Annotated in this window: 50 protein-coding genes and 1 tRNA gene (1 of these 51 only partly in view); 16 read left to right on the top strand and 35 right to left on the bottom strand. The window is 56.9% G+C overall.

All coding sequences use genetic code 11. The annotated features are described in order from the left end of the window. Positions 1 to 9: 9 nt before the first annotated feature. The 3 genes from ACE3SE_RS13700 (at position 10) to ACE3SE_RS13690 (ending at position 2,266) form a co-directional block, all read left to right on the top strand. Positions 10 to 100 (top strand) — tRNA-Ser (locus ACE3SE_RS13700). A gap of 95 nt (positions 101 to 195) precedes the next feature. After that, the gene (locus ACE3SE_RS13695; RefSeq protein WP_374556057.1) at positions 196 to 1,944 is read left to right on the top strand and encodes a DUF6538 domain-containing protein; all 1,749 of its coding nucleotides are present in this window, start codon (positions 196 to 198) and stop codon (positions 1,942 to 1,944) included. A gap of 139 nt (positions 1,945 to 2,083) precedes the next feature. Beyond that, complete coding sequence (locus ACE3SE_RS13690) at positions 2,084 to 2,266, top strand: hypothetical protein (protein ID WP_374556055.1); 183 nt, start codon at positions 2,084 to 2,086, stop codon at positions 2,264 to 2,266. Between the two features lie 408 nt (positions 2,267 to 2,674). Here ACE3SE_RS13690 and ACE3SE_RS13685 read toward each other — a convergent pair whose 3' ends face one another. Then, positions 2,675 to 2,944: a hypothetical protein gene (locus ACE3SE_RS13685; protein WP_374556053.1), complete on the bottom strand. Its 270-nt coding sequence runs from the start codon at positions 2,942 to 2,944 to the stop codon at positions 2,675 to 2,677. A 111-nt stretch (positions 2,945 to 3,055) separates the two neighbouring features. On the opposite strand from ACE3SE_RS13685, the gene ACE3SE_RS13680 reads away from it, so the two are divergent. The 3 genes from ACE3SE_RS13680 (at position 3,056) to ACE3SE_RS13670 (ending at position 4,900) form a co-directional block, all read left to right on the top strand. After that, the gene (locus ACE3SE_RS13680; protein WP_374556051.1) at positions 3,056 to 3,280 is read left to right on the top strand and encodes a hypothetical protein; all 225 of its coding nucleotides are present in this window, start codon (positions 3,056 to 3,058) and stop codon (positions 3,278 to 3,280) included. A gap of 104 nt (positions 3,281 to 3,384) precedes the next feature. Beyond that, entirely contained in the window at positions 3,385 to 4,350 is a 966-nt protein-coding gene (locus ACE3SE_RS13675) for a hypothetical protein (protein WP_374556049.1), read from the top strand. Continuing rightward, on the top strand, positions 4,304 to 4,900 hold the full coding sequence (locus ACE3SE_RS13670; RefSeq protein WP_374556047.1) for a hypothetical protein: 597 nt from the start codon (positions 4,304 to 4,306) through the stop codon (positions 4,898 to 4,900). The genes ACE3SE_RS13675 and ACE3SE_RS13670 overlap by 47 nt, the downstream gene beginning before the upstream one ends. A gap of 331 nt (positions 4,901 to 5,231) precedes the next feature. Here ACE3SE_RS13670 and ACE3SE_RS13665 read toward each other — a convergent pair whose 3' ends face one another. Continuing rightward, complete coding sequence (locus ACE3SE_RS13665; RefSeq protein ID WP_374556046.1) at positions 5,232 to 6,035, bottom strand: hypothetical protein; 804 nt, start codon at positions 6,033 to 6,035, stop codon at positions 5,232 to 5,234. Positions 6,036 to 7,084: 1,049 nt separating this feature from the next. Between ACE3SE_RS13665 and ACE3SE_RS13660 the strand changes: the two genes are divergently transcribed. Next, positions 7,085 to 7,468 carry a DUF6573 family protein gene (locus ACE3SE_RS13660; protein ID WP_374556044.1) on the top strand — a complete coding sequence of 128 codons (384 nt, stop codon included), beginning with the start codon at positions 7,085 to 7,087 and terminating at the stop codon, positions 7,466 to 7,468. Positions 7,469 to 7,796: 328 nt separating this feature from the next. Here the strand turns inward: ACE3SE_RS13660 and ACE3SE_RS13655 are convergent, their stop codons facing one another. From ACE3SE_RS13655 to ACE3SE_RS13595, 13 genes are all read right to left on the bottom strand, one after another. After that, entirely contained in the window at positions 7,797 to 8,315 is a 519-nt protein-coding gene (locus tag ACE3SE_RS13655) for a hypothetical protein (protein ID WP_374556042.1), read from the bottom strand. A gap of 294 nt (positions 8,316 to 8,609) precedes the next feature. Continuing rightward, positions 8,610 to 8,756 carry a hypothetical protein gene (locus tag ACE3SE_RS13650; protein ID WP_374556040.1) on the bottom strand — a complete coding sequence of 49 codons (147 nt, stop codon included), beginning with the start codon at positions 8,754 to 8,756 and terminating at the stop codon, positions 8,610 to 8,612. A gap of 23 nt (positions 8,757 to 8,779) precedes the next feature. Next, the gene (locus tag ACE3SE_RS13645; protein ID WP_374556038.1) at positions 8,780 to 8,980 is read right to left on the bottom strand and encodes a hypothetical protein; all 201 of its coding nucleotides are present in this window, start codon (positions 8,978 to 8,980) and stop codon (positions 8,780 to 8,782) included. Positions 8,981 to 9,454: 474 nt separating this feature from the next. Further along, positions 9,455 to 12,316, bottom strand: coding sequence for a type I restriction endonuclease subunit R (locus tag ACE3SE_RS13640; RefSeq protein WP_374556036.1), 2,862 nt, complete (start codon positions 12,314 to 12,316; stop codon positions 9,455 to 9,457). Continuing rightward, positions 12,313 to 13,635, bottom strand: coding sequence for a restriction endonuclease subunit S (locus ACE3SE_RS13635; protein WP_374556034.1), 1,323 nt, complete (start codon positions 13,633 to 13,635; stop codon positions 12,313 to 12,315). Before ACE3SE_RS13635 ends, ACE3SE_RS13640 begins: the two co-directional genes overlap by 4 nt. Then, positions 13,632 to 15,470 (bottom strand): type I restriction-modification system subunit M, encoded by a 1,839-nt coding sequence (locus tag ACE3SE_RS13630; protein ID WP_374556032.1) that lies wholly within the window; start codon positions 15,468 to 15,470, stop codon positions 13,632 to 13,634. The genes ACE3SE_RS13635 and ACE3SE_RS13630 overlap by 4 nt, the downstream gene beginning before the upstream one ends. A 203-nt stretch (positions 15,471 to 15,673) precedes the next feature. Further along, positions 15,674 to 16,600 (bottom strand): hypothetical protein, encoded by a 927-nt coding sequence (locus tag ACE3SE_RS13625; RefSeq protein WP_374556030.1) that lies wholly within the window; start codon positions 16,598 to 16,600, stop codon positions 15,674 to 15,676. Between the two features lie 78 nt (positions 16,601 to 16,678). Next, positions 16,679 to 17,353: a hypothetical protein gene (locus ACE3SE_RS13620; protein ID WP_374556028.1), complete on the bottom strand. Its 675-nt coding sequence runs from the start codon at positions 17,351 to 17,353 to the stop codon at positions 16,679 to 16,681. 153 nt (positions 17,354 to 17,506) lie between these two features. Beyond that, positions 17,507 to 19,219 (bottom strand): hypothetical protein, encoded by a 1,713-nt coding sequence (locus tag ACE3SE_RS13615; protein ID WP_374556026.1) that lies wholly within the window; start codon positions 19,217 to 19,219, stop codon positions 17,507 to 17,509. A 706-nt stretch (positions 19,220 to 19,925) separates the two neighbouring features. Then, the gene (locus ACE3SE_RS13610) at positions 19,926 to 20,111 is read right to left on the bottom strand and encodes a hypothetical protein (protein WP_374556025.1); all 186 of its coding nucleotides are present in this window, start codon (positions 20,109 to 20,111) and stop codon (positions 19,926 to 19,928) included. Positions 20,112 to 20,409: 298 nt separating this feature from the next. Further along, positions 20,410 to 20,718 (bottom strand): YciI family protein, encoded by a 309-nt coding sequence (locus ACE3SE_RS13605; protein WP_374556023.1) that lies wholly within the window; start codon positions 20,716 to 20,718, stop codon positions 20,410 to 20,412. Between the two features lie 26 nt (positions 20,719 to 20,744). Then, the gene (locus ACE3SE_RS13600) at positions 20,745 to 21,350 is read right to left on the bottom strand and encodes an FMN-dependent NADH-azoreductase (protein WP_374556021.1); all 606 of its coding nucleotides are present in this window, start codon (positions 21,348 to 21,350) and stop codon (positions 20,745 to 20,747) included. 25 nt (positions 21,351 to 21,375) lie between these two features. Beyond that, positions 21,376 to 22,197 (bottom strand): alpha/beta fold hydrolase, encoded by an 822-nt coding sequence (locus tag ACE3SE_RS13595; RefSeq protein ID WP_374556019.1) that lies wholly within the window; start codon positions 22,195 to 22,197, stop codon positions 21,376 to 21,378. Positions 22,198 to 22,311: 114 nt separating this feature from the next. Between ACE3SE_RS13595 and ACE3SE_RS13590 the strand changes: the two genes are divergently transcribed. Next, the gene (locus ACE3SE_RS13590; RefSeq protein WP_374556017.1) at positions 22,312 to 23,316 is read left to right on the top strand and encodes a GlxA family transcriptional regulator; all 1,005 of its coding nucleotides are present in this window, start codon (positions 22,312 to 22,314) and stop codon (positions 23,314 to 23,316) included. Between the two features lie 168 nt (positions 23,317 to 23,484). On the opposite strand, the gene ACE3SE_RS13585 is transcribed toward ACE3SE_RS13590, so the two are convergent. The 13 genes from ACE3SE_RS13585 to ACE3SE_RS13525 form a co-directional block, all read right to left on the bottom strand. Beyond that, a complete protein-coding gene (locus ACE3SE_RS13585; RefSeq protein ID WP_374556015.1) occupies positions 23,485 to 24,315 on the bottom strand; it encodes a DNA cytosine methyltransferase in 831 nt (276 codons plus the stop codon). After that, entirely contained in the window at positions 24,287 to 24,478 is a 192-nt protein-coding gene (locus tag ACE3SE_RS13580; protein ID WP_131361102.1) for a Com family DNA-binding transcriptional regulator, read from the bottom strand. The genes ACE3SE_RS13585 and ACE3SE_RS13580 overlap by 29 nt, the downstream gene beginning before the upstream one ends. Positions 24,479 to 24,640: 162 nt before the next feature. Continuing rightward, the gene (locus tag ACE3SE_RS13575; protein ID WP_374556013.1) at positions 24,641 to 24,940 is read right to left on the bottom strand and encodes a hypothetical protein; all 300 of its coding nucleotides are present in this window, start codon (positions 24,938 to 24,940) and stop codon (positions 24,641 to 24,643) included. A gap of 3 nt (positions 24,941 to 24,943) precedes the next feature. Beyond that, on the bottom strand, positions 24,944 to 25,948 hold the full coding sequence (locus ACE3SE_RS13570; RefSeq protein ID WP_374556011.1) for a pyocin knob domain-containing protein: 1,005 nt from the start codon (positions 25,946 to 25,948) through the stop codon (positions 24,944 to 24,946). Then, a complete protein-coding gene (locus tag ACE3SE_RS13565; protein ID WP_374556009.1) occupies positions 25,949 to 26,518 on the bottom strand; it encodes a YmfQ family protein in 570 nt (189 codons plus the stop codon). Beyond that, complete coding sequence (locus ACE3SE_RS13560; RefSeq protein WP_374556007.1) at positions 26,515 to 27,579, bottom strand: baseplate J/gp47 family protein; 1,065 nt, start codon at positions 27,577 to 27,579, stop codon at positions 26,515 to 26,517. Before ACE3SE_RS13560 ends, ACE3SE_RS13565 begins: the two co-directional genes overlap by 4 nt. Then, on the bottom strand, positions 27,579 to 27,932 hold the full coding sequence (locus ACE3SE_RS13555) for a phage GP46 family protein (protein ID WP_374556005.1): 354 nt from the start codon (positions 27,930 to 27,932) through the stop codon (positions 27,579 to 27,581). The genes ACE3SE_RS13560 and ACE3SE_RS13555 overlap by 1 nt, the downstream gene beginning before the upstream one ends. Positions 27,933 to 28,008: 76 nt before the next feature. Further along, positions 28,009 to 28,557 (bottom strand): DUF3592 domain-containing protein, encoded by a 549-nt coding sequence (locus ACE3SE_RS13550; protein WP_374556003.1) that lies wholly within the window; start codon positions 28,555 to 28,557, stop codon positions 28,009 to 28,011. A gap of 33 nt (positions 28,558 to 28,590) precedes the next feature. Continuing rightward, positions 28,591 to 29,109 (bottom strand): DUF3592 domain-containing protein, encoded by a 519-nt coding sequence (locus tag ACE3SE_RS13545; protein ID WP_374556001.1) that lies wholly within the window; start codon positions 29,107 to 29,109, stop codon positions 28,591 to 28,593. Positions 29,110 to 29,139: 30 nt separating this feature from the next. Continuing rightward, positions 29,140 to 29,751, bottom strand: a complete 612-nt coding sequence (locus tag ACE3SE_RS13540; RefSeq protein WP_374555999.1) for a phage baseplate assembly protein V — start codon at positions 29,749 to 29,751, stop codon at positions 29,140 to 29,142. Next, complete coding sequence (locus ACE3SE_RS13535; protein ID WP_374555997.1) at positions 29,748 to 30,899, bottom strand: phage baseplate assembly protein; 1,152 nt, start codon at positions 30,897 to 30,899, stop codon at positions 29,748 to 29,750. The genes ACE3SE_RS13540 and ACE3SE_RS13535 overlap by 4 nt, the downstream gene beginning before the upstream one ends. After that, on the bottom strand, positions 30,883 to 32,154 hold the full coding sequence (locus ACE3SE_RS13530) for a DNA circularization protein (RefSeq protein ID WP_374555995.1): 1,272 nt from the start codon (positions 32,152 to 32,154) through the stop codon (positions 30,883 to 30,885). Before ACE3SE_RS13530 ends, ACE3SE_RS13535 begins: the two co-directional genes overlap by 17 nt. After that, a complete protein-coding gene (locus ACE3SE_RS13525; RefSeq protein ID WP_374555993.1) occupies positions 32,154 to 34,166 on the bottom strand; it encodes a hypothetical protein in 2,013 nt (670 codons plus the stop codon). Before ACE3SE_RS13525 ends, ACE3SE_RS13530 begins: the two co-directional genes overlap by 1 nt. 9 nt (positions 34,167 to 34,175) lie before the next feature. Here ACE3SE_RS13525 and ACE3SE_RS13520 point away from each other — a divergent pair, with 9 nt between their 5' ends. After that, the gene (locus ACE3SE_RS13520; protein WP_374555991.1) at positions 34,176 to 34,361 is read left to right on the top strand and encodes a hypothetical protein; all 186 of its coding nucleotides are present in this window, start codon (positions 34,176 to 34,178) and stop codon (positions 34,359 to 34,361) included. Positions 34,362 to 34,403: 42 nt separating this feature from the next. On the opposite strand, the gene ACE3SE_RS13515 is transcribed toward ACE3SE_RS13520, so the two are convergent. From ACE3SE_RS13515 to ACE3SE_RS13505, 3 genes are all read right to left on the bottom strand, one after another. After that, a complete protein-coding gene (locus ACE3SE_RS13515; protein ID WP_374555989.1) occupies positions 34,404 to 34,877 on the bottom strand; it encodes a hypothetical protein in 474 nt (157 codons plus the stop codon). Between the two features lie 3 nt (positions 34,878 to 34,880). Further along, positions 34,881 to 35,252 carry a hypothetical protein gene (locus tag ACE3SE_RS13510; RefSeq protein ID WP_062789375.1) on the bottom strand — a complete coding sequence of 124 codons (372 nt, stop codon included), beginning with the start codon at positions 35,250 to 35,252 and terminating at the stop codon, positions 34,881 to 34,883. Between the two features lie 73 nt (positions 35,253 to 35,325). Further along, positions 35,326 to 35,634: a phage tail sheath C-terminal domain-containing protein gene (locus tag ACE3SE_RS13505; RefSeq protein WP_374555987.1), complete on the bottom strand. Its 309-nt coding sequence runs from the start codon at positions 35,632 to 35,634 to the stop codon at positions 35,326 to 35,328. Between the two features lies 1 nt (position 35,635). Between ACE3SE_RS13505 and ACE3SE_RS13500 the strand changes: the two genes are divergently transcribed. Beyond that, positions 35,636 to 35,764 (top strand): hypothetical protein, encoded by a 129-nt coding sequence (locus ACE3SE_RS13500; RefSeq protein WP_374555985.1) that lies wholly within the window; start codon positions 35,636 to 35,638, stop codon positions 35,762 to 35,764. 179 nt (positions 35,765 to 35,943) lie between these two features. Further along, positions 35,944 to 36,150: a hypothetical protein gene (locus ACE3SE_RS13495; protein ID WP_374555983.1), complete on the top strand. Its 207-nt coding sequence runs from the start codon at positions 35,944 to 35,946 to the stop codon at positions 36,148 to 36,150. A gap of 409 nt (positions 36,151 to 36,559) precedes the next feature. On the opposite strand, the gene ACE3SE_RS13490 is transcribed toward ACE3SE_RS13495, so the two are convergent. The 3 genes from ACE3SE_RS13490 to ACE3SE_RS13480 form a co-directional block, all read right to left on the bottom strand. Next, on the bottom strand, positions 36,560 to 38,185 hold the full coding sequence (locus ACE3SE_RS13490; protein WP_374555981.1) for a methyl-accepting chemotaxis protein: 1,626 nt from the start codon (positions 38,183 to 38,185) through the stop codon (positions 36,560 to 36,562). A gap of 392 nt (positions 38,186 to 38,577) precedes the next feature. Then, a complete protein-coding gene (gene zigA, locus ACE3SE_RS13485) occupies positions 38,578 to 39,789 on the bottom strand; it encodes a zinc metallochaperone GTPase ZigA (protein WP_374555979.1) in 1,212 nt (403 codons plus the stop codon). Between the two features lie 34 nt (positions 39,790 to 39,823). After that, entirely contained in the window at positions 39,824 to 40,495 is a 672-nt protein-coding gene (locus ACE3SE_RS13480) for a DUF1826 domain-containing protein (protein WP_374555977.1), read from the bottom strand. A 154-nt stretch (positions 40,496 to 40,649) separates the two neighbouring features. Here ACE3SE_RS13480 and ACE3SE_RS13475 point away from each other — a divergent pair, with 154 nt between their 5' ends. The 3 genes from ACE3SE_RS13475 (at position 40,650) to ACE3SE_RS13465 (ending at position 43,136) form a co-directional block, all read left to right on the top strand. After that, a complete protein-coding gene (locus ACE3SE_RS13475) occupies positions 40,650 to 41,525 on the top strand; it encodes a metal ABC transporter solute-binding protein (RefSeq protein ID WP_374555975.1) in 876 nt (291 codons plus the stop codon). A gap of 62 nt (positions 41,526 to 41,587) precedes the next feature. Beyond that, on the top strand, positions 41,588 to 42,319 hold the full coding sequence (locus ACE3SE_RS13470) for a metal ABC transporter ATP-binding protein (protein WP_374556059.1): 732 nt from the start codon (positions 41,588 to 41,590) through the stop codon (positions 42,317 to 42,319). Further along, a complete protein-coding gene (locus ACE3SE_RS13465) occupies positions 42,312 to 43,136 on the top strand; it encodes a metal ABC transporter permease (protein ID WP_374555973.1) in 825 nt (274 codons plus the stop codon). The genes ACE3SE_RS13470 and ACE3SE_RS13465 overlap by 8 nt, the downstream gene beginning before the upstream one ends. A 310-nt stretch (positions 43,137 to 43,446) precedes the next feature. Here ACE3SE_RS13465 and ACE3SE_RS13460 read toward each other — a convergent pair whose 3' ends face one another. After that, positions 43,447 to 44,370 (bottom strand): LysR family transcriptional regulator, encoded by a 924-nt coding sequence (locus tag ACE3SE_RS13460; RefSeq protein WP_374555971.1) that lies wholly within the window; start codon positions 44,368 to 44,370, stop codon positions 43,447 to 43,449. Between the two features lie 283 nt (positions 44,371 to 44,653). On the opposite strand from ACE3SE_RS13460, the gene ACE3SE_RS13455 reads away from it, so the two are divergent. Both ACE3SE_RS13455 and ACE3SE_RS13450 read left to right on the top strand, forming a co-directional pair. Continuing rightward, positions 44,654 to 45,580, top strand: a complete 927-nt coding sequence (locus ACE3SE_RS13455) for a SphA family protein (RefSeq protein WP_374555969.1) — start codon at positions 44,654 to 44,656, stop codon at positions 45,578 to 45,580. Positions 45,581 to 45,633: 53 nt separating this feature from the next. After that, positions 45,634 to 46,400, top strand: partial view of an alpha/beta hydrolase family protein gene (locus ACE3SE_RS13450; RefSeq protein ID WP_374555967.1) — the 5' portion only. 394 nt of this gene lie beyond the right edge of the window; the window shows 767 of its 1,161 coding nt (coding positions 1-767); its start codon is at positions 45,634 to 45,636; its stop codon lies beyond the right edge, outside the window.

Below are 46,400 nucleotides of genomic sequence, written 5' to 3'. Positions count from 1 at the left end.
CAGCCATCTGGAGAGGTGGATGAGTGGTTTAAGTCGCACGCCTGGAAAGCGTGTTCAGGGTAATACCCTGACGGGGGTTCGAATCCCCCCCTCTCCGCCAGAATACAGTAAACTCTAGCTATGGCTAGAGAACTCAATAAATTCAAGGGTCCATCATCACAAGGTCGTACGACTAGGTCATACGACGAGGTGAAGATGGACCTTTTTATTCCTACCGGCGGCAAAACCAATAATTGGTATGCCCGTCTCTACATCCCACAAGACCTGATTGGCCACTACGGCAAAGCTGTCGAGTTCAAAAAATCACTTAGAACACGTGACAAGGTCCTGGCTCAGTTCCGAGCGGCAGACTACTTCAAAGAAATTTCTCAGGATTTCCTCAATAAGCGGGCTGAGCTGGCAGAGCAGGAGCGACGCTTTGAAACGCTTCCTACCCCTGAGAAAACAGTCCTGGATAAGAACCTCATCACAAAGATATCCATGCTTCGACTAGGTGATTTGGTCGGAATGGATGACGATATCCGCAATGGGGAGCAAGAGTGGGACGACTATGAGGACTTTGTTGCTGAGCGCTTGAAGTTGGTGAAAAGCGTAGTGTCGCGTCGGCGTCAATCTCCTGATTGGGACACCTTCAGCGAGGAGTGCTTGGATGCTACAGATAGCTACGGATACGCAGTATCCCTGACGGACCCATCTTTTGATGAGTTCATCTTGGCGATGGCCAAGGCTGAAAAGCGTGCCTACGACCTCATGGCAGCCCGTAATGATGGCGAAGCTGCTGAAATCTCCGATGAGGAGGTTGGCGTTGTTCTATCGCGTGTGGTCGTGGATTGGTGGAATGAGCCAAACTGGTTAGAAGATGAGAAAACCCGTAAAACCTACCGCTCTCGCATTAGTCATTTTGTCGAATTTGTAAAAGACAAACCCATCACAGCGGTTGAACGTAGCGATATCTATGCTTGGTATAAAAAGTTGCTCTTCGAGCAAGGGCTAAGCAATGTGACCGTCCGCGATGGCTACTCTCCTGCACTTAAATCACTATTCAATTTTGCTGCGAACACCGGCCAGTATGGGATACGTGAAAACCCTGCGATGGGTGTCGCATTTCCCAAATTGACAAAGCAGCAGCAGGCCGAACGCTCACGCCCTCGATACCCCTTTCCGACCAATTACATGAGTGCGGTTTTTGCTTCATGGTGGTATGCCGGTAAAAGTGTGAGGGGAGGGAAGTCTTCAGACGTCTTCATCGCAGGCAATGCACGCTACTGGGTACCACTGATGGCCATGGCGCAGGGATTGCGGCCCGAAGAAATCTGTCAAATGACACTGCTAGATGTGGGGTTACAGTCGGGCGTGTTGTCTATCAATATTACTGACGAGGGGGAAGAGCAGGGACTCAAGAATGAGCATACCAAGCGTTGGGTGCCTGTTCATCCGGTTTTGCTTCAGTTGGGTTTCGCGAATTATGTTGATTCCGAAAGAAAGCAGCAGGGTATTCCGGAACCTGATGATGTTTATCGGGAGCGCCAGCCTGGGCAGCTCCTGCAGAGCCACACCAAGGCTGGGGCGTTGTTCCCGGAGTTGCATACGCATTATCAGCGTAAAGCTAATGCCATTGGGAAGTTATTCAATGACTTTATCCATGACAAGCTGAAATTTGAAAACCACTATGTGCTGTATTCGTTCCGCCATACATGGGAAGACCGTTTGCGTGACGCTCAAGCCAAAGATGGTGCTTGGCCACCGGGGCTCGCATTCCAGCTAAGTGGGCGGTCTCGAATGGCGGATAGCGCAGGTAAACAAATCTCACGGGAGGACGTGGAAGGTTCTGCCATGCTCTATGGCAAAGGCTATACGCCTGCCGCAATGTTGCCTTATTTGAGCCAATTGGACTATTCAGATGTAACACTGCCTGTTGCCTGGGCTGAGTTTATCCAACGCTGATTTTTTTAGTTTAGTCCTGTATCGTTTAAAACACATTCCTACACGTGTTGCAAGTTCCCTACTTGCGGCACGTGTCGCACTCTTGAGTCCGATTGTGTCCGTGTCTTGCTGAATCCGGACTCTGGAGAGCACCATAAAATTGCTCGATATCCACGAACTGGCGGCCATCCTCAAGCGCTCGCCGGAAACTATCCGTAAAGACCTGTCCCGTAATTCTCAAGCGGTTCCCCCGTGCGTCATCATGCCGGGCACCCGGCTGCTACACTGGCGCGTCGAAGACGTGAATGCCCGGCTGGGCCAGCATGCCAGCGTGGAGGGCTAAGCATGAACTGGACACCTCTCGACATTACTGATGCGCTGAATGCTCCGCGTCCAGTGCTAGATTGCGTGCTGCCTGGTTTACCTGTTGGCAACCTAGTCGCGCCAGGCGTAACCAGCAAAACTCAATTTCTTAGCCAATTGGCGGTTTCCCGTTGTTAAGGATTGCCAGTTCTGGGCGGATTATTTCCCGCAGCCTCCTCCGAAAACGTTCTGTTCATTGTGGCCGAAGAAAACGTATTCATCATTCGCCAGTGCCTATCCCTGAGCCAGGCCTCAAGAGAAATACCACGCAGCTGCTCGACATCCACGGCGCACGACCATCCTGAAGTGCGCCGACGAAACCACTCACCGCGACCTATCTTGATACTCTCAAGCAGAGCCGACCCGTGTCACTTTGCCACGCACCCTGCTATTGGTTTGTACATACCCCCAGACGCATCCCATGCTGAAAACCTCTGGAGAGTGTGGAAGAAAGCTTCCATATAGTCAGGAAGAAAACCTCCAAAGGGTGCAGCAGGAAACTTCCACCTAATAAACAAGTAAAGATGTAGAGAAATAAAGGAGGCCGCCAGGAGGCGGCCTGCATCGCCAGGTTTGGATGGCGCGAGACCGTACACAATAGCGAGACTTCTTCTAGCTTTTCAATATAACTAAAAGCCATAATCACCTCGCCAGTCATGGGTAAATATTCTTTATGAAAATCTAAAAACCACCTGTTTGGTAGCTACACACCTTAACAGTATGGAAGTTTTCCAGGCTGTTTATACCAACCAAATAGGGGTTTATCGGAATGATTCACTACAAGATAGAAATTAAGTCATCGAATAAATATGCCGCAAACATGGGAAAATTCGGCCATCCAGGTCGAATTTGGGTGCGCGGCTACAATGAACAGGGTGAGAAGGTTGAGCAATATTCGGTAGGGTTTGTTGACCTTCGCTATACCGGCCCTCGGAGTAAGCACGCGCGTGTTTATGCAGAGGCTCAGGCTTTGGTGAATGAACTGACTCGCTGAAGAAAGAGCTAGTCCTGACTCGAAAACTGCATGAATCCCAACGCCGCCGTGCTTAACGGCCAACGTATTCACCCAGCACGGCGGCCCATCTTCTTGAGATGTAAATGAACAACAAAGCACAAGCAACAGATAAAGACGCTCGCCGCCCAAATTGGTTCGAAGCGACAAAACCCGGGCAAGGCCCAGCACGGTGGGCTGCGGTTCCTGTTCAATTGCTGTTGTCCCTGAGAAAAGACCCTGATGAAGGAGTGACAACAACTGGGTTGAAGGTTTTTTGTGCGCTGGCAGCCCATTGCCTGGACCCGAATAACCCGGGGTTGGTGGGGAGCTTAAATCATGGTCGCTTCCGTACGCCGGGAGAGAAGCGCATTGCCGCAATGTGTGGACTCTCTGTTCGTCAGGTTCTGACCGGAATCAAAAATCTAGTTCAACATGGTTGGATTAAAGAACGCAAACAGCGGTACAACAATACGTTGGTTCTGTGGCTGACTATTCCTGACCATCTCGACCTCGTTGATGCACATGGTCGATTCAACGGATTACCGGAGGCTTGGACGGAGTGTGATATCGATGAACGGGCTGATGAAGAAATGGCACGAGAGGCGGGAATCCCTTTTGAAGAGTATCGAAAAATAGTCCGAACTATTCGTGAGCCTGATGGTTCGGTTGCGATGGATGCTCTTATGGATGCTGTTGGCGCTTATAAAGCAGCCCTTATTTCTGTGCCATTCGATTCTCAATCAGAGCATACTTCGCGAGGGGAGGTTCTTGAGCCTTTGGAGTCGGCAACAATCCTTGTTGCGGATATAGTGGCGGATTCTGAGCATGCAGGAGACCCCAAAGAGGATTGCATTGCAGAAGTGTTTGGGGAGGGCATTTCATTGGAGGATGCCTTGTCGGACTATGTCCGTAACTACGACGATGGTGGCGGAGCTATATACAGAAACAGTGAGATTCAGCATTTTGGTTTTACTCATGTGACGCCATTTATAGATGTCTATCAAAAATTCAAGAGGAATATTGATGAAATCCGTACAGCAGAACAAGCCAAATCAGGATTTGCCAATTAGTATTTACATTGATAACAATGTCTGGGATTTTTTATACGAGAGAAAGTTGGATTTGGCAGCTGAGTTGCCGTGTGAGAAATTTTGCATCTGCATTACACGTGAGGCTGAGTTTGAAATTCCTCCTATTGTCAATAAAAACCCTGAGCTAAAGAGGTTCATTGATGATTCAATTGAAAAGTGCCTTGTAAAGGTGGATTCGTTTTTTGGGTTTTATAATGAAAGCCTTCCTCAAAATGAGCAGCGCGTAAGTGGATTTAATATAGGTAGATTTGCTTCTCAAGAAGAAATAAATTTTATGATACAGCAAAGAATCCCTCTTAAGAAAAAGCATATAATTAAAAATCAAAAGACAAAATTATATAAAGAAGAAGCTGATATATCTATCGCTGCACGTTCCTTTCACTCTGTGGTGCTATCGTTGGATGCTAAAAAGGGTCCTATTAATGATGCATATCGACAAGGTGGTAAAGTTGTTTTTTTAACGGACTTTGATTCAAGCGGTATGGCGCTAAGTGAATTTATAAGTTATATAATATCCGAATCTAATTAGATTTACTGGCAAAAGTTTAACAAAGACACGGTGTTGATTGGGGATTTGAATTGCTGTGCCCTAGAAATAAAATATAGACAATGTGATTTGGGTGGGAGCCAAAAGACCAATTGCCTGAGAGGGGTTGGAGAATGTTGGACAAGATAATGTGTCATGTGCCAGCAGGGGGGTAACTATTTAAACCGTTCACTCTTCATCAAAACAGGGGTAACAGCTGTAACGGCGTAACACCGCCAACGTGGCCGGGACGTTGGTGCCTGGCTAAAATTTAGCGCCAGACTGAATCAGTCATTGAGGCGGCGGTCCGGCCAGGCCGCCCCTTGGCCTCGATTTAGAAGAAACTGATAGCCTCAAAAGAGTATAGGTACTTTTCACAGCGCACCCGCGTGGCGAACTGTTCAGGACTCCAACCTCTGGTCAGTAAGTCCGTCGCCAGTTTCTTGGCAAAGGCAGCCGTGCAGATAAACACCACTTGGCGCACCTGAACCTGTTTCGTCAACGGTGCTGGCTCTCCCAGGCGTTGGCTGGGTTTCCAGATGGCCTCCAGCCATTTCAGGAGCTTGGCGTAGTCCTTTTGATTCTTGCGACTGCGCTCGACTTCAACCCACCAGACTAGATTGCCAGTGCGCACGAGCACATCCGGCTTCTTACCCAAGATACCTTCCATGCCACCCAGCCAAAGGCCTTGTGCTATCTCACGTTCTGTAGCCACGCGGTATCCGCTCAGAATGCCGCTAATGGCGACCTCGTTTGCAATGTTCCTGTGCAGGAAGTAAGCGGCGTGATAATCGCGCAACTGGTCTTTGCCGGTGATGGCCGGAATCCCCAGCGCTTGCAAGGCCCGCGCCCCTTTCTCGGATAGCGCATGTATCAGACTTCCATTTGGCGCTTTACTGGTCAGGATGAGCTTGTGCTCTCGCAACCTGGCCAAAGTCCGTTGTGCCATCCGGATGTCACTACGGTTGGCCTGTGGTGGCGTTAGACTCGGCTCGCCCTTGGCGGGTGACTTCGCCCAGGACTGCCACACCAGGCAGGCGAGGTCGCGCGTGCGCAACCAGCCGAACCGGTGCAGCGCCCGCAGCACATTGGTTTCGTTGGCTTGCGCGATAAGGCGGCCATCTTGTCGTTCTCCCATGTTATCTCCTGCATGTTGTCGATAACACGTATAGCGACCGCCTGGCCTATACCCCTCCCCAAGCGCCGGGGGGCGTACAGGGGAGACGAATGGAGTGCTACGCACGATAGGGCCACCACCACGGGCTTCATTCTGGACGAATGGCCCGTGGTTTGGTCATCTGGACGATGCCCATGCCCCTGTTTTAGGCGGGCACCCCGGCCCCTTCTTCCGTGCGAAGCACTTCACGCGGCGCGCGGGCAACGGCGGTTCTGTCTGCGCTGGACGCTGCACCACAACCGCCGTTGCCCGCGCGCTTCGCTTGGGGTGCCGGGACGTTGTCCCCCACTGCGGAACCGGTTGGCTTGGGCCAACCTGACCCACGGCGACGGCTATGCCTGCCGGGGCCTTCCTTGCGGCCCCCCCTGTCCTCATGGTGTCCGGCTGGGGCCGGACTCATTCGGAGGCTGCGGCTGAACGCCTTGCCCCAGGCAGCGCCTGGCTCCCCTTCGCCGTTACGCCAAGGCTTACGGCTGCGCGCCGGTGGCTTGCCTGGCACGGCTGGCTGTTGCCATCCGTGCCTCGGCCCTGTCGCAGTGGTCTGCGTTTCCCTCCGCCTCTGAATTCGTCCCCTTTATTGCAACCGTAGCCCTGGACGGCCATGCCACAAGCTGCGGAGCCCTGCGGGGCGAACGGCACCCGGTCCCGCTATCGCCGGGCTGCGGCTTTGTCTCGCCAGCTTGTGGCCTGTCCTGCTGTCCTGGGCTGGTCCTGTTGCAAGGCGACGAACTCAGAAAACACGGCGGTAAAACGAGTTGGCCGCTGCAACGCCAGGCCCGCAAGTCAACAGCAACAGCAGGCTCTGAATCTTGAAATCCGGTCAGTTGAAAAAAGGACAGCAACATGGAACAGCAAGCGAACCCGCCACGTTGGGAGTGCATGACTGCAGAGGAATGGCGCAAAACCCACCGCGATTTTAAAACCACCATCCGTGGCTAGCGCTATGTGCTGCGCTGGACCGACAAGGGCACCGGCCTGGTCCCTGTCACGATTATCAAGGAGCAAGGCAAATGAGCACCGATTCCATTTTTGGCGAAGTGATTTACAGCTATACCCGTACCCAGGCTATCGAAGATGGCGTGTTGGTTGATGTGTCTGAAACAGCAGCCGAACTGGGTTTCCGTGTGCCGGTTGCCGTCACGGTGGCGGTATGGGGGCGCTGTGTGGCTTGGGAGGGCGAAGAGGCAGGGCAGGACGAAAAAGGGCGCTTGTGGGATGTGTTGTGGATTGCCCGCCTGGCTACCAGGGGAGCGAAGGAACAAAGCCAGGTGGACTATATCTTGCGCGTAGTTCAAGCAGACCAGAAAGTCGAGCACGTCGAACTCAAGATGCACATCGGGCCAGGTGACGAAGGTGAGCCAGTTATCACCATCTTGATGGCTAATGAAGATTAATGGCGAGCCCCGCCGTGAGCTGGCGGGGCATTCCTTCCCGAGCAAAAAAGGATAAAAAGCATGACTTTTTGGCAGCGTTGGTTTGGTGGTGCATCGAGGAATGATGAGGCTTCCCCGACCGTTCCCTTGCCCCCGGTGGTGAACCCCTCAACGGGTTTGCCCATGATGGACGGCAATATCGGCGGGATTGATGTTGGTGGTAGCCCCTACGGGACCGACATTCACCACCCATCCCCGGAACCGTGGACGCCTCCTCCGAGTCATTCGGACGGGTTCTAGTAGCAAACCGCCCAGCCTACCATCCGGCAGGCTGGGCGGTTTGCTTCAATCAGCGGCCCCGGCGCTGGGTTTCGCGCTCGAAATCGGCCACGTAGCGTTCGTAAGCCGACTCCAGGCTGCGCGGATAGTAGAAAAACTCATCCGGATTGCCATAGGTAACCAGTTCATCGGCGTAGGCCCAGCTTGAGAAAACCGAAAATTTGCCAGGTAGATAGGTTTGGCCGTAATCGAAGGCGGATTGTTTGCTCAGGGTGACACAGGCTCCCGGCAGAATCGCCAAGGCATCCTCACCACTGTCCTGGTCGAGCGCGCGATAGATACGCAGCTTGCCCAGGCGAGACGGCTGTTTGCCAGAAGAGACCAGGAAATATTGTGCGGTCACCTGGCCTTGTGCGGTTTGCAGATAATCCGCCAGGGTATCCACCTCCAGCCCGGTTTCGCGCTCATCAAAGGCTTCCTTGGGACTGACCGAGTAACGATATTGGACAAACCTGCTATCAAAATCCAGGTTGCGCAGGGCTTCCAGCGTCAGTTGTTCAGTGGTTGCGTGGGCGTATACGTTTTGCATGATTCACTCCAGTATGGCGGGAGCGATGTCGATGGCAGTGTGGGTGGCGATGCACCTGAATAGATAAGCCATGACGAATCCTCCCAATGTTCATTGAGGATTCATCCGGTGGGTCAGTCTATCGGGCTCGTGTTCGAGTAGCCAGTTGGATGAATAGGGTAAGACGGGAACAACACTTGCCGGATTAACCATCCCGATATGCGGGGACGAGCGGTAGGCTTGCCGGTGGCCTGAAAAAGAACAATGTTTAGTTGCTTATTCTGGACTATTTAGACGATTAAAAATATTCCGTAGCTAATATACATGGCCATATGTCATGGCTTCGATGATGTCATTCTTGTCTTCTTCATTGGCGACGATGACATAGTGACGACCGATATAAAGCCGACCTGTGCGGGTGTACTTAATTTCTTTGCCCCCGAGTAGTGTGTTGCATTTCATTTTTTACTCCTTGCTTTTTTGGCTTAATGAATAGTGTTTTTTATTAGCTTGTTGACTATGACTCTTCTGAGATAGTCCCCCGTTTTTCCTGAGCCCTTGATGGCCTTTCCATCGGCAAGATGGAAGCGCCGTGCTTTTCCGTCAGGATTGGACGTGTAAGAAATTTCGATGCCAGCCAGTTCGGCTAGTTGCTGCAGGTCAGACTCGTTGATGCGTTGGTTCATGATTGCTCCTGGTGATTAATGATGTGTCGTTTTTCGTTTCGACCAGGAAATTTTGTGACAAGATTGATTGAGGTGCAATAAGCTTGTGTAGTGGTGTTTTATACATTTTTGATTTTTTCTTATTTTTTCAGGAAAAAATAGATGCTGTGGCGGTGTTGTAAAAACGCTAAAGTTTAATTATTTATACCTTTTCGATTTGTGTGGATAAAAAGGAACATTTTTATTTAGGCGAAAGAGTAAGTTTATAGGTAGATTTGCTGGGGCGGGTCGGTTTTACATTGTCGCTAACGCAGAGTGTGATGATAGAAAAGAGTGGTTTTATTTAAGCGGGAAAATAAATAGTTAAACTTCACCCGAGCCAGGTTGGATGAGGGTCAAGATGTTACGCCGTTACTCCTGTTACCTGGTTTTGTGCATGAAAAGACATAAAAAAAGCACTCATCGCTGAGTGCCTGGGTCGGGGTTGGTATGCCGTTAAATGCGGGGCTGGTTGCCAGCTTTGGCGCGAAGCGCTTCGTACAGCTGCGCCGGTCCTAGCAAGGTGTCTTTCAGCCCATCACGGATACGTTCCGAGCCGAGCGCCTGGGTGCTCATGCTGGTATGTGCCTCGAAGGCATCCATGATGGCGTTGAGTAGTGCCTGGGACAGGTCGGGCGAATTGGCAAACTGCTCTTTGCTGTTGTTGGCGGCCTGCTGGATGAGGGTATCGTTCTCCAGCAGCTTGCCTTTGATGACGCCATTCACATAGACCAGCTGGTCATCATCGGTCAGTTCGCCTTCAAACAGGCCGTTCACCTTCTGGATGATTTCTTCCAGTAAAGCTTTTTCCTTATCCTGCACCATGCCGCTATCCTGCTTGAACAGGATAAGCGCCGCCATCGCGTCCTTGGCAGCCTGGATGGCGGTTTTGTCGTGCTGGCTCTCTGCGTGTGCCTGGTCGGTCTGGGCCAGCTTGTAGCGTTTCAGCAGGCGGTCGGCCACCGGGGCAATGGCGGCGTTCAGTTGCGCCTGGGTGCCGTTCGGGTCCATTTCCACCTTGGCCAAGCGGTCTACTTCGAAATCGTCGTAATGGCCTGCTGCGTCGAGTTTGGCGCGCAAGTCATACACCGTGTTCGGGTCGGTGGTGGCTTCCAGCTCTGCCGTGGTGTGGTAGGTCTTGAATGCCTGGAGGATTTCCATGGCATCGTTGACGAAGTCGAGGATGTAGGTAGTGTCCTTGCCCGGATAGGCGCGGTTCAGGCGCGACAGGGTCTGCACCGCCTGAATGCCGCCCAGCATCTTGTCCACGTACATGCCACACAGCAAGGGCTGGTCGAAGCCAGTCTGGAACTTGTTGGCGACCAGCAGCAGGTGATAGTCCGGCTCGGCAAAGGCGTCGCGGATGTCACGGCCCTTAAGGCCGGGATTCAGTGCCTTGCTGGTTTCGCTCACCGGCTCCGGGAAGCTGTCCGGGTCATCCACTTCACCCGAAAACGCCACCAGCACCCCCAGCGGGTAATGTCGGGACTCGATATAGCTGCGGATGGCCTTCTGCCAACGCACCGCCTCTTTACGGCTGGCCACCACAATCATGGCCTTGGCTTTGCCACCCAGCAGGTGTTGCACATTCTCGCGGTAGTGTTCCACCACCACCTGCACCTTCTGCGCGATGTTGTAAGGGTGCAGGCGTACCCACTGCATGATGCCCTTCATCGCTTCGCTTTTTTCCACCTCTTTCTCGTCGTATTCCTTGCCGTTATTGGCCAGCTTGAAGGCGAGCTTGTAAGGGGTGTAATTCTTCAGCACATCGAGGATGAAGCCTTCTTCAATGGCCTGGCGCATCGAATACACATGGAAGGGCTCTGGCAGGCCATCGGCACCTGGTCGGCCAAACAACTCCATGGTCTTTTGCTTTGGCGTGGCGGTGAAGGCGATATAGGTCAGCCCATCACTACCAGCCCGCGCCGCCATTTGCACCGCGAGCAGGTCTTCGGTGCCCACTTCGCCACCGTCCTGCAGTTCTGCCAGTTCTTCGGCAGACAGCAACTGTTTGAGCTTGGCAGCGGCCTCACCGGTTTGCGAGCTGTGAGCCTCGTCGGCTATCACCGCGAAGCGCTTGCCTTCGGTGGCCGATAGTTCCTGTACCGCCTTCAGGGCAAACGGGAAGGTCTGGATGGTGCAGACGATAATCTTCTTGCCATCTTTCAGTGCCTGCGACAGCTGCGCGCTCTTGCTGCCGCTGTCATTGCTGATGCTTGCCACCACGCCGGTAGTGCGCTCGAAGTCGAAGATGGCTTCTTGTAGCTGGGCATCCAGTACCGTGCGGTCCGATACCACCAGCACGCTGTCGAAAAGCTTTTGATGGTCGGCACCGTGCAAGTCCGCAAGAAAGTGCGCAGTCCAAGCAATGGAGTTGGTCTTGCCGGAACCGGCAGAGTGCTGAATCAGATAACGCTGGCCGGGGCCGTTGGCCAGTACATCCGCCACCAGCTTGCGTGTGGCATCCAGCTGGTGATAGCGCGGGAAAATCACGCTGGACAGCTGCTTTTTCTCGTTCCGCTTACCTATCAGGTAGCGGCCCATAATATCCAGCCAGCTATCGCGCGCCCATACTTCCTCCCACAGATAGGACGTGGCATAGCCCTGTGGATTGACCGGGTTCCCCGCCGCGCCAGCGTCACCCTTGTTGAAGGGCAGAAAACGGGTGGCCGTACCATCCAGCCGCGTGGTCATCATCACCTCGGTCTGACTCACGGCAAAATGCACTAGGGCACCGCCACGGAAGCTGAGTAGCGGCTCGGCCAGCCCACCCTTGGGCTGTGGGTTGCGGTCGAAACGGTACTGGTCTACCGCGTCCTGCACGCTCTGGGTAAAGTCGGATTTTAGCTCGACCGTGGCAGTGGGGATGCCGTTGACGAACAGCACCAGGTCGATGGATTCGGTAGGGTCGTTCAGCGAATGATGCACCTGGCGGACCACTCGTAACCGATTGGCGGCATAGCGCTGTTGAATCGCCGGGTTGAGCGCCAGCGCTGGTTTGAACTGCACCAGCTCCAGCGGCTTGGTCAGCCCAAGCATCTCTACGCCACGGCGCAACACATCCAGTGCACCACGCTCGTTCAGGTTCTTGCGCACCCGCTCGGCCAACCTGGCACCCATCTGCGGCCCATGGGTCTTGGCCAGCCGCTGATAACTGTCAGGCTGGGTATGCTCAATCCAGGCTAGCAAGTCGGGCAGGAATAGGGCATTTTGCCGGTCGTACTGTGAGGCATCGCCTTCGGCATAGAGCCAACCTTGGGCAGCCAATGCCTCGCAGATGGCTGTCTCGAAGAAGTGTTCCTGGTGCAGATTACTCATGCGGCAACCTCTGCGGCAATAGCGTTACGTACGTCTATTTTGCCGGTGACGGCGGCGGAAATCAGCGCGCTGCGGCGTTCTTTTAGCAGTTCGATGGTGCGGGTAGCTTCGATTTTAAGAATGTCGAGCTTTGAGATTTCAGAGTCGACGTATTCGACGATTTCCCTTTGTTCATCCAAAGGTGGTAGACATAGGCGAACCTGGCCGACCTTACTTCCTTTGATGCCTAATGCAGTTGAACCAGTCGCAAGCTGTTCGAGGTTAAATTGGCAAGCGCAGCTCATTATCCATAGCTTGAGATAAGAGTTTATCAAGCGTTCTGGATTAGCCCTGAACTTTATAATTCGCTGTGCTAGCGCAATGTCTTCTCTATCAACCAGAGCAACCTGCCCTAACGGTGCCTCTGTGGTGAATAGGACATCACCCATTTTCGGGAGGCCCCTTCGCATCACCTCTTCGTATTCAGATGGCACTATGTATTCTTGAGACGCCTGATAATCTACTTCTCCATCACGTATGTTTTTGGCCGTTACCAAGAACACCCCCTCGTCAACTTTTGTTGGCGTCCGACCCCGGTAATCAACAACTGAATCTAAGTATTTTGTAAGCCCTACAACCTCCCAATGCGACGGTACTACCCCCAACCACTCCACTCCCGAATCCTTCATCGGCACGTCCGGATTCAAGCCCTTGGTCACGGAGTGCGAAATGGTGGCCTGGCGTTTTTCGGCCAACAGAGCGAGGAGTTTTTCCTGCTCGGCAATCAGGGTGTCAATCTTGCCGGTTTCGCGGTCGAGGAAGGTGGCAATGGCGGTTTGTTCTTCGATGGGGGGTACTGGCAGATAGACATTGCCTGCCTCTGCCCATCGAAACTCGGTAGAACGCTCTCGAATTCCTTTAGCTAGCGACTCAATAAATCCACTGAGAGCCATATGACGCAGAAGGCGAGCGTAATATCTGGAGTTAGAAAGCCCTTCCTTCGGCCTACATACCGAATAGACAGGTGTTGATTTTCCTTCAGAGTCAGATACCCCGATGGCACCTGCAAATGCATCCATCGCATGAATGACCAAGTCATTCCGGCGCACGCCTTGATACCCAATCTCTTGAAGTGAATTGGTAAATCCATCGGTTCTCCGATTACTACGCAGAGTGACCTGACCATCACGAAACGCTGTCACGACACCATCTTCATCACGTGGTGGTCGTTTCATTAGCTCGAAAAGCGTTTTAGTTCGAAGCGTTCCCCAATGGACCGGTATTTCACCAACCCATGAGATACCGCTGTTTTTGTTTTCCGGATAACGCGGCAAGCTCATTCGGCCAACTCCCCCAGCATGGCCATGATGCTGGCCGACACCGCTTTCAGGTCTGCGTCAATCTCGTGCAGGCTGCGTGGCGGCTCGAATACGTAGAAGTGGCGGTTGAAGGGGATTTCATAGCCCACCTTGGTCTTGTCGTGGTCTATCCAGGCATCCCGTGCGTGTGGCAGCACCTCGCGCTCGAAGTAGGCTTGCACGTCTTCGCTCAGTGGCACGTTTTCGGTATCGCGCAGGCTGCTGTCCGGCTGTGGTTTGCCTTTCTGCTTGCCTTTCTGGCCCAGCACGATGTTACCGGTCTCATCGCGCAGCGGGCGTTCCACCGTGATGGTGGTGTAGCCGAATTCTTCGTTACGGAACACGCGGGAAATGGGGACGACTTTGACCTTGCCGCCTTCCGGTGCCACAGGGGCGTGCTCGCCACTCAGTAGCAGCTTGCTGTCGATGACATTGCCTTGCTTGTCCAGCACGGTGGCTTGCTCGGCTTCGGCAAACTCGCCAAACAAGCGGGTGATGGTGGCGATGTGTTCTTCGCTCAGTTCCTTGCGCTTGCTGCCCAGGCTCTTGCGCATCTTCTGCCAGAAGCTGCTGGCGTCGATAAGCTGCACCCAGCCCTTGCGGTCTTCCTGCTTTTTATTGGACAGAATCCACACATAGGTGCTGATGCCGGTGTTGTAGAACATATCGGTCGGCAGGCCGATGATGGCTTCCACCAGGTCGTTCTCCAGTACGTAGCGGCGGATTTCGCTTTCTCCCGAACCTGCGCCGCCGGTAAACAGCGGCGAGCCGTTCAGCACGATGCCGAAGCGGCTGCCGCCATCTACTGCAGGGCGCATCTTGGCAATCAGGTGCAGCAGGAACAGCATGGAGCCATCCGATACGCGCGGCAGGCCGGGGCCGAAGCGGCCATCAAAGCCTTTTTCTTCCTGCTCCTTGCGCACTTCGCGTTCCACCTTTTTCCATTCCACACCAAACGGCGGGTTGGACAGCATGTAGTCAAACTTGCGGCTGCCGTGGCCATCGTCGCTCAGGGTATTGCCCACCACGATATTGCCCACGTCCTGGCCCTTGATAAGCATGTCGGCTTTACAGATGGCGTAGGACTCATCGTTCAGCTCCTGGCCGAACATGGTGAGGCGGGCATCCGGGTTGTGTTCCAGCAGGTATTCACCCGCCACCGACAACATGCCGCCAGTACCGGCGGTGGGGTCATAGATGGTACGTACCACCGCGTTGCCGGGCGTCAGCACGTCGTCGTCTTCGATAAACAGCAGGTTCACCATGAGGCGAATCACTTCACGCGGGGTGAAGTGTTCCCCGGCAGTTTCATTGGAGATTTCGGCAAACTTGCGAATCAGCTCCTCAAACACCAGTCCCATCTGGGCGTTGTCCACGGTGTTGGGGTGCAGGTCGATATTGGCGAACTTTTCCGATACCAGATAGAGCAAGCCAGCTTTGGCCAGGCGTTCCACCTGGGTGTAGAAGTCGAAGCGCTCGAAGATGTCACGCGCGGCAGGCGAGAAGCCCTGAATGTAGCTGTACAGGTTCTGGCGGATGTTGTCTTGGTCACCCAGTAGCTTGGTCAAATCCAACGGAGAGATGTTGTAGAAGCTTTGGCCAGCCTTGCGTAGCAGGAACGATTCGGGAGGCAGGCCCAGCTTGGTCTTGGCTTCGTTTTCTGCCAATACATCGGCCTTGGTCGCCTCCAGCACGCAGTCCAGGCGGCGCAGGACAGTAAACGGCAGAATGACCTTGCCGTACTCGGATTGTTTGTAATCGCCGCGCAGCAAGTCGGCAACGGACCAGATGAAGGAAGATAGGGCTTGGTGGTTCATTGTTTGATTCAGTGAAATGCAAGACAGGACTTCGACTCAGCATGCATGTGAGATGCAGCCCATGAAAAATGGATAAGTTGCTGACGATTCTACGCGGCGGGCTTCATGGTGCAAAGAGCCAATCTGCCACAATTTGGTGCAGGTTGACCCGGTAAATGTGTTACGGCGTTACCTCTGTTACTGTTACCGCGACGAGGAGAGCGCTAGGTTTCATTGTTCGCGGCATATCCTTGGCTATCAAGGTGCCAGCCGTCCACCAACGCTTCATGGTGGGCTTGCGTCTGCTTGCTGCGCTGACTTATCAGAATGTAGAGCCGTTCACGCAGAAGTTCAGGGCAACCGTTGTACCAAACGGCAAACCGTTCAAAGACTCCAGGCCGCAGCCAGATATCCGGTAAGAAGGAAACATGCACCTGCTCTTGCCGGAGTTGCTGAGTCAAGTCGTCAAATAGGGCAGGGCTGCCACGTTCTTCTTGGGTGGTTTCACGCAGCAGATTTTCCCGCCAAGCTGAAGTAGGCTGTTTGAATAGACTGAGCAGCAGCATCTGCACCACTTGTGAGGTTGGGGTGAAGATGTTGAACGGTGGGATGGTGGCAAACGGAAACAGATAGGGGTCGGACGCATCGGTGGCTTGGCACCAGGCTCCATACATCAGCCCGGCCAGTCGCACCCATTCTAGGCCGGAAAGGCCATGCGCAGGTTCTTCCCGTTTCGCCAATTCCAGGACTTTTTCAAATGAGTGGTCTGCCTTGGCTCGGTTCACGCGCTGGCTCAGTGCCATCAGGTTAGCAGGCGCGTAGCCGCCTTCATTGACGATACGGTCAATGGATACGTCAGAATCTGATTGTGTGCCCTGAGTCAGAGTGACCAAAGAGACGGGGCACTGTTCTTCTGTGATTTGTCGCAGGAAAGCTGGGTCAATGGCTGGGTTGAATACCCGCTGACGTTGAAGAGCATTCCAGCGCAGTCCGAGCCATTTTTTCACGTAAGTATTGGCGCTCTTCGTGCGGCCACGCCAGGCATCGTAGCCCGCCAGAAACGCAGGTGGGGCATTTTTGACCCGTCGTAGTCCAAAGCGGGCATAGTCTTGGCCGAGTTGCCAGGCTGGATTATCAATTTGATTGTTCATATTTCTGGCATTATCTAAACTGGCACGATATTTTTTGTTATTTTTCTAACTGGTTTAATTGAACTTAATGCATTTTTATTACATTTTTGGTGGGATAAATATTGCACCGTATGGTATTTTAGGAATGTCTTCTGTTTTGAATTTAATAATATTTCTACTGATGATTTCTAATATTTTTGTAGCATCACTATCGCAAATTGATATTGCTTTGTTAAGTGGTGAGGATAGGTCTCTATCTGAGCTTGCATAAATTAGTTGCGTGTTTGGTGGTAGTGTAAAGTCATCGCAAATGGGCTTTGACCTGCTATTGTAAAGTGGGATGCTGCCAAGCTCACTGTCTACTACAATAGCAATGTTTCCGGGTATTTTGGGGGAGAGATATTCAATCAGCCTTCTCCATGCGAATGGCTCCGGATTGCTTTCTGTTGCAATGGATATCGCGACGGGGAGTCTTGTAAATTCTCCAGTCTCCCAAATGCTGTTTCCGGAATATTTCAGTGAAATGTGTACTGCGCAACTTGCTACAATTTCTTGTCCATTTATTGTTTTCGAATTTGAATCAATAGCATAAATTACTTGAAACTGAGATAGTTGTTCATGGAGTTCGCTGGATGGGTTGTGGATGTTGGATGGGATGCTGAGGGTTTGCTTATATTTCCCATTTTCCTTTAGATATCCTCTTCCGATGTGAAGAGATAAGTTGCCATCTATTTTTCCTATTAAATAGTCAATATTTCTTTCTAGCTCTTTCATGTTCAATTCATTCCATGCCTGTTTGTAAGTGTTTTGTCAATATAATGTTGAAATTGTGTGCCGTTGGAATGCCATAACATAAAGATTAGGAGAAGTTTCCGCAGAATATCAAAAAAAAACGCGGACCCCGAAGGGCCCGCGCTTGCCACCCGCTCACGCGGACAGTTGTGTCTCGTCCTCATTCGCCGGCAAGAGGTCTGCCGGTACATCAAAAACCGTCACCTTGCAGGCTTTGAAACCTGCGCCCAAGCGCTGGGTGCTTTCTTCCCCTCCTGGCAGACGGCGCAAGGTCATCGACCAGCCACCATGCTGCCATTTGGAGCCACGGAACAGCTTGCGCAGTTCCTGATGCTCGACGCTATTCGCGATAAATACCTTCCAGTCACCTTTCATCAAGCTAACACGCAGCCCATATTGAGCCAGGCGTTGCTGCATTTCCGGGGTTCCGGTCGGGTCATCGCAAATTGCCTGAATTGCTTCGCTGATAGAAATCGGCTTACGAACCAGGCAGTTCCCCTCCATGAGAGGCAACGTCAGCACTTTCGAAAACAACGTATCCAGGCAACGCACTTCATCGGATTCTTCACGCTGTTCGATATGTTTGGACAAGCCGCCCATTTCGACCAACATATCCGCATCCGAGGCGCTGGCTGGCTTATCGGACACCAGGGACCAATAACCCGCCAGCAGCGGGCCAACCGTATCCGCGATGCGGTCGTCGCCACCATTCCGCTGAATGGCTTGGCTTAGTTGGTCCAGCGAGTCCTGGAACACGCTCCAACGGTGAATGGCCAACGCACGCAGGCGCTGACCCAGCAGAATCGCTTCTTGCTGGGCTTCTGACGACTTACCCAGCAGGGCATCGTCGTACTGCTTGCCAATGGCTTCGACAATGACCCAGCGACTGAGGTCGGCAGGTTCGAATTTGCCCGGCACGACACTGGCTGCCAAGAACGGGGTAAAGAACCGGTAATTCTTGGCTTCGCCCGAGCATGTGCCACGGCTGATACCGTTGTCGTTTTCCTGCAGGCTGTACGAGATACGCGCAATTTCCAAGGTTTCTTTGTTGCGACGGTTTGACGCATCAGCTTCAAATTCATCCAGTATAACGGCGCGGTTCGTACTGCCCAACTGTTGGTACAGTGCCGCAAAGGTTTGCGGACCTGTCAGGCGCAAGGCTTGCGAGTCGAGCAGATACGACATCAGGCTCAGAAGAGCCGTTTTGCCAGTTCCTGCTCGCGCAGAAACATACATATGCGGACGACGGGCAAGCGCAGGCGCGCAGGTTGCAACAACCAACCAGCCGAGCAGCATTTCCGGCACCATGTCAGATTGCCATTTCACCGCACCAAACGCTTTCAGAATGCGATTGACGTCCGTACCCGTTGCCAGCGGAGTATCTGGGCCGAAGCCGACATCTCCGGAAGTTGGGTAAAAACGCCCCTCGATTTGACCGCGTTTGATGACTTTCCCTTCGCTGTCCCACAGTTGCGAGCTGTTTACCAGCAAGCGCTTGTGGTCACTGGACGGCCAGACGCCGCAAGTGCGCTCCACCGACAGAGAGTAGGGACCAGCCTCCTGGCATTGGGCAATGATGTCCGTAGCCAGTCGCTTGTGGTTAAAAAAGACTTCTTCTTTTTTGGTGTGGAAGTCCATGTAGAGGTCTTCACACCACTTGGCACCGCATACCGATTTCAGCGTCATCTCGGTCATTTGAGTGCTGCGGATTTCGACGATGCGTTCCAGGATGAAGGAGTACACAAACAGAGAATTGCCCTTAAACCCTACCGGAATGTAGCCGCCTTTGGTGTTTTGGTCGGCAGTGTTGGCCAGCATATCTTTCACATTTACGTTATTGGCGTTCATGGTTTTGTCCTTTCAGAGCAGCATGTAGCTGCAAGTCATCGATTCAAATGTTGAACCTCCTTGCGGAGGGACCCACTCGAGGTCGGCCCGGTAGGGCACGAAGATGATGAAAGTGAGCATAGCGAGTCATCAGTGACGACCCGCCATACGTCATGACACGCTGGCGCGAGGGATGGGGGTGCGATTTTCGATGCTGTTAAAGAACGAAACGCAAGGTTCAGCAATCCACGAGAATAAGCTACGTTGAAGTGCTTAATTATTGAACCATCATTACCTTACGTGGTTCATTTTTGCATGTCAATTACTTCTTAGTAGGACTGTTTTATTAAACTTTATGTTACTAATTGCTATGTAAATATCTTAAAAATGGCCGAAGGATGCGTGAGGCATGATGCCGCTGCGGGAGTTGAAAAAAGAGCTCATCAAGCCTAAGATAGTCATACGAGAAGTCATACGACGACTTTTGGTGGTGAATCGTAAGTTATTGAAATTTATGAGATAAGTTTGCTGGCTGGCTGAATCCCCCCCTCTCCGCCAAACACCCCTAAAGTGTTGTTTTTGCAGTAAATTCAGGCTGCATAAGGCTTTTTTGCACCTGAGTTCTACACAACACTCCTACACATTGGCGATAAGAGTTCAGTTTTTTTCTTGGCTTCCTATACTCTGGATCGGAACTCAATGAACGATGCCAATGTTACCCACAGGCCTACAACGCCACCCCCAATCCGGCACCTACTGTAACTTTGCGGCAGTTTTGGCACTCGTTTGCACTTTTATTGTCACCGCCAATTTGCAGGGTTTTTGTCACTTTTTGCGCTTCTTTTGTCACCGGTGCACAAAAATCTAACGCTTTCTTACCGCTACTTTTCCTGTGATGGAGGAGGGTAGTCAAGTCCTGGTTCTCCGTTCTCTACCACTACCTGCAAATAAAAACACCCTGCTTCAAGGCAGGGTGTCGTGTCCGTAGTTTGGCCAAAGCTGCCTTTCAACCGATGACTGAGGAGCGGCTAATTTACACAGAATTCCAGACATCCTTCTGTTGAAACAGCACAAACCGATAAAGGCCATGCATGAATTTGCGCATGGCCTTTCTGTCATCTCGGTTGCCCCATTGTCAGGATAAATTGTTCTAAATCTCCCTTGCGAGACAAGGTCATTTTACATGGGGCCAGACCTTGGCTGTCTCTGTGCTAAATCACCTTGGCTTGCTGGGCCCACATGTGGGGGAAACTTTCGGCACGGATTGCTGCTGTCATTGCCTGAGTGTTGAAGCCGGCCAGTTGGTGAATGGCAAAGGGGTCGGCTGCAATCATCTGCTGTATTTCCGCCTCCTGCTCAGCATATGCCAGGATGTATCCGCCGGTGCCGCCCAGCAGCGGGCCGGCAAACAGGATGCGGCCTTGGCGGATATTGTCGACCAGCCATGTCTTGTGGCCTTCCAGTTGGGCCTGGACTTCCTGCTCCGGGCGCAGATAGTGGAGGGTAATGGCAAATAGCATGTTTGTTCTCCGGTATGGAAGGTGAGTTACAGGCTGGCAATGGCGCTTTTGGCTTTGGCAATGCCTGCCTGACGGATTTCAGCGGCTTTGGATGCACCTTCCGCGCGGATGAATTGCACATCGTCTATGCCCAGAAAGCCGAAGAATGCCCGCAGATAGCCTTCCTGGAAGTCCATGTGTGCCAGCGGGCCTTCGGCATAGAAGCCACCACGGGCCGAGGCGACAATCACGCGCTTGCCACCGGCCAGACCAACCGGGCCGCGCTCGGTGTACTGGAAGGTACGCCCAGCCTGGGCCAGGCGATCCAGCCATGCCTTGAGCTGGGTGGGAACGGAAAAGTTGTACATCGGGGTGCCCATGACAATGACATCGCTGGCCATGAATTCCTGCAGCAACAATTCCGATAGCTGATGTTCCTGCAGCGTGGCTGCGTCAAACGTGCTTACGCCGCTGGGTCGGAATCCGCCGGCAATGGCAGCGGTAAGGTGGCGGATTTCCTGCTGCACCACATCGCGGTAGACCACGCGGGCGTCCGGGTGTGTGGCTTGCAACTGCTGCACGATGGCGGCAGACAAGTCACGGGTGATGGACTGTGCGCCAAGAATGCTGGCATCAATATGCAGAATATTCATGGGTATCTCTTTGCTGGGTGAGGTGTTAACGACTGGCAGCCTGGGCTGCCCGGTCTAGCAGGCGGGCGATGGTCGCCGGGCGGGAAATCATCGAAAGATGGCTGGCAGGCACCGACCACACGGTGGCACCGATTTGCCCGGCCATGCGTAGCTGAACCGCAGGCGGCAAGGCCTGGTCTTGCGTGGTATGCACATACCAACTGGGCTTGTCGTGCCAGGCCGCATGTCCCACCTTGCCGCCAAAGCTGGCCATGGCAATGGGCTGCTGCACGGCGGCCAACAGCCGCGCCTGTTTGAGAGGCACATCGGCAGCCATCACCTGGCGGAACTGAGCCGGCTGGTCCAGCCACAGCATGCCGTGCGCGTCGGCAGCCAGCCCTGCCATCGGGGCCTGCAGGCGGGTCAGCAAATCACTGACCGATTCATCGTTATCCGGCACCAGGGCGGACAGGTAGACCAGGCCTTTCACATTGGCAGCATTGCCCGCCTGGGTGATGACGGCACCGGCCCAGGAGTGGCCAACCAGCAGCACATCTCCCGTCTGGCGCTGCAGTACCTTTTCGGTGGCGGCAACATCGTCCGCCAATGAAGTCAGCGGGTTTTGCACCGCCGTAACGTGATAGCCCAGCCGCTGCAGCCGGCTGATGACTGGTGCCCAACTGGAGCCATCAGCAAATGCGCCATGTACCAGCACGATATTGCGAATGGCAGGCGCGGCCTGGCCAGGCGTGCTGGCCAGTGTCAGCATCACACCGGCAAGGGCCAGCAGTTGCTGCTTCCAGTTGCGGGCTTGCCGTGCGTTGGCATTCTGGCTTGAAAAGCCTGTTGCATCATTTACTTGTGACATTTTTTCCATCCAGTGAGTCAATGTCATGCAGTGTAGCCGGGTGGATGAAGGCAAATAAGATGGCGAACTGGACATTGTTCATGCAAAATTCGCCAAACAGACAAGGGGAAGATCATGCAGATCGCCATCGTGGCACTGGAAGGCAGTTTGTTATCCGCCATCAGCGGCCTGGCGGACATGTTCTGGATCTGTAATCAGGCCAGCCGCAATCCACCACCTGGGGTGGTAACAGCCCTGGCAGGCAGTCCCGGCCCGCTGTTTCACACCCGGATTGTCAGTGCCGATGGCCAGCCGCTGCGCGACACACAAGGACGGTGGATTCCGGTGGATGGCGCGTTTGACGCAGAAACAGCCTACGATGCCATCCTGATTGCCGGCATGGCGCTGGGGCCTGACGGCCAGCCGCCGCATAGCGCGGCCCACGCGCAGGCGGCCCGCTGGCTGTCATCGCGCCATCAGACTGGCGTGCTGATTGGCGGCGCGTGTGCCGGGACCTTTGTGCTGGGACAGGCTGGTTTGCTCGACCGGCGCCGTTGCACCACCACCTGGTGGTTACACCATGTGTTCAAGCAGCGTTTTCCGGCTGCCTGCCATGTATGGGGCAGCGCCCTGGAGGAGCAAGACGGCATCATTACCACCGGAGGGCCACTGTCCTGGGTGGACCTGGCACTGCATGTCATCCGGCGACTGGCCGGCCCGGAGCTGGCCAGGCTGGCGGCGGACATTTCGGTGGCCGACAGCCTGCCCCTGCCGCAATTGCTGTATGCCCCGCGTGGCTTCGTCAACACGGCCAACCCGCTGCTGTTGCAGGCAGAGCAAATCATCCGCCATGCCAACCCCGGAATGACGGCGGAGGCGCTGGCCCAGGCCTTGCACCTGAGCGAGCGCACCTTGCACCGCCGCCTGAAGCAACTGACCGGTGAGTCACCCAAGGCCTTCATCACCCGTGTGCGTATCGAAACAGCCTGCGTGTTGCTGGCTACGCCGGGCATCAGCATCAAGCAGGTGGCCAGCCAGTGTGGTTATGGCGATGAAACCGCCTTCCGGCGCGCCTTCATTCAGGCCATGGGACTCACTCCTGTGGATTACCGCCGCAGGATGCAAAGCCACCAGAACTAACACGTGAATTTGCGTGTTCCCTGCACTGTTCACTACAGTCTGAATGCCTTGTGACAGCTTACTCTTCGAAACGGACATCGCTACTTACGCTGGGGATGGCAGCTTTGGCCGACATCCACCCAAACAGAAGTGGGACTTTGCCCCCTTCATCCTGATTACCCTCCAGCCCTACGCATAAGTCCCCCTTAGCTTCCGGGCGATCCATTCCACGACTTGCGGCACAACGGCGTTGCCGGCAGCTTGAGCCTCTGCAAAGTTGGTCGCATCCAGTCCCAGGCGAAGCCCATGATGCTCAGACGCTCTGGCCCGGTCAGCCATCGAATCCCGTCCGTCGGCTTGAGCGATGAGGCCTGCGCCACTGATAGGGATCTGGCTTGGTGCTTTACCGCTAAGTAAAGTAGGGAAAGGCTTGAGCCCGCATTGTTGCGCTGGCGGCGTGCCAGGAACAGCTGCCATTGGGCTGGCGTCAGCCAGCAGCTCGATGGGGGGATGCTCGTGAAGACCGGCAACAATGAATACGCGACGGCGTTTTGTGGGGACTCCGAAGCATGAAGCATCCAGCACCCGCCAGCATCCCAGATACCCGCATTCGGCAAGCGTGGAAATGACTGTCTGGAAGTCCTGGCCATCTCGGCAAGAGAGCAGCCCCGTGACGTTTTCAAGGACCAGCCAGCGAGGTTGTAACTCTCGGGCGAGGCGGCAGACTTCAAAGAACAGGCCAGAGCGCTGGCCGGCCAGGCCTTGCCGGGCTCCCATGGTGGACAGGTCCTGGCAGGGAAAGCCGCCGACCAGGACGTCAACGGCGCTAAGGTTGTGGGCACCGACGGTGCGCACGTCGTCGAACTGGCGGGCGTGGGGGAAACGGTCGGCGAGGACGGCGCGGCAGACGGGGTTGATTTCGACTTGCCAGGCGGTGGTGAAACCGGCGTTTTCAAAGCCGATGTCGAAGCCGCCGATGCCGGCGAACAGGCTACCGATGGTGGGGTGTGGGCCATGCATGTGCTTCCTTTGCAGTGGCGTGCGATGACGCGCTGGCAGGAGGCTCGGCGGCCTTCAGGTGATTGTGTGCCCGGCAGCGCGGGCATTTGATGCTGAGGACCAGCACGTGGCCCTCGGCGAGTTTGCGGCCGCAATGGCCGCAGCGGATTTCGGGTAGTGACATCGGCAAGGTGGTCCGGGACCGTTTAACCGTTAGACTGTCCAGGCTTTCTGCGCAGAAAGTGGCAGCCTTGGGGTGACTTGCAGGTATCGTCTGCGGGTCAGCTGGCCGGGTGGGTGTTCGTAGCACCCATCCGGTCGCTGTCTCTTAATAATCGTGACTGTTCTACGTGCCGGCCGGATAAGCCGGCCTGATGGGTAATGTCTGAGCGGGATCACCAATGGATGTGCTGATGATTTCTCTTAGAGCCCGACGGTAGTTTGCCCACTCTTCCGGAACGGCCACGGCGTTTTCATAACAACGCAAGATTGTTGTATCGCTGGCAAGAAGAGCTGTGTTCGCTTGGGATTGCAGATTAATCCATGTAGCGCCCGCTGCTGCTTCCTCAATTGCTGCAATTTCCTCGGCACTCAACTTTACCTCGGCAATTTCACCAGTAATTACGTTTAATTCAGTTCTCTTCATTTCCTAGCCCTCAATGATCAGGTTGGCGCTGCCCGCATTGAATACGTCCGTGCCACCGATCGTTGTTAGATTGATGCAATCAATTTGACTGGAAAGCGTTACATTGCCCGCACCTTCAGTAACTTGAGTAGATACCCCGCCATACACCTTATGGGTGGCGATCCAGCTAAATCCAGACGTTTTCTCAAACTCCATTTTTCCGACATGCGTGGTGTTCGCTGCGCAATAGATGCACATGCCAGAAGTCGAGTTTAGATAAGACGTTGTGCTGTTTTGACCTGTTGACACACCTGCAGACCCAGAGAAATAACCCGATGTCTGAACTGATCCACTCCCTGCTTGGACCAACAGTCCGGTACCTGATGCAGTCTTCACGCCGTTCAACAGTAACCTCACCCGTTTTGCCCAAGCTGGTATTCCGGAAAAGAGGAAGGAAGTGCCAGATGTCGTTGCTACAGCAGCACCGATAATGGCAGTGGGACAGCCTGCCCATGCAGACCATGTGTCGTTGTATTTGACCCGCCAGTAAATACGCTTGCCCTGATAGTCCAGATAGTGCTGGTACACCATGGAGCCTGCAGCATAGACAGACAACATGCCCGCAGTGGGTATCGGGTAGTTGCTACCACTGGCGGCATTACTATTCAGTGACTGGTGATACCAGCCGGTGCTGATAATGTCGTCCAGGTCCACCTTTGCGCCCAGCAGCGGTTTGAGGGGCAGCGCATCGGTAATGCCATACCCTGCCAGCGTGGTCGGTGTCTTGCTGATGTCCGCCCACGCGTGGCCATGTTTGAGTGGCGCGGCCGCATCGCTCACCAGCTTGCCGATAGCCAGCTTGAGCTGGTCGGTCCTCGCCGCATCCAGCTTGATGCCGGCCGCCTCGATCACGCTCACCAGCTCGCCCTGCATGCTGTTGAGCCAGGCGGCGGTCACGATGCTGCCCAGCGCACCGGTTGACGGGTCGCCATCGTGAAACAGGCTGTCCGGGGTGTTGATCTTCTGCATTCAGCCCTCCTGATAGGCAAAGTAAACAAAGCTGTGGGCGGGTTTCAGCTCGCGGAACACGGTTTCGATGACAGGGTCACCAAAGCTGGTCAGCGCTTCGCCAGCACCGGCCTGGCCCGCGCGGAAGCGCCAGGCCTGCACCTGGGCGGCATGCACTACCACCTGCCACACCCAGATGATGTCGGCCACCTGCAGCATGTCGCCGGCGCGGTTGATGCCAGCACGGAAAGGCTGCGGTTCGACGATGTCGATGCGATAGCCCAGGCGGCTGGCCAGGCGTTTGAAATAAGGAATGCTCAAGCCACCAGTGGCAGCCAGCCTGGCCAGTACTGCCTGCAAGCGTTGCTGATAGCCCGCGCCAGACGGTGGGGTGATGTCGCACACGCGCTCCCAGTCCGGCAGCGTGTATTCGGCAAAGAAGGGGGAGATGGCGGCGGCGGCCTGCAAACCATCGCGCTCGGCCACATCCAGCGCATGCCCCTCCGCGTGCAGTTCGACCTGCAAGGGCTGGGCGTTGCGGGCGTAGGATTGCGGCGGTAGCAGCAGTGCCAATAGCGTGGCGTGGCTCATGGCATGGCCTTGATGTCGAGTCGCCCCAGCCGCAGCCATTCCACCCGCTGTTCATTCACCAGCGGCTGCACATTGGCAGCAGGCAACACAATGCGGCGATCCACCACACCGGGCAGGCTGGAGGCCAGCGTTTCCAGCTGGCTGCGGACCAGTACCTGACCAGGGGCCAACTGGTCGAAGCGGGTGTGCAGCTGCGGTGTCAGCTGTAACCGGGCTTGTTCCAGCATCAGGCCGGACAGCGTCAGCAACAGCTCGACATCCACGGTGCGCACCGTGGGCGCGGCCACCAGGCTGTGCTTTGCCGTCACCGGGCGTAGCGCATCGATATGTGCTTGCGCGGCGGCCAGCGTCTCCAGCGATGGCAGGCCACCGGCCGAGGTGATGATGATGTCCACCGTACCCAGCCCACGGCGTAGCGGGTAGACATAGGCTGCAGATACGCCCGGCACTTCCAGCGCCCAGCGGCGGTAGTCATGCACATTGCCGCCAGCGGGTGGACGGCGGATCAGGTCCAGCAGCCGCGCCAACAGCTCGGCATCGCTTTCTTCCTCTACGCCGCCGCGCATTTCGGGCAATGCCGCCTGCGATTGCACCCCGGGTGGCGGGGCCAGTAGCTCCAGCCGGGCATCGTCAGGTGCATTGCCTGCCAGCCCGGCCTGCATGGCGGCGGCGGCCAGTGTCAGCGTGCCATCGTCCCCAATCCGGCCTGCCTCGCGGCTGATATACAGCTGGTCTCCCCACTTGCCCTGCACCCCGGCGGCGACGGGGCTGCCGGGATTGCCACGCAACAGCATGCTGCCGCTGGCGGTGACTGCGGGTTTGGGAGCCAGGCCACGCAGCCGGGCATGCAGCAGCAAATAATCATGATCGGCGGTGTCGGGGAAGATCTGCCGCACCATCCACGCCTGGTGCTGGTACAGGCCTTCCACCGCACTGGCCACCGAGGTAGCGCGGATGAAATAGTCGGAATCCGGGTCGACATCCGCCTCCGGCAGCAGGTTGCGGATGTCGCGCAGCATGTCGGCGCGGATCTGCGCCATGGTGAGCAAGGGATAAGCCATCAGCCGCCCACCCGTACCGGATAACGGAAGGTCTGCAATGCGCCGCTGGCTGCGGTAACGGCAATCAGCAAGATCAACCAGCCCGGTCGGGGCCGCTGGCTGTCTACCGTGATGCGGCTGGCGCGACCATCCTGCAGCAAGGGAGCCAGCGCCTGCTCGGCATACTGCCGTGCCAGCGTGTCGATGCGGCTGAGGTCTTTTGCCCGTCGCAATTCATGCAGGCGCGAGCCCAGTGTAGGGTCTGCCCACCAGCTGCCCAGCGGCGTGGCCAGGCGCAGGTAGACGGCATTGGCCAGGGTGCTGGTACGGCTGCCGGCATAGCTGGCGGTGTGGGGGTCGAGTAAAGCGTCCATGCCCCGATTGTCGGGGCATGGTGGGAGACGGGATTAGCTGAGGGGGTTCAGTGGGCCGTGTTGTGCGCCTTGGAAATCAATTCACCGGCAGGGTGCCACTTCCGGCAGTGTTCTGGTTTGAGGGACGCTTCTTTTTTCTGAACAAGAGATAGTAGACGTAGCCCGGGAACAGCAGGGCAACCAGTGCAGTAAAAATGCCCATGAAGTAGCGGTAAAAATTGTCATGGATGATGGTGATGGCACTATCCTGGGGCGATGCCGGGTTGTAGTGTATTTGCAGGGTTGAACAGACAGGGTGCTTGGCCATGTCGCGATGCGCATCCTGAGTAAACTGGAAGGTTACACTTCCGCCGATTGCTTGCCGGTTGTTCACGTACTGTTTGCCATTGACCTGGTATTGGTAGGTGTATACCGGTTCAAGAACGCGATGCCTTCCACCATGGCTGTCATTTAGCCGCGCTTCAGTGATGATGGCATCGGTCACTTTCCATGTGCCGGTTGCCTGAACTTCCTGCCATTCTGCTATGACCTCATTGAATATGCCGAGAGACAAGCATAAACAGATTGGTGTGATTATGATTTGTATGAGCCATGCGGCAATGCGTGCGTATTTTGCAAGAGCCATGTTGTGCTGTTGCTTCCAATTCAAGAATGAGAGTTATTGCTCCGATAGTGTTGATATCTTTTTATTGGGGCGAAGCAAATAGAAGAGGATGCAGCCTGAAGCGACGGACATCAATAGCCCCATGAGTGCCTGCACGATACTCGTAAAGCCGGCATCAAAAGAAATGGAAATAGTGCTGTCTTCTGGTGATTCTGGATCGTAATGAACAGGTATTGTGGAGCCTGTTGGATGTTTTTTCATGTTTAGTTGAACATCTTTAATACGACTATATGCAATGCCTTCTCCAATGGATTGCCGGTCATTGCTGTATTGCTTGTTATTCACTGTATATTTGTAGGTATAGACAGGAATCATATCGCCGCGGCCATGGTTTTGTATTCGAACGGAAGTAATTACACCTTCTGTGACAGGCCAATAGGCAGCTACTTTTTGTTTATGGAAATTTGCCAGGCCAAGGTATAAAAGACTGACAGAAAAAGCGAAACCAACTGCCACGATAGTAAGGATGAACAACCAAGCCGAAATCATTTCTTTACGAGAGTACTGCTTCATGATTATGCACATGTAATTGTTTGGTTCAATCTACTCCCTGTGGCTATGCTTGCGCAAGCTGACCTCGCCAGCTACCACATCCCCACCCGCCACCACATCGCCATCGGTCTGGTAGCTGCCACCTTCCTGCCGCACATCCCCGCTGAACACCGCACCATCCCCCCCTTTGATGGCCATGCCGCCTTGTCCCGTTAGTTGCTGGCGTACCATCACCTGGCCAGTGAACTCGGCCTGTGGGCTATCAAAGCGCATGCCTTCGGTGGCGGTAAGGGTAAAGGTTTTGGTCGTGCCTGCTATCTGGCCGTCTTTAAATACAAAGGTATCGCCGAAGGCGTTAAACACGGCAGTTTCACCGGGGGCCAGGCCTTGCACGCGGAACTGGCCGTTTTCGGTGGCGATGATGATGCCGTGGCTGGTTTTGCCACCCAGCGGCAGCACCACAACGGCGGTGCCGGGCGGTGGATTGCTGGTAAAGCCAAACTGCTGGAACAGCTCCAGATCGGGCAGGCCTTCACCGGCCAGGCCTTCCACCTGGGCCAGCTGGCTGGCGGCACCATTGCTGGTAAGGCCCAGCACGCCACGGAAGGCCTGGCGGATGCCGGCCAGCGCACGGCTGATGCGGCGGTCTATCTCTGGGGTCATGGCTGGCCTTTGCTGAGGGTATTAGGGCGGCTGACATCCACCGCCACCAGGGTTTCGCTGGCGCTGCTGTTCTTGCCACGGCGGTGGCTGCGCTGGTGCGGGTGGGCGTCCAGCACCCAGGCCCCGTCTTCTTTCAGGGTGAGCACGGTCTGGCTGGGGCGGCCACGGCCACCGCTGAAGCGGCGCGCCATCAAAAAGTAAATACCGTTGATGTCGTGCGGCTCGCTCAATACATGCAGGCGCTGGCCCGGCGTCCACAGCAGGCCATCGCTGGTGCGGTGGCCCTTTACCGTGGCTTGCAGTGTCAGGCCCTGCAGGCGCGAGTCTGACAGTATCTTGCGTGCCCGTGCGCGGGCGGCGGCCAGGCTGTCGGCGTCGTGGTCGATGACGATGCGTGGGCGGTACACGCTGACGCTGCTATCACGCTCCACCACCTTGATGGCGTGGCGGCCGGCCTGCAGCGCGCTGCCATGCGACTGGCCCAGCACGGTGATGTCCGAATAACGCCCGGCCATGCTGCGTACGCGGTGCAGGCGCTCCACATTATTGCCCTGGCCATCACGGCGCAGGATCAGGCTGGCCACTGGCGGGCGCTGGTAGTCCGGCCCGCCAATCACCAGCGTGCCATCCGGTTCAAACCACGGCCACAGGCCGTTGGCCTCGGCCGCATTGCGCAGGGTGTCCCAGGCGCTGTCGCCCGGTTCGACGCTGACTTTTTCGCGGGTGAGGCTATGGGCGGCGTCGATGCGGATCTTGCTCAGCCCCAGCGGCTTGACCACCTGGGCGACGATGTCGGCCAGCGTGGCCTGGCGGCGGGTGAAGATGGGCGAGGAGCAGTCCACCAGCACCGCCGCGCCATCCCGACCGCGCAGGGTGAGGCTGTGTGCGCCATGCTCAATCGGGTCCTCGATGTCGTCGATGCGCCCGGTGAGTACCAGGTCGCGGCCGATGCGCAGTTGCACCGCCGCGCCTTCCTGCAGCGCGGCTGGCAGGCGGCCATCCGGCAGGCCCAGTTGCAACTGCCAGGCATCGGCCGGGGTCAGCAGATCAGCGTCGATCTCGTAGCTGCTCCATGCGTGATGGGCCTTGCCGGCCAGCAGCAGGCTGACCACGTCATCATCCGGCGTGGTGTTAACGGGCGTAGGCATGGAGCAGGTCTCCGGCGTGCAGATGGTTGGGGTTGCGCAGTGCCGGGTTGAGGCGGGCCAGCTCGGCAGCGCGGCGGTAGTCGCCATACCAGGCAAACGCCTGCAGGTGCAGATTGCCGTCCTGCTCCACCCGGCGCAGGATCAGTGGCGGGGCCAGCGCAATGACGGTGCGCGCCGCTTCCTGCACCGCCAGTGCGGTGTCTTTTAACGCCTCAATCACCGGGCGTGCCTGTTCCAGCGGGTAGGCTGCCTGATGGCTGTCTATCCCTGCCTGCAATAGCTGGCGCACATCGTTGGCCATCGCCTCCAGCTGCGGCGGGGTGAGCGTGGGCTGCTCGGCCTGATCGGTCAGCAGCTCACTGGCGGTGCTGGCCAGGGTGCTGGCGGCCAACAGTTGCACCAGCGCAGTGAGCTGGGCCACGTCCTGCGGGCGCGGCGGCAGGCTTGGGGCCGGGGCGGGCTGGTTCTCCGCAACAGACGGTAAGTCACGGACCGGGTCGGCCGGACGGGATTGTTGCGCCGGCAGCAGCACGATGTGGTCCAGCTGCCGGGCCAGGCTGTTCCAGTCGCTGGCGATGGTGTCGGTATCGAAACCGCGCAGGTCCACCAGCCCGTCCAACAGCCCCACCAGCTCTGCTGCAAAGGCGCGGGGGCTGTCCAGCAGGCTGGCCCCGGCGATCAGGCCATGTAGCTGGCTGCGCACCGCCGCCAGCGTGCTGGTCATCACCGCGCCCAGCGCCTGCAAGGGGGCGAGTTGGCCTTGCCATTGCTGCAACTGGGCCAAGGCCTGGTCGAACACGGCAATGCCAGTCTGGCGGGCAGCATCCGCCTGCAAGGCCAGGCCTTGCGCCTGCTGTGTCGGTAGCTGTTGCACAAAAAAGGGCTGGCCCGGTGTGGCTTCCTTGAAGGCCAGCTCCACCGTGCAGTAATCCACCTCCTCGGCGGAATGGCGGACGACATGGCGCAGCAGTTGCATACGCGCCATGCTGCCGAACACCGGGTGAATCAGCTCGCCATGGCCGGGTTCATCCAGCACCGCCAGAAAAGCCTGTAGGCGGCTGTCGTAGTCTTCACCAAAAAACACCGCCGTCAGCCGTAGCTGGCGCGCCTTGCGCCCCAGGTCCTCCACGTCCTCGCCATCCATATAAGGGTAGGCATGGTTGGCGGTATCGCGCTCGGCCTCGTCCTCGGTTTGCAGGCAGTCGAACAGCAGGCCGCGGAAGCTGGCGTCCAGCAGGTTATCCTTCCAGGACATCAGTTTCTCCGTGCCGTCAGGCTGTTGTTTTGATTGACCACGGCCACCAGGTCGTTGCCGTTCAGACGGAACTCGCCCTGCAGCTGCACCACCATGGGTTGCTGGCTGGCCTGTTGCATCTTGTCGGCGGCCAGGTTAAAGCGGGTGGAAGAATCCATGACGGATTGCAGCAGGGCCAGTGGTGGCTGCGGTTGCAAGCTGTTGCCACCATTTCCAGCCAGGCTGCTGCTGCCGGATGGGTCACTAAACCAGGCGGTCCCGGCCGCCGTGCCCGCCTTGTTACCCAGCCAGCCGCCGCTGATGGCACCGCCAATGGCACCCAGCAGTCCGCCAATGGCGGTGCCGATGCCCGGCAGAATGGCGGTTCCCAGTGCCGCGCCCATGGCTGCACCACCCCAGCCACCAATGGTGCCACCGGCTACATCACCGGCCAGGCCGGACCAGGCGATCTTCTTTTGCTGGTCAGATAGCGTCGGGTCTTTGTTGATGTCCAGTGCCTCATTGGCAGCCAAAACACCGCCCAGCACCACGCCGCCGGCCTTGCCGATCAGCTTGCCGGTTTTGGCCAGACGCGATTCCCGCGCCGCCGTGGCTTGCGCCTGTTCCCAGGCTTTGATTTCGGCATGGTTGGTAATCTGCCCGGCGGTGTTGGTCCTGAGTGTGGGGCGCGCTTGTGTTGCCTTTTCCAGCCGGGCGGCTTCCCGTGCTTCCATCTTGCCCAGCAACCTGGGTAATTGCCGCTTCCAGGTCCAGTGTCCGCCTACCAGCAGTGCAGCGGCGCTGCCTGCTGCAGTCAGCGGATTTTCGGCTGCCCACTTGACCATGCCCGCCATGCCGCCGGTGGCCTGCGTGGCCTTGTCCGACAGCTTGAGTTTGGCCACTTCCACCTCGGCCGCCTTGATCTTGCCGAAGCTGGCTTCCCTGATTTCTGCCACGGCCGCGCCAACCAGGTCATTCCTGGCAGCGTCCTCGCCTTGCTGCATTTCGTTTTCCAGCACATCCACATTGCCCAGCAACTGCCGGGCTGCCTTGCTGGTATACATTTCGCGGAAACCGGCCTCGGACAGCTTGAACGGGTCATCCAGGTTTTTGGCTTTTAGCTCGCGCAGGAAGGCAAACAGACTGTCCACCGCCTTTTGCCCGCCAATCGGCTTGCCTTGTTTGTCCACCCCGCCAAAGTAACCGCCAGGCATGTATTTCTTGATGTCGATGCCCTTGTCTTTCAGGCCTTTCACATAGTGTTTCTGCGTCAGGTGGCCGAAGAAGTGCTCCATGAAAGTGGCCACTTCACTGGGTTGCGTGGCCGGGGCCAGCTTCATCAGCTGCTGGGTAATGGCACCGGTCAGGTTCACCGCCTCGATGCCGGTAAAGCCAGCCGCGGCCATGGTGTTGAAGGTCTTGGGGGCGTCCTGTGCCATGGCACCCACTTCGTAACGGCCAGCCCGGCCGTGATACAGCAGCATATTGTGCATGGAGGCTTGCTGCTCTGGCTGGATACCCAGCTTTTGCCGGGCATCGACGTCCAGCTTGGCCACGGTTTCGGCACTGGTGAAATAGGCGGTGGCAGCGCGGGAGGATTCACTGATGGAGGCAATGGCGAATTCAAATTTTTCACCCGCACTGGTGAAGGCGCGCAGGCCGGACAGTACGTCCTCCGGCATCTGCAGGGTGCTGCTGGCCACATCCAGCGCTTTCTGTTTGGCCTGGTTGCTTTGCGCGGTCGTCATCTCCCCGGTCTGCTTCATTTCCAGCAAGTCACGATGAAAGCGCAGGTTGTCGCGCATGGCATCACGCGCAGCGGACAGGCCACCCAGGGTGGCGGCCAGTCTGGACATGGCGGAGAAACCGTTGATTTCGTGGTTCAGCTTGCGTGCCAGGCTGACGGTGTTGTACAGGGCGCGCTCAGCCCCTGTCCCAAAGGACCGCATGGCGGCTTCGGCCCGCCGCAAACCCGATACGATCTGGGTCTGGCCGTTTAAACTGAGCCGCAGGGAAACTTCCAGATTTTGCATGGGGGCACCATGACGGGATGGTTATTGACACTGGGCGCGCCGGCACTGGCCGGCGGCTTGCTGATGTTGCTGTGCGGGGTGGCTATCCTGTTTTTTGGCGGACTGTCGCTGCTGGCGCGGGCGCTGGCGGCGGTTTGCGCCGTTGCGATTTCACTCTGCGAATACCTGTCCGCTCGCTGCGATCCTCCGCGCTGACCACCTGGGCCAGCGCCAGCAGATACAGCCACTCCGCGTCGCTCAGGGCGATGGCGGGCTTGCCAAACACCGCACCAGCCTTTTCAGCGTGGCGGTACTTGAATCGTTCAAACGCGTTGTCTGCGGCGTTTTTTTTACCTCATCCAGCAGTGCCAGGAATGCCTCGTCCGTCATGCGGGTCGGGCTGAATGCCCGCTCAAAGGCCAGATACTCCTCCAGCAAATACGCCTTCTGTTCCCGTGTCAGCGTGGTGGCCAACTGGCTGGCCGAGGCAAATGCCGGCTGGCCGTCCTCGGCATCCAGCACCGCCAGCGCCAGCAGTTCGTTGGCCAGGTGTCGCTCGTACAGTTCGGCACTGGTGGCAGTCATGGTGATATCGGCAAAGGCCTGGTGGGCGGCCAGCCCCGCGGTGGCGTAGTCCTGCTCGGTCAGCAGGCGCAAGCACAGGCAGGCATCGCCCAGCTGCACCGGCTGGCGCTGACTGGCCGCATGTTTCAGTTTTTCCAGCAGGGTCATGGCTTATTCCTTCACCTTGCGCAGTGCGGACAGTTTGATGTCGCGCCGCGCTTCGTTATCCACGCTGTATTTCTCGCCCACTTCGGTGGTAAAGCAGTCCAGCCAGCTTTCACGCTTGCCGCCGGCACTGAGCGGGTAGATGGTGAGCTTGGCCCCCTTGATGCCTTCCCAGTCCAGGTCGCCAGTCAGCGGAATGGCGACGGTGGCGGCCAGGTCGTATTCCGCCACACCTTCGGCAAAGCCCTTGGCGCGGCCGGTTTTGTTCATGGTCTTGACCAGCTTGCGGCCGGTCTTGGTGGTAGGGGAAAGGTCGATGACTTCCACTTCCTGGCCATCGACTTCCAGCACGATGGCACCTGCGTATTCTTCCAGCATGGAGTGCTCCAGTTTGTGGCAGCGGCTTTCTCGGGTCTGGTGGCCTCCGGTCGCTGCCGGGTTGTCGGGTGGTTTACAGCAGCAGGTCGATGCGGCCGGCGATGACATGCAAGCCATTCACCACATCCGCCGGAATGCGCACGCACAGCCAGCCCACGTTCTGCAGGTCGCGCTCTACCAGCACGCCGTCCTTGTTGGCATCGACCGCTTCCAGGATTTCCAGCTCTTCCAGCTTGTACAGCACATCCAGGATTTCGCTGCGCACCTTGTCCGGCGTGCGTTCGGACAGCTTGTCGCGGGGAAAGCGCTGGGTGGTGCGCTGGCGGCAGGCGCGGCGCACATAGTCCAGCGTGCGGATGGTGGAATCGGTGCTGGAGTCCATCTTGCAAGAACGTGGACTGAAGCTGCGCCCGGATCAACGTGGCCAGGTGGTGGCCTTTTTGTATGACTACATTGCCAGGGGAGGAAGTCGAGAAACCATGACCCAGGCCTTGGGTGCACTGGTGGCCTGACTCTACTTTTCGACAGTTCCCAAAAGGACAGGCGGGTACTAGTCTAACGGCCTGTCCATCTGCGAGGTTCAGCCCATCATGCCGGAGATACGGATGTCGAGCGCCTCAGGCGGCTATTAAATGATGCGCTCGACTTGCTCAAACCGACTGGCCCGCACTACCTCCAACCGGCACCTGTGATGTACCAGGCTGCCAATGATGAATGCTATCCGGCCATCCATCCTGAACCGCGAACCATTCAGTCCGGTGTCAAAAACACTGCAAGATCAATCAATCTGCAGCTGTTTTTACGCATTTTCCTGCACGACAAGCTGGACGCCCCCGCCATGCTGATAGCCGCGTGGTTATTGGCTTTCGTCGCTTCATCACCGATCAAGTACCGGTGACAAAATAACTACCCCCCCACAGCCACCACCACCGGTAGAGTTGTAGTTGCCGCTGCCGCCGTCGTACCAGCCGGTGGCTCCGGAGCCACCGCCACCAGCAATTACACCGTGGTTGGCCACCAGCAGCGGCACGCCCTGGCTGCGGTTGAGCGGGATTATGGTCTGCTTGATAGAGGACAGGCACCTTCTGATAGCCTGATATATCACCAACCCTGAATGCTGCAGGCTGAACATTTGCCTAAAGCCGCCATTGACCGTTGTTCTGTCGAATAGCGGACTGGAAGGTGCATGGTCAGTTGTTCCGCCGCTGCTGACCGGTGAGCAAGGGATGAAAAATGGCCGCGTTCCCATTGAAAGCGGCCACCAATACCTTCAGTAAACCGGACGGGTGTCACCAAGGGCTGACATGCTATAGCTGAAAGCGCGACGTAATACCTTGCAAGTCATGGGACAGGGAGCTTAGCTGGGCCGATGTGGTGGCCAACTCCTCCACGGTGGCGCTGTTCTCCTCGGCCATATGCGACACCCGCTCCATGTTTTGAGCCAGGCTTTGACTGGCGGTACGCTGTTCACCCAGAGCGTCGGTGATGTTAGCAATGCTGCGCTCGATGGCGTGGGTGCTGTTGCCAATCCGTTCTATGGTCTGCGAGGCCAGTTCGGTGCTGCTGGTAACGGCCTGCACACTATCCAGACTGGTATCCATGCTTCCAACAACGCGGCTGACGCCATGCTGGATGGAGTTGATCATCTGGGTAATTTCACTGGCGGAAGAAGTGGTTCGTTCTGCCAGCTTGCGTACCTCGTCGGCCACCACGGCAAAGCCTCGGCCCATTTCCCCTGCTCGTGCGGCTTCGATGGCGGCGTTGAGCGCCAGCAGATTGGTCTGGTCGGCAACATCACGGATCACCGTGACGATGCTGTCAATTTTCTCCACTTCCTTGCTCAGCATGTTCATCTGGGTAGATGTGCCACTGACTGCATGGCTGACATCCTTGATGCGGGCCACCGAATCAATCACTTCCTTGCCACCGTCACGCGCCAGACTGCCGGTCTGCAGGGACTGGCGCTTGGCTTCGTCGGAGTTGTCGGCAACGTGGTTGATGCTGACTGTCAGCTGTTCGATGGTGGCGGCGGCTTGAGAGGTGGCTTCGGCCTGATGCTGGGCACCGCTGGCCACCTGTTCTGCCATGCTGGACAGTTCTCGGGCGGAGTCGGCCACATTGTGTGCATTCATCTGGATGGACTTCACGATCTCGCGCAGGCCACTGCGCATTTCCTGAATACCATGCGCAATCTGAATGGCTTCGTCCCGTGCCTTGGGGTAGTCCTCATCCTGGCCGGTGAGGTTTCCCTGGCGGATCTGTTCTACCAGCCGTGCAGATTTCTGCAGTGGCAAGGTGATGAGCCGGGCGATGAACAGGGCACAGCTCACTGCCAGCAGCAGGGCAATGCCACCCACCGTCATCATGCTGACCATGGCTTCCTGGTAAGCGCCGGTGGCATCCTGAATCGATTTTTGCATCAGCTCTTCCTGAAAGGTGGAAAACTCCTTCAGGCTGGCAATGTATGCATTGTTGGCCGGAGAGAGCTTCTGTTTCACCATGGCCGCAGCTTCAGCTGACTTGTGGCTGCGAATCAAGGGGTAGATCTGATCCAGCGCAGCGCTCAATGCCTGGTCTTCCTGCTTCAGCTGGGCAAACAAGGATTTGCCCTTTGCTGTGGAAAGCAACGGCTCTATCTTGGCCATGTCTTCATCCAGGCTCTTGTCCAGCTTGTCGGCCTTTGCCAGGTACTCCTCGGTATTGTCAGCACTGAATATGATGGCATTACGGATTTGCTGGCCTATATCCAGCGATTTGGTGGTGATGCTATTGGCCAGGCTGATTTCGGGGTAGCGGTGCTGCGTCATGTCGACGATTTTGCTATTGATGATTTTCATGTTGAAAATCGCCACGCCCAGCAGGACGAACAGCAGCATGATGACCAGGGTAAAGCCCCCGAGCAGTTTTTGTCTTACGGATAGTTGGCTCAACATGATCTTTCCCCACCACTATTATGATTTGTCGGGTCTGTCCGGTAAATTGATAAAAAACAATCCCTTACAAATAATCCGGTTTATTGCCTATCTTTTGATAGACCAGAGCCCAGGTCAGAACAAGGGAATATTATTGTTGATGACGAAATGAAGTGTGTGTGCAGGCTTGTGGCATGGCATGCGTCTGTGCAGGGCAGGGCAGCCAGCGCAATATGGCAACGATGACTGAAGGCGTGATTGATGCGGCTACCCGTCTGGAACGACCAACCGCCGGAGCCCAACAGTCTGGCGACAGTCTGGCCTGCGCGCTGCCTTGCACACCGGACGGAAGATGGCTCCGTTCATCTTGCCGGTATCCAGCAAGCAAGGCATTTCACTCCTGACTCTCTAGTTCAGGCAGTGTTCTCTGGCGGGTTCAAGGTCCAGCTTGGGAAGGGGTCGGCCAGGCCGGCGCTGCTTTTTTCCGTGGCTGCCAGTTCGGCATCGGTCAGCAGGCAGGCGTCAAACCGGGCAATCAGTGCGGCTTCGTCCATATTCATGCCGATCATTACCAGTTCCTGCTGGCGGTCACCCCATGGTGCTTCCCAGCGCGCCTCAATCATTGCCAGACTTTCCGGGTCTTCCGGCCAGTCTTCCCTGGCGACCGCTGCCCACCACAGGCCGGCACAGGAATGACGCGAGATGGCACCCGCCTGAGACCAGTTGCCTGCAAAATCAGGCCGACTTGCCAGCCAGAAGTAGCCTTTGGAACGTATCACTCCGGGCCATTGGCATGAAAACCAGTCCCATAGCCGTTGTGGATGGAATGGCCGGCGGGCACGGTAGACGAAACTGCTGATGCCGTATTCCTCGCTCTCCGGTACATGCTCGCCACGCAACTCGGCCAGCCATCCGGCGGCCTCTGATGCCTTGTCGAAGTCGAAGCGACCGGTATTGAGCACGCGCTTGAGGGGGACCGTGCCAAACGCGCTGCGCACGATGTCGGCGTGCGGATTGAGCGAGCGCAGAATGCTGTCGAGGCGGTCCAGCTCTTGCGGGCTCACCAGATCGGTCTTGTTCAGCACGATGACGTCACAGAATTCCACTTGTTCAACCAGCAAGTCCACCACGCGGCGTTCATCTTCTTCTCCCAGGCTTGCACCTCGGTCAGTCAGTTGGTCGCGGCAACTGTAGTCGCGCAAGAAATTACAGGCATCGACCACTGTCACCATGGTGTCCAGCCGGGCAATGTCCGACAGGCTTGCTCCATCGTCATCCCGGAAAACAAAGGTTTCCGCTACCGGTAATGGTTCGGCAATGCCGGTCGATTCGATCAGCAAGTAGTCAAAGCGCCGGGAGCGTGCCAGTCGGCCAATTTCAAGCAACAGGTCTTCACGCAGGGTGCAGCAAATGCAGCCATTGCTCATCTCGATCAGTTTTTCTTCGGCGCGGGACAAGGCTGCGCCGCCCTCGCGTACCAGGCGGGCATCGATATTGACTTCCGACATGTCGTTGACGATGACGGCAACCCGCTTGCCTTCACGGTTGTTGAGGATGTGATTGAGCAGGGTGGTTTTACCGGCACCAAGAAAGCCGGACAGCACGGTGACAGGAAGTTTTTGCATGGTTTTCTCCTTGGGAATTCAAATCGGGCGCGGGCTACCAGATTGCATCCAGCGCCAGTAGTACACGGCATGGCCCTAGCGGGTCCGGGGTGGGGGAGCGGTGAATGGCTCCGCGTCCATGATTGCCCTGCCATTGCGTTCCCTTGAGCAGAAGCAGGGAAAAGGGTGGAGCCTGCCGGATGGCCCTGGGGTTACGGATAAGCCCTGAAGTCTCGTCCGGCATCCCTTGTGCCAGGTTGCCCAGCTTGCTGCGGTCGGCGGCTTCCTCACTGAGCCATTCGGTACCCTGGCCCTGGTAGGTGCACAACATGCGCACGCCCGTCCGGTCGACATGAAAGCGCGGGCACATGGCACGATCGAGAACCTCAAGCCGCATGCCCACCTGTGGGCAGCCCAGCAGTTCGCCATAAATTTCAAGCAGATAAGCCATGTCCTGGACCAGGGCGTCACGCCCTGGCAGTGCTGCAAGTGCTGGAATATCCAGTGGCTGGCCCGGGGTGGCCAGGAGCCGGAATCCCAGCCCGAGCAAGCCTTGCTCGCCTGCAGCGGCAAAGTAGCGGGTGATGGACTCCACCGGGCTGCGCTGATACAGGCAGAGCTGCACATCTTCGTCGAAAATGCGTACAAGATCGGTCAAGCTGGCGGCATCGTGGAATGAAGTGGTGGGTGATAAAGCGCAAGGCGCTGGCTTGAGGGCGACAGTCATTGTCGTGGCTCCTGGTCATCACAGTGCCCACCGCCAACCTTGGCGATCCAGTTTTGCCTGGCAGGTGGGGGCAGCAAAATAGTTTGCACAATGTTATATCATTACATAGAATCGGCGAAGAGTTATAACATAACATTTGAAAGTGAGAATACACATGAATCGCATCACCCGCCTTGCTTCACTCCTTGCCCTGGCCTGCACATCGTTGTTGGCACAGGCATCCGGCCAGCCGATCAACGTCGTGGCTGGCGAGAATTTCTATGGCGATATTGCCCAGCAAATTGGCGGCAAGCATGTGCATGTCACCAGCATCCTGAGCAACCCGGATCAGGACCCACACCTGTTCGAAGCCAGTGCATCGACAGCCAAGGCCCTGAGTGCCGCCAGGCTGGTGGTGTACAACGGCATCGATTACGACCCGTGGATGGCCAAGCTGCTGTCCGCTGCCAAAGCACCGGGTCGCAAGGAAATCGTTGCCGGTCAATTGATGCAAAAGAAAACCGGTGACAACCCCCACCTGTGGTACGACCCGGCCACCATGCCGCTGGTGGCGAAAGCGATTGCGCTGGAGCTTGAGGCTGCGGATCCGTCCAGCAAGGCCGAGTACGAACAGAACCTGAAGCGCTTCCTGGATTCGCTGCAGGTGCTCAACAGCAAAGTAAAGTCGATACATGCCAGATACGCGGGCACGCCGGTTACCGCTACCGAGCCGGTATTCGGGTATATGGCAAGCGCACTTGGCTTGAAGATGCGTAATGAAAAATTCCAGCTGGCCGTCATGAACAACACCGAGCCGAGTGCCAGTGACGTTGCCGCCTTCGAAAACGACCTGAAAACCCATCAGGTGAAAGTGCTGTTCTACAACAGCCAGGCTTCGGACCAATCGGCCAAGCGGGTTCAGAAAATTGCCAGGGAATCCAGAGTTCCCGTGGTGGGCGTCACCGAAACCACGCCAGCAGGCAAGCACTATCAGGACTGGATGCTTGGTCAACTGAACGCGCTGCATCAAGCCTTGTTGTCCGGCAAGTGATGAACGCGCTTTCATTGCAACAGGTGACCGTTTCTTTCGCAGGAAGGACGGTCTTGTCCGACGTGAGCCTGGATATTGGCCAGGGACTCTTTATTGGCATGCTCGGCCCCAACGGAGCAGGCAAGACCACGCTGATGCGCACGATACTCGGCTTGATACAGCCGGCTGGTGGCAGCATCCAGGTACTGGGTGAGCCGGTCTCGCGCGGCAATGCTGCTATAGGTTATATCCCGCAGCTGCGCAGTCTGGCAGGTACCATGCGTTTGCGTGGCTGGGACTTTGTCGCCAGCGCTTGCAATGGTCATCGCTGGGGCCTGCCCATCCTGAACAGGGCCGAGCGGCAGGAAGTGCACTGGGCGCTCGACATGGTGGGGGCTGCCGGGCTGGCACGACGGCCCCTCATGGAAACCTCAGGGGGCGAGCGGCAGCGGCTGCTGCTGGCACAAGCCTTGTTGGGGCGGCCACGCTTGCTGCTGCTGGATGAGCCCCTGATCAGTCTGGACCCGCACCACCAGCACGGGGTAGTGACACTGGTGAGGCAAGTGCAGCAAGAATTGGGGATTACCGTGATCTTCAGCGCGCATGAACTCAATCCGCTGCTCGGTGCCATCGACCAGGTGTTGTATCTGGGACGGGGTCAGGCTGCGCTGGGCAAGGTGGACGAGGTGATTACCTCGCCGGTGTTATCGCGCTTGTATGGTTCCACCATTGATGTGATTCGCATGAAAAACCGCATTTTCGTGATGGCAGGTGATAGCGAAGTGGAAAAAGAGGAGCACTGTCACCATGCTTGAATACGATTTCATGCAGAACGCTTTCATCGCAGGGGGGCTGGTGTCCGTGCTTGCCGGTGTGGTGGGGTTCTTTCTGGTGATGCGCGGCCAGACTTTTGCCGGCCATGCCTTGTCACACGTTGGTTTTGCCGGTGCAACCGGCGCAGCGCTGCTTGGCGTGTCGCCCATGTGGGGGCTGATTGCGGTCACCTTGCTCGGCGGCGTTTCCATGGGGGCATTGGGCGAGCGCCTGCAGGGCAGTGACATCGTGATCGGCACCATCCTTTCATTGGCCCTGGGGTTGGGCATGTTGTTTCTCCATTTCTTTACTGCCTATGCCACGCAAGCCACGGCCTTGCTGTTTGGCAACGTCCTCGGGGTGAGTACCGAAACGCTATGGACATTGGCATGGCTGGGCATGGCTTGCCTGCTCTTGCTTGCCTTCATGGCCCGTCCCCTGGTGTTTGCCAGTCTGCAACCCGAGCTGGCAGAGGCCAAGGGCGTTTCTTTGCGTCATGTTTCCATGCTCTTTCTGGCCATTGTTGCCCTGACCACCGCTGAATGCATCCAGATTGTTGGCGTCTTGTTGGTCTTCACGCTGATGGTAGGGCCTGCGGCAACCGCGCAGAAACTGACTGCCCATCTCGGCGCCGGGGTGGTGTTGTCGGCGGTACTGGCACTGGCGGAAGCATGGCTTGGCATTACCCTGGCCTTCCATACGGATTGGCCAAGCAGTTTCTGGATTACCGCACTCAGTGGAGGCGCTTACCTGGCCGTGACCGCAGTGCAGGCGCAGAGCAAAAGACGCCTGCGGCACCCATCGCGTGGGGGAGGGTGAGATGAATGGGGGGCGGACATCAGGACCGCAACCCCTGTTCCAGCCCGCGCTAACACTGCAAGCCCGGAATGCGTGAAGCGGCATTGTAAGCGCTGTAAAAGCCGATGCTGCGGTATGCCCAGGCTAAGACTGGCTCACTGCCAGCAGCTGTACTTGGTCTTCTTTTCTGCGCCCGGTACTGGCAGCCTGGCATCTGTCTTTTGTGCTGCACAGATCTTCCTTGCCCGCTGTCGTGTCATGCCCCGGCGAATGCTTCCTATCACAAGCCAGTTCATTTGCCGGCATGGCCGGGCTGTCCGCAGTTGTGGCTTCAGCTGCCCATGTCCTCTTCCATCTCGCGCGCGCTCTCCAGGATGATCTGACGCAACCATTGAATGCCGGGGTCATTGGTGCGATAGCGATGCCATTGCATCATCTGGTGCATCTGCGCCAGCGGCAGCGGGCTTTCCTTCAATACCACCGGCAGCAGCGGTGCCAGCTTGTGTGCCAGGCGGCTGTGTACGGTGGCGATACGGTCCGTCCCCTGCACCAGTTCCACGCAAGAGGCAAAGCTGAAACTGGTTACCTCCACGCGTCGCGCAAAGCCCAGCTTGTTGGCCATCCATGCTTCCACCGAGCTGGAATTGGTGCCGGGCGGCACCATCACCACATGGCCGGCGTTCATGTAGCGCTCCAGCGTGAGCTCGCCTTCGGCCAAGGCGCTGCCGCGCCACACCGCGCACACGTGGCGTTCGATAAAGACTTCTTCGGCAGGGTGGTCGGGCGTGCAGAATTCCTGTGGCAGCACCAGCAAATCCACCTCGGCGCGGTCCAGCGCGCGCGTCGGGTCCTGCACCTGCGGGATCAGCGCAAAGCGGATGCGCGGCCCCTGGGCATGCGCACGCGCGATTACCCGCGGGATCAGCACGCTCAGGCTGAAATCCGATACCGAGATGCGGAATTCCCGGTTCGATTCGCCAGGAACAAACGCTGGCTTGGCCGAGATGGAGCCTTCGATTCGCCGCAGCACATCGTTGACCGCGTCGCGCAGCACCTCGGCGCGCTGCGTGGGTTGCATGCGGCGTCCAACCTGGATCAGCAATTCGTCATCGAAGTATTCACGCAGGCGCGCCAGGGCATTGCTCATGGCGGACTGGCTGAGATTGGTCTTCTCGGCGGCGCGGCTGATGTTGAGTTCGGTCAGCAGGGCATCCAGAGCGACCAGCAGGTTCAGGTCGAGCTTGTTGAAGCGCATGGACAAGTCTCCACGGTGGGCGGCCAGCGCTGCTTGCGCAGGCTTGCTGGGTGCGGTCAGGTATTGATGCCGTCCATAGCATGAATCAAAACAATCCATTTGATCAATATCAACCTCGCTCTTAATGTTGACTCATCCGCTGCACGGCCTCGCAGGGAAACACGAGAAAAGGCCGGCACGGCAAGTCGGTGGTGCTCCCCGCACCGCTGTTCTGCCTGGCCCAGACAACACGCCGCAACGGCGAAACAACAAGCCAGGCAAGGTAGGAGACTAGGAGACAAAAATGAAAACCAAACACGTACCAGCCCGGCGGCTGGCCGCTTATGCTGCCTTGAGCGTTCTGGGTGCCGGCAGCATGCAATCCGCGCTGGCCTTTGAAAGTGGCATTTCGCCATTCCCGACCGGATCGACCAGTGAATACATCGCCGCCTTGCCGCCCATTCCGGGTGTGTTCGCGGTGGAACAGTTCAACTACAGCAGTTCGAACGGCCTCTACGACAACCAGGGTAACAAGCGGCCCATTCCGTTCAAGTCCGACGCTTTCAGTTCCACCACCCGCCTGCTGGCTTCCTATGGCGTGGAATTTCTCGGTGCCAAGGTGTATTCGCAACTGGTGCTGCCGCTTGTTTCACTGCATACCGAAGTAGCGGGGCAGGGCGAGACCCACAATGGCCTCTCCAACGTCACCGTCACCCCGCTGTTGCTGCGCTGGGACGTTGCTGCCAACACCAATGTCACCTGGGGGTTCGACTTCGCCCTCAAGAGTGGTGCTTACGACCCGGCCCGTACCAGCGTGGCCGTGGGCTACAACTCCTACCAGCCGGTCCTGGCCATCCGCCACAACGACCCGGATGGCCTGGACCTGGGCATCTCCAACCGCCTGCTCTTCAATGACAAGAACAGCGATACCCACTACCGCTCTGGCTCGGCCTATGTCGCCGACTTCATTGGTGGCTGGAACTTCGGCAAGTGGAAGGTCGGCGTGACCGGCTCCTATCTGAACCAGTTCACCGACGACAGCCAGAACGGCAGCACCATCACCGGCAACCGCGCCCGCAGCTTCGCCATCGGGCCGACCATCGGCTACAACGCCGGCAGCTTCAACATCAACATGAACTACCAGCAAGGCGTGTATGCCGCCAACACGGCCAAGAGCAATGCCGTCTGGATCAACTTCGCCATGCCGCTGTGGCTGGACGGGCGGCACTGAGCTTATTGGACGCCGCATTCCCCGGCATCTCTCATCATCCAAGGAGTAAAACCATGTTCCGTTACTTCCCGACGAACTATGTCTGGAATCTTTCCGTCGATCTCGCCATCGAGATGGGCGCGCGTATCGGAGAAATCGAAGCCATGTGCGCGCCTTTGCAAGAGGCCGCCAGGCAGCCGGACGCGGAAGGCACTGCCGCCTTTCGCGCCACCTGGGCCGACATGGCAGAAAAGCTGTGCAGCCTGGCTGCCGAGGACGAAGTGCGCGGGCGCTTGCTCTCGGCCGGTGCCAAGTACAAGCGCGCAGCCAGTTATCTGCTGACCTGTGAACGCCTGCAGGGGCACGGTGCGCCGGGCCGGCTGGAACTGTACCGGCGCTTCCTGGAGGTGTTCCAGCGCGGCATTGCCTTGTCGGGCGAGAACTGCGAGCGCGTGGAAATTCCTTATGAGGGCAAGGTCATTTCCGGGCTGTATGTCCGCGCCAGCAAGGTCGATGGCCCGGCACCGGTGTTGGTCCAGCTCAATGGACTGGATTCGACCAAGGAAATGAAATACATGGTCGGCCTGCCCGGCTGGCTGGCCGAGCGTGGCGTCTCCTCGCTGGTGATCGACCAGCCCGGCACCGGCGAAGCCCTGCGCCTGCACGGTCTGACCGCACGCTTCGATGCCGAGCACTGGGCGCGCCACGTGGTGGACTGGCTGGAACAGCGCGACGACGTGGACCCGGCACGCATCGGCTGCGAAGGCGTCTCGCTGGGCGGTTACTACTGCCCGCGCGTGGTGGCCATGGAGCCGCGCTTTGCCTGCGGCGTGGTGTGGGG

Source organism: Aquitalea pelogenes, from assembly GCF_041914625.1.
GTDB classification, from domain to species: Bacteria; Pseudomonadota; Gammaproteobacteria; order Burkholderiales; family Chromobacteriaceae; genus Aquitalea; species Aquitalea pelogenes.
The sequence above is the reverse complement of the archived record's forward strand: the minus strand, read 5'-3'. Positions and strand labels throughout refer to the sequence as shown.

Bases quoted from the DNA above. Each gene is read 5' to 3' on its own strand.
- ACE3SE_RS13670 (WP_374556047.1), top strand. From the start codon at position 4,304: ATGAAATCCGTACAGCAGAACAAGCCAAATCAGGATTTGCCAATTAGT.
- ACE3SE_RS13595 (WP_374556019.1), bottom strand. From the start codon at position 22,197: ATGTCACAAGTAAATGATGCAACAGGCTTTTCAAGCCAGAATGCCAAC.
- ACE3SE_RS13685 (WP_374556053.1), bottom strand. From the start codon at position 2,944: ATGACTGGCGAGGTGATTATGGCTTTTAGTTATATTGAAAAGCTAGAA.
- ACE3SE_RS13695 (WP_374556057.1), top strand. From the start codon at position 196: ATGGACCTTTTTATTCCTACCGGCGGCAAAACCAATAATTGGTATGCC.
- ACE3SE_RS13550 (WP_374556003.1), bottom strand. From the start codon at position 28,557: ATGGCTCTTGCAAAATACGCACGCATTGCCGCATGGCTCATACAAATC.
- ACE3SE_RS13475 (WP_374555975.1), top strand. From the start codon at position 40,650: ATGAATCGCATCACCCGCCTTGCTTCACTCCTTGCCCTGGCCTGCACA.
- ACE3SE_RS13665 (WP_374556046.1), bottom strand. From the start codon at position 6,035: ATGGGAGAACGACAAGATGGCCGCCTTATCGCGCAAGCCAACGAAACC.
- ACE3SE_RS13460 (WP_374555971.1), bottom strand. From the start codon at position 44,370: ATGCGCTTCAACAAGCTCGACCTGAACCTGCTGGTCGCTCTGGATGCC.
- ACE3SE_RS13590 (WP_374556017.1), top strand. From the start codon at position 22,312: ATGCAGATCGCCATCGTGGCACTGGAAGGCAGTTTGTTATCCGCCATC.
- ACE3SE_RS13655 (WP_374556042.1), bottom strand. From the start codon at position 8,315: ATGCAAAACGTATACGCCCACGCAACCACTGAACAACTGACGCTGGAA.
- ACE3SE_RS13495 (WP_374555983.1), top strand. From the start codon at position 35,944: ATGTACCAGGCTGCCAATGATGAATGCTATCCGGCCATCCATCCTGAA.
- ACE3SE_RS13555 (WP_374556005.1), bottom strand. From the start codon at position 27,932: ATGGACGCTTTACTCGACCCCCACACCGCCAGCTATGCCGGCAGCCGT.
- ACE3SE_RS13525 (WP_374555993.1), bottom strand. From the start codon at position 34,166: ATGCAAAATCTGGAAGTTTCCCTGCGGCTCAGTTTAAACGGCCAGACC.
- zigA (WP_374555979.1), bottom strand. From the start codon at position 39,789: ATGCAAAAACTTCCTGTCACCGTGCTGTCCGGCTTTCTTGGTGCCGGT.
- ACE3SE_RS13530 (WP_374555995.1), bottom strand. From the start codon at position 32,154: ATGTCCTGGAAGGATAACCTGCTGGACGCCAGCTTCCGCGGCCTGCTG.
- ACE3SE_RS13680 (WP_374556051.1), top strand. From the start codon at position 3,056: ATGATTCACTACAAGATAGAAATTAAGTCATCGAATAAATATGCCGCA.
- ACE3SE_RS13515 (WP_374555989.1), bottom strand. From the start codon at position 34,877: ATGACCCTGCTGGAAAAACTGAAACATGCGGCCAGTCAGCGCCAGCCG.
- ACE3SE_RS13650 (WP_374556040.1), bottom strand. From the start codon at position 8,756: ATGAAATGCAACACACTACTCGGGGGCAAAGAAATTAAGTACACCCGC.
- ACE3SE_RS13535 (WP_374555997.1), bottom strand. From the start codon at position 30,899: ATGCCTACGCCCGTTAACACCACGCCGGATGATGACGTGGTCAGCCTG.
- ACE3SE_RS13575 (WP_374556013.1), bottom strand. From the start codon at position 24,940: ATGAAGAGAACTGAATTAAACGTAATTACTGGTGAAATTGCCGAGGTA.
- ACE3SE_RS13565 (WP_374556009.1), bottom strand. From the start codon at position 26,518: ATGAGCCACGCCACGCTATTGGCACTGCTGCTACCGCCGCAATCCTAC.
- ACE3SE_RS13580 (WP_131361102.1), bottom strand. From the start codon at position 24,478: ATGTCACTACCCGAAATCCGCTGCGGCCATTGCGGCCGCAAACTCGCC.
- ACE3SE_RS13675 (WP_374556049.1), top strand. From the start codon at position 3,385: ATGAACAACAAAGCACAAGCAACAGATAAAGACGCTCGCCGCCCAAAT.
- ACE3SE_RS13600 (WP_374556021.1), bottom strand. From the start codon at position 21,350: ATGAATATTCTGCATATTGATGCCAGCATTCTTGGCGCACAGTCCATC.
- ACE3SE_RS13635 (WP_374556034.1), bottom strand. From the start codon at position 13,635: ATGAGCTTGCCGCGTTATCCGGAAAACAAAAACAGCGGTATCTCATGG.
- ACE3SE_RS13510 (WP_062789375.1), bottom strand. From the start codon at position 35,252: ATGCTGGAAGAATACGCAGGTGCCATCGTGCTGGAAGTCGATGGCCAG.
- ACE3SE_RS13630 (WP_374556032.1), bottom strand. From the start codon at position 15,470: ATGAACCACCAAGCCCTATCTTCCTTCATCTGGTCCGTTGCCGACTTG.
- ACE3SE_RS13570 (WP_374556011.1), bottom strand. From the start codon at position 25,948: ATGCAGAAGATCAACACCCCGGACAGCCTGTTTCACGATGGCGACCCG.
- ACE3SE_RS13490 (WP_374555981.1), bottom strand. From the start codon at position 38,185: ATGTTGAGCCAACTATCCGTAAGACAAAAACTGCTCGGGGGCTTTACC.
- ACE3SE_RS13645 (WP_374556038.1), bottom strand. From the start codon at position 8,980: ATGAACCAACGCATCAACGAGTCTGACCTGCAGCAACTAGCCGAACTG.
- ACE3SE_RS13520 (WP_374555991.1), top strand. From the start codon at position 34,176: ATGACGGGATGGTTATTGACACTGGGCGCGCCGGCACTGGCCGGCGGC.
- ACE3SE_RS13545 (WP_374556001.1), bottom strand. From the start codon at position 29,109: ATGAAGCAGTACTCTCGTAAAGAAATGATTTCGGCTTGGTTGTTCATC.
- ACE3SE_RS13640 (WP_374556036.1), bottom strand. From the start codon at position 12,316: ATGAGTAATCTGCACCAGGAACACTTCTTCGAGACAGCCATCTGCGAG.
- ACE3SE_RS13560 (WP_374556007.1), bottom strand. From the start codon at position 27,579: ATGGCTTATCCCTTGCTCACCATGGCGCAGATCCGCGCCGACATGCTG.
- ACE3SE_RS13615 (WP_374556026.1), bottom strand. From the start codon at position 19,219: ATGAACGCCAATAACGTAAATGTGAAAGATATGCTGGCCAACACTGCC.
- ACE3SE_RS13465 (WP_374555973.1), top strand. From the start codon at position 42,312: ATGCTTGAATACGATTTCATGCAGAACGCTTTCATCGCAGGGGGGCTG.
- ACE3SE_RS13660 (WP_374556044.1), top strand. From the start codon at position 7,085: ATGAGCACCGATTCCATTTTTGGCGAAGTGATTTACAGCTATACCCGT.
- ACE3SE_RS13455 (WP_374555969.1), top strand. From the start codon at position 44,654: ATGAAAACCAAACACGTACCAGCCCGGCGGCTGGCCGCTTATGCTGCC.
- ACE3SE_RS13625 (WP_374556030.1), bottom strand. From the start codon at position 16,600: ATGAACAATCAAATTGATAATCCAGCCTGGCAACTCGGCCAAGACTAT.
- ACE3SE_RS13540 (WP_374555999.1), bottom strand. From the start codon at position 29,751: ATGACCCCAGAGATAGACCGCCGCATCAGCCGTGCGCTGGCCGGCATC.
- ACE3SE_RS13505 (WP_374555987.1), bottom strand. From the start codon at position 35,634: ATGGACTCCAGCACCGATTCCACCATCCGCACGCTGGACTATGTGCGC.
- ACE3SE_RS13585 (WP_374556015.1), bottom strand. From the start codon at position 24,315: ATGCATGGCCCACACCCCACCATCGGTAGCCTGTTCGCCGGCATCGGC.
- ACE3SE_RS13620 (WP_374556028.1), bottom strand. From the start codon at position 17,353: ATGAAAGAGCTAGAAAGAAATATTGACTATTTAATAGGAAAAATAGAT.
- ACE3SE_RS13480 (WP_374555977.1), bottom strand. From the start codon at position 40,495: ATGACTGTCGCCCTCAAGCCAGCGCCTTGCGCTTTATCACCCACCACT.
- ACE3SE_RS13605 (WP_374556023.1), bottom strand. From the start codon at position 20,718: ATGCTATTTGCCATTACCCTCCACTATCTGCGCCCGGAGCAGGAAGTC.